Origin of the sequence: Burkholderia sp. AU31624, assembly GCF_020420065.1 — a bacterium.
Lineage (GTDB): Bacteria > Pseudomonadota > Gammaproteobacteria > Burkholderiales > Burkholderiaceae > Burkholderia.
The window spans coordinates 895084-950235 of sequence record NZ_JAIZRT010000003.1 but is presented as its reverse complement, the minus strand read 5'-3'; the positions used below and the strand labels follow the sequence as shown (position 1 = coordinate 950235).

Genomic DNA, 55152 nt, shown 5'->3' with positions numbered 1-55152 from the left:
AATAACCGTCGAGCACGACGAAGTCGTTGCCCGCGCCGTGCATCTTGGTGAACGAGAGTTTCACTGGGTCCGGATTTCCATGGCGAACAAGGCGGTCAGCGCGGCGCGCGTGACGCCGCGCCATGCCGGGCGGCCTCGTTCGTCGTGCTGATCTCAACCGCAAATGATACATGCAGCCGACAGGGGGCGTCCTGCGCGGGCGGAGGCGGGTGGGGGCGAAATGGGGTACATCTGCCGATCGGTCGACTGGTCGCGTGTGCGACAGGCGGGCAGATTGATGCGGTGTGACGGGCCTGTCGTGGTGCCAGCAGGGTTCGGCGAAAACACGGGATGGCGCGGACGCGTACTTTCGTACAGGTCAAATTGACAACGCAATCAAGCGATTCGTATAGTGTGGCTATACGCATGGGCCATGCTGTCGACATCGTGACTCGAATCTGGGAGATCCATGATCAAGTCGTGGCAGCACAAGGGGCTGGAAGCGTTTTTCACGAACGGGAACAAGGCGGGCATCCGGCCCGACCATGCGCCAAGGTTACGGCGCCAGCTTGCACGTCTCGACGTCGCGAGCCGGCCGCTCGACATGAACGTGCCGGGCTGGCGGTTTCACGGCCTTGCCCGTGGACTGGACGGCCATTTCGCGGTGAGCGCGAGCAGCAACTGGCGTCTGACGTTCAGCTTCGAGGGTGCCGACGCTGTTCTGGTCGATTACCAGGACTACCACTGAGGTGATTCAAGCGATGACTCGCATATTCAATCCGCCGCATCCAGGCGAATCGCTGCGCGACGACGTGTTGCCGGCATTCGGCCTGACCGTCACCGAGGCCGCGGCGCAACTCGGCGTCACGCGTGCGGCGTTGTCGCGCATTCTGCATGGTCATGCGGGGATCTCGCCGGAAATGGCGTTGCGCATCGAGGCGTGGCTTGGCGAGGAGAACGGCGGTCGCGCGGATCTGTGGCTCGCCCAGCAATCCGCTTACGACTTGTGGCAGGCGCGCGCGAAAGGCGTGCCCAAGGTGGCGAGAGCGCGGGCACGCACGTGACCGCGCTCTCATGAGCATGGCTCAGTACAGGCTCGGCTCGCCGTTCGGGCGCGTCTTGAAGCGCTTGTGGACCCAATAGTATTGCTCGGGCAGCAGCGGAATCTGTTCCTCGAGGAATGCGTTCATCCGCCGCGCGTCGAGATCGTCGTCGCCGGTCGGGTAGTGATCCCACGGCTTGAATACCTTCAGACGGTAGCCCTTGTAGTTCGGCAGCACCTCGCCGATGAACGGCACGACCTGCGCGCGGCCCGTCTTCGCGAGCCGGCCGACCGCCGTCAGCGTGCAGGCGGGCACGCCGAAGAACGGCACGAACGTCGAATTGCGCAGCCCGTAGTCCATGTCGGCGCCGAGCATCACCGGCTTGCGGTCGCGCAGCCAGCGCAGCACGACGCGCGCGCTGTCCGCGCGGCCGACCATCTCGGCGTCGAAACGCCCGCGCGCCTTCTTCGCCTCTGCCTCGAGCACCGCGTTCGAGAACGGCTGGTAGAGCGATCCGCAGCGGCGATGCAGCGAACGATTCAGCCAGATCGAGCCGGCCTCGATGCCGACGAAATGCAGGCCGAGGAACAGCGTCGGCGGCAGGTCCGGATCGTCGAGGTCGACCGCGCTGTCGACCTGGATCAGCTTCGCGAGCTTTTTCTCCGAGCCGAACCACTGCACGCTGCGTTCGACGTAGCTGCGGATCGCATGGCGGAAATGCTGCCCGGCAATTTCCTCGCGGCGTTCGTCGCTCCAGTCAGGGAAGCAGAGTTTCAGATTGGTGTGTACGATGCGCTTTCGCCGGCTGGGGATCTTGTAGAGCAGCCAGCCGAGACCATCGCCGAACCGTGCGGTCAGGCCGTACGGCAACAGGGCGAGCAGTTTCAGCAAGCCAATGGCGAGGTGCGTGGCTAGACGACCTAGCATGCGAAACCTCCGTGGGACCGGCTGGCCGGCGCTTTGCGAACAGGGTGGTGAGACAGCGGAAGATGCAGCACGGGCGGCGCTCTGTGACAATTCAGGAAAGCCGCTATAATACGGGCTTCGCCGAGTTAACTGACAACTTGCGGGGCGAAGCCGGTTGGCGTCACACACGCTGCCCGGTCCTGGTAATCCGCTAAAGCGTCGCCGCTTCAGGCCCAACGAAGCTGGCTACGTGAAACCAACCGTAACCACACAGGAGCCTGAAAAAGTGGCAAACGATTATTTCTTCACGTCCGAATCCGTCTCTGAAGGCCATCCGGACAAAGTCGCGGACCAGATCTCGGACGCGATCCTCGATGCCATCCTCGAGCAGGACAAATATTCCCGCGTCGCGGCGGAAACGCTGTGCAACACGGGTCTCGTCGTGCTGGCCGGTGAAATCACCACGACGGCCAACATCGACTACATCCAGATCGCGCGCGACACGATCAAGCGCATCGGCTACGACAACACCGACTACGGCATCGACTACAAGGGTTGCGCGGTGCTCGTCGCGTACGACAAGCAGTCGCCGGACATCGCCCAGGGCGTCGATCGTGCACACGACGACAACCTCGACCAGGGCGCGGGCGACCAGGGTCTGATGTTCGGTTACGCGTGCGATGAAACGCCGGAACTGATGCCGCTGCCGATCTACCTGTCGCACCGCCTCGTCGAGCGCCAGGCCAGCCTGCGCCGCGACGGCCGCCTGCAATGGCTGCGCCCGGACGCGAAGTCGCAGGTGACGGTCCGCTACGTCGACGGCAAGCCCGATTCGATCGACACCGTCGTGCTGTCGACGCAGCACGCACCGGACATCGAGCTGCCGGCGCTGCGCGAAGCCGTGATCGAGGAAATCATCAAGCCGACGCTGCCGGCCGACCTGATCAAGGGCGACATCAAGTTCCTGGTGAACCCGACCGGCCGGTTCGTGATCGGTGGCCCGCAGGGCGACTGCGGCCTGACCGGCCGCAAGATCATCGTCGACACCTACGGCGGTGCCGCACCGCACGGCGGCGGCGCGTTCTCGGGCAAGGATCCGTCGAAGGTCGACCGTTCGGCTGCATACGCAGGCCGCTACGTCGCGAAGAACATCGTCGCCGCCGGCCTCGCGTCGCGCGCGCTGATCCAGGTGTCGTACGCGATCGGCGTGGCCGAGCCGACCTCGGTGATGGTCAACACGTTCGGCACGGGCCGCGTGTCGGATGCGGTGATCACGAAGCTCGTGCGCGAGCATTTCGACCTGCGTCCGAAGGGCATCATCAAGATGCTCGACCTGCTGCGCCCGATCTACGAGAAGACCGCTGCTTACGGCCACTTCGGCCGTGAAGAGCCGGAGTTCTCGTGGGAAGCGACCGACAAGGCGCTCGCCCTGGCCGAAGCGGCCGGCGTCGAGCCGACGGCACGCGTCGCGTGAGCGTCGTTCGCCTCAAATGAAAAACCCCGGCTAGCCGGGGTTTTTTTATGCGTCCGATCGCCGCAGCGATCGGGTAACGGCGCGACGGCGATCGTCGCGCGGCGGTGCCCGCCGGCGTGCGCTCAGCGCGCGCCGAACCCGAACCAGCCGTTGCTGGCCGCGAGGCGGCGCGGGCGGTTGACGCGGCGCTGCGGGCCGAGCGTGCGGCGCAGCGCGAGCGCGCGCAGCGACGACGGCTTCTGCAGCAGCGAGCGCAGGCCGGCACGGCGCGAGAACGCCTGCGTGCTCATCATCGAGAAAAATGCGTGGAACCACGCACGGATACCGTCCAGCCGGCTATGTGCGGGCGTACGCTCGGCCAGCGCCTGCGTGCGTGCGCGGTGATGGCGCAGCGAGCGGGCAGGAGCGGGCGGCACGACGCGCTTCGCAGCGCGGCTGAGACGGGAAGTCAGACGGAATGGCATGTGAACGATGCTTCGCTTGTATGGATGGCGCCTTTGGGAGCGCACTGGTATGAACGGCCTCGGATTGCGCAACGGATCTTACCGAAACCCGTTGCGCGCCGCGCCCGCCAGAATTGACAGGCCGCGACAGGCTACAGGGGATTCATGACGGGCAAAAGTCGCGATAAACCCTTGTGCCATAACGCGTGTGCCGCATACCGCCTGTCGCTGAGGCCAGCGCCGCGCCGCACAGTTCCCTTGAGCCGGATCAAATTCGCGATTGGCATGCCCCTGCGCACGACAATGGTGCTGTTCGCGGCATCCGGCGCCGATTTACAATCGTCACATTCACACAATAAGCGTCTGGCATCCCATGTCGTCTCCATTGCAGTCGGAATCGATCCGCGCGCAAGTCGCGGAATTGCGCGAGCGCGGCTTCGTCGTCGCGCGTGGCCTCGTCAGCGACGAGCAGTGCGCGGCGCTCAGGCAGGTCGCGGAGCGCCAGTTGCGGGAGGCGGCCGAGCCGATCGAGTTCGAGGCGGACCTGCGCTATCCGGGCGCGCCCGAGTCCAAGCATGCGCCGGGCGGGCATACGGTGCGGCGGCTGCTCGACGCGTATTCGCGTGATCCGGCCTTCGCCGAGCGCGCGATCGCACCCGAAATCGGCGCGTGGATGCGCGAGTATTTCGGCGAAGAGCCGGTGCTGTCGCGCGCGCATCACAACTGCATGATGACCAAGCATCCCGCGTACGGCAGCCTGACCGGCTGGCATCGCGATTTCCGCTACTGGTCGTTCGAGCGTCCGGACATGGTGTCGGTGTGGCTCGCGCTCGGGCCGGAAACGAACGAGAACGGCGCACTGTGGCTCGTACCGGGGTCGCATACGGCCGAATTCGGGCCCGAAGCGTTCGACGATGCGAAGTTCTTCCGCAGCGACCTGCCGGAAAACCGGAAGATGATCGATGCGGCCACGTGCCCGTCGCTGCAGACCGGCGACGTCGTGTTCTTCCACAGCAACACGCTGCATTCGGCCGGGCAGAACCGTTCCGACCAGGTGAAGTTCTCGCTCGTGTACACGTATCACGGCGCGAGCAACCGGCCGGTGCCCGGCACGCGCTCGGCATCGAAATCGGAAGTGCCGTTCTAGGCGCGCAGCGGGCGGCCTTCAAGGCCGCGGCGATGACGCGATGCCGCGCATCGCGGGTGCATGGAACAACGGGCGGCCTGGCCGCCCGTTTCGTTTGGAGCGCGGCCCGAGCGCATGACGCGGGCCGTGCGTGCATCGCGCGGGGCGCTCAGCGCTTGCCGCCCGGCATCGCGAGGCCGATCAGGCCGATGAACGATGCGACGGCACCGCCCACGATCAGCAGGATCGTCTTCGTCGCGGGCGAACCGGTGAAGAAGCGCGACACGTTGTCGTTGATCGAATGGAACGACTGGCCGCCGAAATACAGCAGCACGACGCCGCCGACGAGCAGCGCAACCGAGATGACCCGGGACATACCAACCTCGCAGAAACGGTGATTCGAGACGCCGCAGTGTAGGCGACGGCCGCGGCCGCGTCCATCGTCGCGCCGTCGAGCGCGTTCCGGCCGCTTTCGCTACCATAGTCGTCGTATGACTCCTTCGCCGCCGCCGCGCCGCACGCGCGGCCGGCGCGCGTCCCTTCTCCCGATGTCCTGACGGAACCGACTCATGGCCTACGAAGCAGCTTCCGAACGTTATGCAGACATGCAATACCGCACCTGCGGCAAATCCGGGCTCAAACTGCCCGCGCTGTCGCTCGGCCTGTGGCACAACTTCGGCGACACGACGCCGATCTCGACGCAGCGCGACATTCTGCGCACCGCGTTCGACCTTGGCATCAACCACTTCGATCTCGCGAACAACTACGGGCCGCCGTACGGCAGCGCGGAGACCAACTTCGGTCGGCTGCTGAAGGAAGATTTCCGTCCGTATCGCGACGAGCTGCTGATCTCGACCAAGGCCGGCTGGGACATGTGGCCGGGGCCGTACGGCAGCGGCGGCGGGTCGCGCAAGTACGTGCTCGCGAGCCTCGACCAGAGCCTGCAGCGGATGGGGCTCGACTACGTCGACATCTTCTATTCGCACCGCTTCGACGCGCACACGCCGCTCGAGGAAACGGCGGGCGCGCTCGCATCCGCCGTGCAGCAGGGCAAGGCGCTCTACATCGGCATTTCGTCGTACTCGGCGGCGAAGACGCGCGAGATGGCCGAGCTGCTCGCGCAATACAAGGTGCCGCTGCTGATCCACCAGCCGTCGTACAACCTGCTGAATCGCTGGGTCGAAACCGAACTGCTCGGCACGCTTGACGAGATCGGCACGGGCAGCATTGCGTTCACGCCGCTCGCGCAGGGGCTGCTCACGTCGAAGTACCTGAACGGCGTGCCGGCCGACGCGCGCGTGAACAAGCCGGGCGGCGGCTCGCTGAAGCAGGATCACCTGAGCGCGGACAACCTCGACCATGTGCGCAAGCTCAACGCGATCGCCGAACGGCGCGGGCAGAGCCTCGCGCAGATGGCGCTCGCCTGGGTGTTGCGCAACGGCCGCGTGACGTCCGCGCTGATCGGCGCGAGCCGCGCGGAGCAGGTGCGTGAAAACGTCGGCGCATTGACGAACCTCGAATTCTCGGCGGAAGAGCTCGCGGAGATCGATCGTTACGCGACGGAAGGCGGCATCAATCTGTGGGAAAAGCCGTCCACCGATCAGGCGATCTGACCGGCAGTCGATACGGCATGCGAAACATCGCGTGCCGTATCAATGGCTTGCGCGCAACACGTCGCATCGCTGCAGTGCAGCGATGCACGTCACGCACGGGTGGTGCGCCACTAGATCAGCGCAGGCAGGCCTTCGACGAGCAATACCGCGACGCCGACGCCGAGGATGACGCCCAGCACGCGCAGCAGGTTGTGGCGGAATTCGGTCGCGCACGGCACCGCGCCGAGAAATAGCGCTCCGGCCAGCGCCATCGGAATCAACAGGATGAAGTCGCCGATCGTGAAGTAGGTTGTCATGCGTGTCTCCAAGGTCGACCGGAGCGGGCGCATGCGCGCTTGCTCCGGCCCCATGCCGGGTGTTTCTAGTCTTGGTCCGGCCCGATTGCGAGCGGGGCGGTCAATTCGAGTATAGGCAACCGACAGCGCTTTTCGCTATCCGAACCATTAAAAATCAGCGGAAAGCCCCGTGAATCGCGCACTTTTCCCGCAAGTTAGACGAACGCCTTGCGCGTATCTTTCTCGCGCCTTTCGATTTTTGCGGATTCGTCGTATGTGTCCGATGCGTGCCGCCGCCCCCGCGGGCGCGGCGGCACGCCCGCTCATGCGCGGTCGGGTTGCACGCGGGCGGCCGGCGCGCGGAACACGAGCGCGAGCCCCGCGATGATCGCGCCCATGCCGGCGAGCGCGAGCGGCTCGGGCCGGTTGCCGAGCCACGCGGCATCCATCAGCGTGGTGACGACGGGCACGAGATAGAACAGGCTCGTCACGTTGACGAGATCGCCGCGCTGCATCAACCGGTAGAACAGCAGTTGCGCGATCACCGAAATCACGATGCCGAGCCACAGCAGCGGGATCACGAAGGCCCAGCTCAGGTCGAACGACACCGGCCGGAACGGCACGATCGCCACGCACAGCGCGAGGCCGATCGCATTCTGCAGCGGCAGCACGTCGGCGGGCGCCGCACGGACGCGTTTTTGCAGCAGCGAGCCGGCAGTCAGCGCGACGAGCGCGGTGAGCGCGCACGCGATGCCCGCGAGTGACAGGCCGCCGTCTCCTGTGCCGCGGAACACGACGAGCGCGAGACCGGCCAGCGACAGCGCGAGCCCCGCGATGCGCACGGGTTGCCAGCGCCGCTCGACGATCGCGAGCGTGAGGATCGGCTGTACGCCGAGGATCGTCGCGAGCACGCCCGGCGCGATCCCGCGTTCGAGCGCGAGCAGGTAGAAGATCGAATAGCCGCCCATCATCAGCAGGCCGGTCAGCGCGGCCATGCGCCGTTCGCCGCGCGGCGGCAACCAGCGCTTGCGCAGGAACGCCAGCCCGAGCAGCACGAGCGATGCCAGCGCGAAACGTGCGGTGAGAAAGACGAACGCGGACGCGTGACGCAGCCCGAGTTCAGCGAAGATCGCGCCGCTGCTCCACAGCAGCACGAAGAGCGACGTCGCGCCATGCGCGGCGAGCGCGCGTTTGAACGAAACCATGTGAATCCACCTGTCGAACGGATCGGAATGTTCCATCCGCGCGCGCAGCAGCACGCCGTGCGTCACGACGCACGAATGCGAGCCTGCGGGCGAATGGAAGACGAAACGAAAAGCCGGCTGGTCAGCCGACGCGTGCCGCCGGAGGGGGCGGCGCGGCGCCGACGAGCGGCGGGGCGACAGGAGGAGGAAGGACCGACGGATGCGCGCACGCCTGCGGCCGCGAGTCGAACTGCGGCCGGGATTGTGCGAGGGCGGACGTGAGCGGATGCATCGTGTCGGAATGCGCTTGAACGCGAATGAGCATCAAAGGTACCGCAAGGCCTGCATCGGATGCAACACAAGTCGGTGGCGCATCGCACGGCGAAGGTCGGAGGGCGATGCGTGGGCAACCGTTGCTGTGCGGGCTGCGTTCGAGGCAGGGGGAAGGTGATGACGGCGTCGCGTGATTCGGCAATCGCAGTCGCGCGAAATTGCCTGGTGACCCGATACCGGATTCACGGTGCATGTGGGGCGTCCGTCACGTACGCGCCGCGGTGATGCCGGGGATTCGGCGGCCAGTCACATTCGACAGGGTATGATGGGGGTAACCGGGCGGGCAAGCGTCTACCCCGGCGCAGTGGTTGATTGGAGACATTCGACGAATTCGCGGCACTTCGCCTGCTTCTTCTTCTTTTCGTGCTTCGATAAACCGTGAACAATGGGATTACGCGCAACGCTCCGACGAGAGCGCGCGGATCGTGCATTTGCCGGCCCCCAGCGGGCCGGGTTTCAAGATTCAAGAGTGGGGAACCATCATGCATGTCGGGTCGATTGTCTGCACTACCCATATCGCGGTGCCGAAGGGCGCGCGCGGCATCGTCCAACGCGTCCTGGGCGACATGGCCATGGTGACCTGGTACGCGGGCGTACCGGGCGAGTCCAAGGAACTCAACACCGAGCCGTTCTTTCTCGAGGACCTGATCGACACCGGCGAATCGGTACTGCCGGCCGGCGCGGCACTTCACTAAGCGCCACCGTCGCACCGGGCGCTCGTCTTTCAGCCCGGCTGGCGGCACAATGCGGGGCATGAAAGACGTCACTTCCGCTCCCGCTTCTCCCGCCGGCCCGCCGTTTGCCGGACTCACGCCCGAGTGCGTGCTCGACGCGCTCGACAGCGTGCTGATACCGGCCGGCCTGCGCACCGACGGGCGCCTGCTCGCGCTCAACAGCTACGAAAACCGCGTCTATCAGGTGGGTATCGAAGACGGCCCGCCGGTCGTCGCGAAGTTCTACCGTCCGGCGCGCTGGTCGGACGAAGCGATCCTCGAAGAGCATGCGTTCGTCGCCGAACTCGCCGCGCGCGAGATTCCGGCGGTGCCCGCGCGCACCTTCGACGGCCGCACGCTGCACGCGTTCGACGGCTTCCGCTTCTCGATCTTCGAGCGGCGCGGCGGCCGCGCGCCCGATCTCGATCGCAGCGACACGCTCGAATGGCTCGGCCGCTTCATCGGCCGGATCCATGCGGTCGGCGCGACGCAGCCGTATGTCGCGCGCCCCGTGCTCGACATCACGACGTTCGGCTATGAGCCGCGCGACTACCTGCTCGCGCACGATTTCATTCCGGACGACGTGCGGCCCGCATACGAGACGGCCGTGAACCTCGCGCTCGAAGGCGTCGAGGCCGCGTTCGAGCGGGCGGGCGAGATCCGCCTGCTGCGCACGCACGGCGACTGTCATCCGAGCAACGTGCTGTGGACCGATGCCGGCCCGCACTTCGTCGACTTCGACGACAGCCGGATGGCGCCCGCGATCCAGGATCTATGGCTGCTGCTGCCGGGCGATCGCGAAGGCGCGTCGCGTGCGCTGGCGGACCTGCTGGCCGGCTATGAGGACTTCTGCGAATTCGAGCCGCGCGAGCTGCATCTCGTCGAAGCGCTGCGCACGCTGCGGCTGATCCACTACGCCGCATGGCTCGCGCGGCGCTGGGACGATCCCGCGTTTCCGGCCGCGTTTCCGTGGTTCAACACGCATCGTTACTGGGAAGCGCGCGTGCTCGAGTTGCGCGAGCAGATCGGCGCGATGCAGGAAGGGCCGCTCTGGCCCGTGTGACGGCGCGCGCGGCACCCTCGCCGCGCGGCATGCCTGCGCGGGCCGCGGCGCGCTGCGCGCGGCCCGTTTTCCGTTTCGCCTAGAACTTCAGCATCAGCTTGATCAGCGCGGCGAAGCGCTTGCCGTACGGCGGCGCGAGCAGGTTGCGCGCGTTCAGGCGCGCCTGCGTGAGCACCGGCTTCATCTTCGAGAACGTCACGAAGCCGTCGTAGCCGTGATAGGCGCCCATGCCGCTCGCCCCGACACCACCGAACGGCAAACTGCCGCACGCGATGTGCATCAGCGTTTCGTTGATCGACACGCCGCCCGAGATCGTTTCGCGCATCACGCGGTCGATCGTGCCGCCGTCCTCGTCGAACAGGTAGAGCGCGAGCGGACGCGGGCGTGCATTCACGTAGGCGATCGCTTCGTCGAGCCGTTCGTACGGCACGAGCGGCAGCAGCGGCCCGAAGATTTCCTCCTGCATCAGTTGCGACGCGGCCGGCACCTGCGTGACCGCGCACGGCACGAAGCGGCGCGAGGCGGGATCGGATTGCGCGTCGGACAGCGGATGCAGTTGCGCGCCCGCCGCCTGCGCGTCGCTCGCGAGCTGCTGCAGCCGCGCGTAGTGGCGCGGCGACACGATCGTCGTGTAGTCGCCGTTGGCCGACAGGTCGGGATACATCTTCGCGAACCGGGCGCGCGCGCGCTCGATGAACGCGGCTTCCATGCCGCGCGGCAGCAGCACGTAGTCGGGCGCGATGCAGGTCTGGCCCGCGTTCAGCGTCTTGCCCGCGACGATCGCGTCGACCGCTGCATCGAAGCGCGCGTTCGGGCCGACGATCGCCGGCGACTTGCCGCCGAGTTCGAGCGTGACGGGCGTGAGGTTGTCGGCGGCCGCGCGCATCACGTGGCGGCCGACGTGCGTCGAGCCGGTGAACAGCAGGTGATCGAACGGCAGCCCGCTGAACGCGGCGCCCACTTCCGCATCGCCGTTCACGACCGCGACGTGGTCGCGCGTGAAGGTCTTGGCAATGAGCTGCTCGAACAGCGCCGACGTGCGCGGCGTCAGTTCGGACATTTTGATGATCGCGCGGTTGCCGGCCGCGAGCGCGCAGATCAGCGGGCCGGCCGCGAGCAGCACCGGGTAGTTCCACGGCACGACGATGCCGACCACGCCGAGCGGCTGCGGAATCACCTTCGCGCGCGCCGGGCGCAGCCACTTGTTCATCGGCTTGCGGATCGGCTTCATCCAGCGCTTGCCGTGCTTGAGCGCGTCGTCGATCTCTTCCTTCGCCATCCAGATTTCCGACAGCAGCACTTCCTGTTTCGCGCGATGACCGAAATCGGCGCTGATCGCTTCGGCGAGGGCATCCGCATGGTCGATCAGCATCGTGCGCAGCGCGCGCAGGTGCTGCACGCGCGTTTCCCATGCCGGATACGGCGCGCGCAGGTAGGCTGCGCGCTGGTCGCGCAGCAGCGCCGTCAGCGCATCCACCGACGGCTGGGCTTGCGGGGCCAGTTCGGGCAGGTCGTTCTTCATGTCGTCTCCTCCAGTTGGGCCAGGCGGGTCGGCCGGCCGTCACGCCGCACGCGCACGCTCGGCGAGCGCGGCGACGCGGATCGGGGTGGTGCGGGTCGCGCGGCACGGGGCCGGATGCGACGTGTGCTCGAAAACCGGTTGAAGCGTGCAGCGGGCGTCGCATCCGCGCGACGGTGTGTGCATCCGGAAACCGTGTCGATGCGCATGTGCAGGTAGTGCGACGCGACTGTTGCCGGGCACGCGATGCTGAGGCGCGACTACCTGCCGGCGCACCGAAGCGGGGCAGCGCGACAGGTCCGTCAAATCATGCCGCGGCGCATCGTGCCGCTGCGGCCAGCACTCATCCAAACGGTCGGCGACGACACGTGCCGTTCGATTTCGATCGACCACGCGCATGACGTTAAGCATCCCCGCGCGGGCAGCCGTTTGAAATGAAATGCGGGCTGCGCGCATCGCATCCAGATCACCCGGTCGGCACGCGGCCTGCAGAACCTGGCGCTGCATCGTCGTCACTCCCGTTTCGCGACGGATCGGCTTCTCGTGGCCGGCGCGTCGCGCCAAGCGAATCGATACATCTTAAATTTAGTTCACGCGAGCGTTTAGAGGAATCGCTCTTGAATCGGCGCGCCGCGCGCGCGACGGCCATTCCTACAATGCCCGAACATTACAAGAGGGGACGCGGTCGCCTGGCGGCCTTCCATGACACGACGGAGACGTGACATGCAATACGACTACATCATCGTCGGCGGCGGTTCGGGCGGGTCGAGCCTGGCAGGCCGTCTCGCCGATGCCTGCCCCGATGCGACGATCGCGCTGATCGAGGCCGGCTCGCATACGGAGCGCAACCTGCTCGTCAACATGCCCGTCGGCATCGCGGCGCTGGTGCCGTTCAAGCTCGGCACGAACTACGGCTACGAGACGGTGCCGCAGCCGGGCCTCGGCGGGCGGCGCGGCTACCAGCCGCGCGGGCGCGGGATGGGCGGCTCGAGCGCGATCAACGCGATGATCTACACGCGCGGCCATCCGGGCGACTACGACGAATGGGCGCAGCTCGGCGCGACCGGCTGGGGCTGGCAGGACGTGCTGCCGTATTTCCGCCGCGCGGAAGGCAACGAACGCGGCGCCGATGCGTGGCACGGCGCGGACGGCCCGCTCACGGTGTCGGATCTGCGCTTTCGCAATCCGTTCTCCGAACGATTCATCCAGGCCGCGCATGCGGCCGGCTATCCGCTGAACGACGACTTCAACGGCGCGACGCAGGAAGGCGTCGGCTTCTACCAGGTCACGCACCGCGACGGCTCGCGCTGCAGCGTCGCCCGCGCGTATATCTACGGCCACGACCGGCCGAACCTGCATGTGATCACCGATGCGACGGTGCTGCGCGTCACGTTCGATGGCAAGCGCGCGGCCGGCGTCGCGGTCGCGCGCAACGGGCGCGTCGAGACGCTCGACGCGCGCGCGGAAGTGATCGTGTCGGCCGGTGCGTTCAATTCGCCGCAACTGCTGATGTGCTCGGGGATCGGCCCGGCGGAGCAGTTGCGCCGGCACGGGATCGCGGTCGTGCAGGATGCGCCGGACGTCGGCACGAACCTGATCGACCATATCGATTTCATCATCAATACGCGCGTGAATTCATCGGAGCTGGTCGGCGTGTGCCTGCGCGGGATCGCGAAGATGACGCCCGCGCTCGCGCGCTATTTCTCGAGCCGCACCGGGATGATGACGAGCAACGTCGCGGAGGCCGGCGGCTTCATCAAGAGCGATCCGTCGCTCGAGCGTCCCGACCTGCAGCTGCATTTCTGCACGGCGCTCGTGGATGACCACAACCGCAAGATGCACTGGGGCTTCGGCTATTCGCTGCACGTGTGCGCGCTGCGGCCGTTCAGCCGCGGCACGGTGGCGCTCGCGAGCGGCGATGCGCGCGACGCACCGCTGATCGATCCGCGCTTCTTCAGCGATTCGCGCGATCTCGACCTGCTCGTGCGCGGCACGCAGGCGATGCGCAAGATCCTGGCGCAGGCGCCGCTCGCGTCGCAGGGCGGGCGCGAGCTGTACACGCGGGCCGACCAGAGCGAAGCGGAACTGCGCAAGACGATCGTCGAGCATGCCGACACGATCTACCACCCGGTCGGCACCTGCCGGATGGGTTCGGACGCGCGTGCAGTCGTCGATCCGCAACTGCGAGTGCGCGGCGTCGAAGGGTTGCGTGTGGTGGATGCGTCGGTGATGCCGACGCTGGTCGGCGGGAATACGAATGCGCCGTCGGTGATGATCGGCGAACGCGCGGCGGATTTCATCGTCGCCACGCGCAAGGGCGCGGTGCCGCGCGGCGAGGCAGCCGCGGCGGTGCACGGCCGCTGAGCGGCGCGCGCACGGCGGCGGCCATGCTCAGGCAAACGTATCGACGAGGCCGGCGCGGCTCACGCTCGCGGCGGCCGGTGCGGATTGCGCAGCGCCGACCGGTGCATCGCCGGCTGACGATCCGCCGCTCCCGCGCCGCGACGACTGGCCGCCGGCGAAGGTCTGCTGCTGGTTTTGCTGCTGCGAGGCGAAGCCGCCGTCGCTGACGGTCGCGCTGCCGAGCCCGAGCCCGCCCGCTTCCATGGCCTCGCGCAGCTTCGGCAGCGCGGCTTCGACCGCTTCGCGCACCTGCGCGTGCTGCGACACGAACAGCGCGTGCGCGTTGTTGTCCGCGACGCGCAGCACGACCTGCAGCGGCCCGAGATCGGCCGGATTGAGCGTCAGTTCGGCGCTCTGCTGGTGTGCATTCGACAGGAACACGACCTTCTGGCTCAGCGCGTCCGTCCAGTCCGGCGTGCTGATGTGCGGCGCGAGCACGTGCGCGTTCGCGGCGGCGATCGCCCCCGCGGCCGGCGACAGCTGCAGGTTCGCCTGGGCCGCGGCCGCCGCGGTGGCGCCGGCCGCGAGTGTCGCGCTGGCGGCCGGGTCCGCCGCGTCGCTGGCTGCCGCGAGCGCGTGCTGCTCGCCCGACTGCGCGTTCGCGTTGGCCTGCAGCGCCTGCGCGGTGGCTTGCACCGGCGCTTGCTGGGTGGCGAGCGCGCCCTTCGCGTCGGCGAGCGTGCGGTCGAAGGTCGGCACCTTCGGTGTCAGCGGCGCGGCGGTGCCGGTCGATGCGGTCGCCGCGGTCGCGGCGGGTGCGGACGCCGTCGTACCGGCTGCGGGCATCGCGATCGCGCCCGCGCCGCCCGTCAGCTTGGCGAGGGCCTCCTGCAGCACGTCGCGGCTCGTCGCCGGTGCGGCCTGGGTGGCCGCGGTAACGTCCTTGGCCGCGTGATCCATCAGCGTGGCCGTGGCATCGGGTTGGCCGGACACGGCCGTCTTTTGCGCAGCGGCCGCGGCGGCAGCCGCGTCGGCCGGCATCGCGTTGTCCGTGCGCGCCTGCAGTTGCGCCTGCACGGCCGCAGCCGCCGCGAGCGCGGCGGCGTCGGGGTTCGTGGCGGCGTTCGTGGTCGTATCGTCGGTCGTGTCGTCGTCTTCGGCGGCGGACGGCTTCGTGCCGGCGGCCGGTTTCGACGAAGCCTGTTGCGTCGACGCGTCCGGCACGCCGGCATTCGACGCATCGCGACGCGTGGCGACGCTTTGCTTCAGCGTCTGCGCGAACGGCACGGCGGTCGTCGCGGTCGCGGCATCGGTGCCGGCGGCGCTGGACGCACCCGCGCCGCGGGCGGCCTTGAGTGCGGTGCCGGCGGTGTCGAGCAACGCGCCGAGCAGGGGCAGGGGAGGCATGTCGGTTCTCTCGTTCGAATGCGGTGGTCGGTTACGACGAACGGGCCGCGTCGGCCCGCATGCGCAGGATCTTCGCGGCGTGTTCGTCGGCGTCGCGCTGTTCGCGCCGGGCATCGCGCTTCGCTTCCTGCGCGACGCCGCGCGCCTGCAGGATTTCGAACGAGCCGACGGTGCGTTTCTTGTTTTGCCAGTTCGGGCGGGCTTCGTCGATACGGACGTCGGCCGCGGCCAGCACGCTGCGCTGCTGCGCGATCGCGGCGTCGAGCGTATCGATGAACGCCTGGAAATTGCGCCAGTTGCCGGCCGGCATCCCGTGCTGCGCGGATTGCGAGAAGCGCGCATGGTATTCGTCGCGGTAGCGCAGCAGCGCGTCGAGCTGCTCGGCGGCCGCGGTGCGGTCGCGCTGCGCGGTGCCGAGCTGCTTCGTCGCGGAGTCGAGATCTTCCTGCGCGCGGTCGAGCAGCAACTGAAGGGGAAAGCCGTGTGCCATCTGGATCAGCCTCCGTAAGCGTCGAACAGTGCATCGAGCCCGGCGAGGCTCGACGCGAACGGCGCGCATTCGCGAAAGCCCTGCTGCAGGAACGCCTCGATGCGCGGATAGAGCGCGATCGCGCGGTCGAGCTGCGCGTCGCGGCCGGGCGCGTACGCGCCGACGGCGATCAGGTCGCGATTGCGCTGGTAGCGCGACAGCATCTGCTTGAACTGCCGGACGTGGTCGAGGTGCGTTTCGTCGATCAGCGCGGTCATCGCGCGGCTGATCGACGCCTCGATGTCGATCGCCGGATAGTGGCCGGCCTCGGCGAGCGCGCGCGATAGCACGACGTGGCCGTCGAGGATCGCGCGCGCCGAATCGGCGATCGGGTCCTGCTGGTCGTCGCCTTCGGTCAGCACCGTGTAGAACGCGGTGATCGAGCCGCCGCCCTCCGGCCCGTTGCCGGTGCGCTCGACGAGCGCGGGCAGCTTCGCGAACACCGACGGCGGATAGCCCTTCGTTGCGGGCGGCTCGCCGATCGCCAGCGCGATCTCGCGCTGCGCCATCGCATAGCGCGTGAGCGAATCCATCAGCAGCAGCACGTGCTTGCCCTGGTCGCGGAAATACTCGGCGAGCGACGTCGCGTAGGCCGCGCCCTGCATCCGCAGCAGCGGCGACACGTCGGCCGGCGCCGCGACGACGACCGAGCGCGCGAGCCCGTCCTCGCCGAGGATCTGTTCGATGAATTCCTTCACTTCGCGGCCGCGTTCGCCGATCAGCCCGATCACGATCACTTCCGCGCTCGTGTAGCGCGCCATCGTGCCGAGCAGCACCGACTTGCCGACACCGGAGCCCGCGAACAGGCCCATCCGCTGCCCGCGGCCGACGGTGAGCAGCGCGTTGATCGCGCGCACGCCGACGTCGAGCACGTGGTGGATCGGTTCGCGCTCGAGCGGGTTGATCGACGGCGCCGACAGCGGCGCGTCGACCTTCGACGCGAGCGGGCCGAGGCCGTCGAGCGGGCGGCCCGACGCGTCGACGACGCGCCCGAGCATTTCCCAGCCGACCGGCAGCCGCTTCGCGCCCGCGAGCGGATCGGCGACGGGCGCGCTTTCGCGCGGCCACACGCGTGCGCCGGGCAGCACGCCCGCGACGTCGGTGGTCGGCATCAGGAACAGGCGATCGCCGGCGAAGCCGACGACTTCCGCTTCCGCGTGCGGCAGCGTGCTGCCGGGCGGCAGTTCGATCGTGCATTCGGCGCCGACCGACAGGCGCAGCCCGATCGCTTCCAGCACGAGGCCGGCCGCGCGCGTCAGGCGCCCGCAGGGCCGCAGCGGCAGCGCGCGCTGGCTGCGCGCGGCGAGCCCGTTCAAATGGGTGCGCCAGTGCGCGAGATGCGGGTTGTGCGGGGCGCGCGGCGTGGCGTCGGACGTATCGGCCGCTGCAGCGGCGGCGTGCGGGGTGGTGGGTGCGGTGTCCAGCGCGGCGTTGTGCGCGTCCGGGCCGAACGACGCGAGCGCGAGTTCGCGCTCCAGCGGCGTCATGCCGTCGTGCGCGAGCGCCTCGGGCGGCCGCGTCACCACGTGCTCACCTTGCCGATCGCGGCGGCGACGCGCTGCCAGCGCGTGGGCAGCGTCGCGTCGACCTCGCCGGTCGCGGCGTGCGCACGGCAGCCGCCGCGCTCGATCGACGCGTCGGTGCGCACGTTCCAGCCGAGCGCATCGAGATCGTCCTGCAGATAGGCTTCGACGACGGGCAGGTCGGCCGGATTCACCGCGAGATGCGGCGCGCCGGACAGCGCGGGTTCGGCCGCGAGCACGTCGCGCACGGCGGCCACCAGCGCGGCCGGATCGTGCTTCACGTGCTGGCGCACGACCTGCTGCGCGATGTCGAGCGCGAGCTGCGCGATGTCGGCGGCCAGATCGTGCTCGACGGTCGACACGGCCTCGCGGAACGACGCGGCGAGCGCCGCGAGCTGCGCGGCCTGTTCACGCGCGTCGGCCTGGCCGGCTTCGAAACCCTGTTCGCGGCCCTGCTCGAAACCGGCCTGGTAGCCGAGCGCCTGGCCTTCGACGTGGCCGGCCGCATGGCCTTCGGCGTGCGCGGCGTCGCGCACGCGCTGCAGTTCCTCGGCGAGCGCGGCGGCGGCCGCTGCCGCGTCGTCGGGCGGCGGCGGGGGCGGCGGCGGGTCGAACGACGCCATCTCCCACCGCTGGTAGGCGGTGAGGGTGCCCGCGCGATCGCTCGCCGAATCAGACATACGCGTCTTCCGCCTTGCCGCCGATCGCGATCGCGCCGCTCTCGGCCAGGTTGCGCACGATCTGCAGGATGCGGCGCTGCTGCGTTTCGACGTCGGACACGCGCACCGGGCCGCGCGCGTCGAGATCCTCGGCGAGCAGTTCGGCCGCGCGCTGCGACATGTTCGCGAGGAACTTCTGGCGCAATGCCGGCGGCGCGCCCTTCAGTGCGATGATCAGCGTTTCCGACTCGACTTCCTTGAGCACCATCTGGATCGCGCGATCCTCGAGGTCGAGCAGGTTCTCGAACACGAACATCTGGTCGATGATCTTCTGCGCGAGTTCGGCGTCGTACTGGCGCACGCTTTCGAGCACGCCTTCCTCATGCACGCTCGTCATGAAGTTCAGGATCTCGGCCGCGGTGCGGATGCCGCCCATCGGGCTGCGCTTCAGGTTGTCGCTGCCGGACAGCAGGCCCGTCAGCACGTCGTCGAGTTCGCGCAGCGCGGCCGGCTGGATGCCGTCGAGCGTCGCGATCCGCAGGATCACGTCGTTACGCAGCCGCTCGGTGAAGCACGACGCGATTTCCGACGCCTGGTCGCGGTCGAGGTGCACGAGGATCGTCGCGATGATCTGCGGATGCTCGTTCTTGATCAGTTCGGCCACCGCGGCCGAATCCATCCACTTCAGGCCCTCGATGCCGCTCGTGTCGCTGCCCTGCAGGATGCGGTCGATCAGCACGCCGGCCTTGTCCTCGCCGAGCGCCTTGGTCAGCACCGAGCGGATGTAGTCGCTCGAATCGAGCGACAGCGCGGTGTGCTGCTCCGCTTCCTTCGCGAATTCGTGCAGCACGTCCTCGACCTGCTCGCGCGTGACGTTCTTCAGCGCGGCCATCGCGGCGCCGATCTTCTGGACCTCGCGCGGCGCGAGGAACTTGAATACCTGCGCGGCCTCTTCCTCGCCGATCGACATCAGCAGGAGCGCGCTCTTGGTCAAGCCTTCAGCGTTCATCGGACACCCAGTTCTTCACGACGGTGGCGACGATCTTCGGATCCTGGCGGGCGATCGTGCGCGCGTAGTCGAGGTTGCGTTCGTAACGGTTCTTCTCGCTCTCGAACCCGAGCAGCAGCGAGTCGGGTTCCTCGGCCTTCTCCGGCGCCGGCAGGCCGTCGAGCGCGACCGGATCTTCCGGCGCGGCGAGCGCCGGCGCGGCCGGCTCGGGCGGCGGGAACGCGCGGCGCATCGCCGGGCGCACGAACATGAAGTAGAGCGCTGCAGCGGCCGCCGCGATGCCGAGCCACTTCGCCGCTTCCTTCGCCATCGCGATCATGTCCGGCTGGCGCCACCACGGCAGGTCGGCGTACGGGTCGCTCGCGGTCGAGAACGCGCTGTTCACGACGTTCACCGAGTCGCCGCGCTTCGCGTCGTAGCCCATCGCATCCTTCACGAGCTGTTCGACCTGCGCGAGCTTCGCGGGCGGCAGCGGCTGCATCGTCACGTGGCCCTTCGCATCGGCGACCGGCTGGTAGTTGACGACGACCGCGACCGACAGCCGCTTCACGCTGCCCATCGGCTGTTCGAGGTGGCGGATCGTCTTGTCGACTTCGTAGTTGGTCGTCTGGTCCTTGCGGTCGCTCACCGGCGTCGTCTGCGGCGCGTTCGCGCCGTTGCCGGCGACGATCGGCGCGGAAGCCGGCTGCGGCGGCGTGTTCGACAGCGCGCCCGGCACGCCCGACGCGCCGCCCTGCGCGAGTTCGGTCGAGCTGCTGGTCTGCTGGCTGCGGATCGCGGATTGCTGCGGATTGCCGTTCGGGCCGTAGCTTTCCGACGTCTGCTCGAGCTTCGAGAAATCGAGGTCCGCGCTGACCTGCGAGCGCGCGTTGCCCGCGCCGAAGATCGGCGCGAGGATCGCGTCGATGCGCTTCTGCGTGTTGTGCTCGACCTGCTGCACGTACTTGAGCTGGCTCGCGTCGAGGCCCGATGCCGAGGCGGTCTGGGTCAGCAGGTTGCCGTCCTGGTCGACGATCGTCACGTTCTTCGCGGGCATGTCGGGCACGCCGGACGACACCATCCGCGTGATCGCCTGGACCTGGCCCTCGTCGAGCACGCGGCCCGGGTAGAGGTCGATGAACACCGACGCGCTCGGCGCTTCCTTGTCGCGCACGAACACCGACGGCTTCGGGATCGCGAGATGGACGCGCGCGCCGCGCACCGCGTTGATCGATTCGATGGTGCGCTGCAGCTCGCCTTCGAGCGCGCGCTGGTAGTTGATCTGCTCGGCGAACTGGCTGATGCCGAATTTCTGGTTGTCCATCAGCTCGAAGCCGACCGAGCCGCCCTTCGGCAGCCCCATCGCGGCGAGCTTCAGGCGCGTTTCATGCACCTGGTTCGACGGCACGAGGATCGCGCCGCCGGCATCGGCGAACTTGTAGGGAACGTTTGCCTGCTGGAGCGCGGCAATGATCGCACCGCCGTCGCGATCCGACAGGTTGCTGTACAGCACGCGGTAGTCGGGCGCGCGGCTCCACAGCACGAGCGCGGTGATGACGGCGACCGCGAATGCGACGGCGATCAGGAACGGCAGCTTCGGGTTGCCCTTCATCCGCGAGATGCCGGGGATGCGTTCCGCGAAGCCGCCAAGCCCGAAGTCCGCGCCTGCGCCACCCACGCCTGGCAACGCGGCGGCCGCGGCGGCGCCGGGCGCCGGGCTGGCGAGGCCCGCGCGGGCGTCTGGGTTGATCAGCGAGTTGGCCTGCGAATCCATGCGTCGAGTTTCTCCGGAGCGGGACGACTGAGCTCGCTCGGACGAGCGGGCGGACAATGACACGATGCGATTATCGTGACCCGGGCCGCACTCCGATCGACCGAAAAGAGCGGGGTTTCCCCCGTACTTTCGCGGCTTTGACGCGCGGCGCGCTGCTATCCTTTTTCGGAATCCGGCATGGCGCGCGTGGTGCGGCGCCGGCGGATCTCCCGGTGCGTCCGGGTCTCTCTCAGTTTTGGGGACAGCATGACTGCGAACGTCAGCGGAATCGGTTCGGTGTTGCAACAGATGCAGTCGATGGCCGCGCAGGCGTCGGGCGGCGTCGCGAGCCCGACGGCGGCACTGGCCGGCTCGGGCGCGGCGACAGCCAGCACGTTCGCCAGCGCGATGAAGGCGTCGCTCGACAAGATCAGCGGCGACCAGCAGCACGCGCTCGGCGAGGCGCAGGCGTTCGAGGTCGGCGCGCCGAATGTGTCGCTGAACGACGTGATGGTCGACATGCAGAAAGCCAACATCGGCTTCCAGTTCGGGCTCCAGGTCCGCAACAAGCTGGTGAGCGCTTACAACGACATCATGCAGATGGCGGTTTGACACGGCGGCTATTCAGGGAAAGCGATCCGTGGACGGCCATCCGGCCTGAGCTGCGGGCCGGCCTTGCTGCGCCAGGCGGCACGCGCCGCTTGCCTAAAGCTTTCCAAATCCCTTCCGATAACTCCGGTGAAGGCCGCGTCGTGCGATGCACGGCGGCGGTTCCCGTATAGCCAAGGCACAACAAGGAGAAGCGCATGTTTTCCCCAGGACACGCTGGAGCCAGTGCATACGCGCGTGTCGGCGTCGAGACCGGGGTGATGGGCGCTTCCCCGCACCGGTTGATCGCGATGCTGTACCAGGGTGCGCGGCAGGCGGTTGCGCTGGCGCGCATGCATTTGCAGCAAGGCAATGTGTCCGCGCGCGGCGAAGCGATCGGCAAGGCGATCCGGATCGTCGACAGCGGGCTGAAGGCGTCGCTGAACCTCGATGCGGGCGGCGAGATCGCGGCGCGGCTGGACGCGCTGTATGCGTATATCACCCGGCGTCTGCTCGAAGCCAATGCGCAGGCGAGCGACACGATGCTGGTCGAAGTCGACGGGCTGCTCGCGACGCTCGAGGAAGCATGGACGGGGATCGCCCCGGAAGTCGCGCGGATGGCCGCACAACAGGCAGTGGAAGCATCACGATGAATCGCAAGGCCGAATACTTCGAACGTTACGAGGCGCTCGCCGCCGTGTCGGGCCGAATGCTGGGCGCTGCCCGCAGCGCCGACTGGAGCGCGTTGCCGGAGTTGCAGGCCGAATTCATGCAGCTGGTCGACGGATTGAAGGAGGCCGATCCGGGCGTCGTGCTCGACGAATCGGATCTCGGCCGCAAGCTCGACCTGATCCGCCGCATCCTGGCCGACGACGCCGCGATTCGCGATCTCGCGAGCCCGGACCTCGCGCGGCTGTCCGCGCTGTTCGAGGCGCGGCGCTCGACCAAGGTATTGACCGATCTCTACCGCGCGCGCGGGTAGGGCCCGTTTCCGGGGAAACGGGCGCGGGGCGCACGCGTCCGCTGGCGCACGCGCGCAGTTCCCGCGGACGGCACCGGCGTGCCGTTACCGGATTCGCAACGATGTGGCTGAGATAAGCAGGCTCCGATCATGACCGGTATCGACTCCGTTGCGGCGGCCCTGCTGGCGAGCCGCCTCGACAGCCTGCTGACCGGCACCGTGTCGGCACCCGCCAGCGGCGGCGCGACCTCGCAGGTCGGCACGCCGGGCAACGGCGCGTCGTCCACGCCTTCGGCCGGCAGTCCGCCTGCCGCGCCGCCGGCTTCCACCCAGACCGCCCTGTCCGATGTCGGGCGCGTGCTCGACGCGATCTCGCGCGCGGGCGGCGACGCGACCCCGGCCGTTGTCGGGCGCGCGCCGCTGCTGGCTGACCCCACCGTGCTGCTGACCGATACGGCTGCGCCGGCCCGCGCGCCAGCCGCCGCCGATCCGGCTGCGGCCTCCACGCCGGCTTCAGCCGCTGCGTCGTCGGCTGCGGCGGTGCGCGACGCGGCTGCGACGTTGCCGGTCGCGGCGCTGCGCGCGGCGCTCGCGCAGGCCGTGAGCGAAAGCGGCCTTTTCTACGAATCTCATCTCGCGCAGTGGCTGGCCGGCCAGCGTCCGCTCGCGGCGCTGATGCGCGAGCCGCAGGCGCGCCTCGCGGCCGCGCTCGCGCCGGCCGATCCGGATGCCGCCCAGCATGGCTCGACCGATCCGCTCGACGAGCTGCTCGCGCAGCGCCCGCCATTGCCTGCGTCCGCGCGCGCCGCCGCGCAGCCGGGCGCGCCGGCCCAGGGCGGTGCGCCGGCGCGGGATCCCGCACAGGCGTTGCCGGCAGGCGCGCGGCAAGGGGCGCCGCTGCCGCACGATACGGCCGATCTGCTCGGCGACCGGCCCGATGCGCGCTGGACGCCCGCGCGGGCCGAGCTGGCCACCGCGTCGTCCGATTCGCAGGCGCAGACGCTCGCGACCGTGCATCCGGCCGCCGTGCCGCTCGTCAGGCAGCAGCTCGACGCGCTCGCGACCGACCAGTTCCGCTGGGCGGGCGAGGCGTGGCCCGGCGCGCGGCTCGACTGGACGATCGAGCCCGACGATCCGGGCAACCGTGCGCCGCACGGCGACGGCGACACGGGAGACGGCATCGCGTGGCGCACGCGCCTCACGCTGACGTTGCCGTCGCTCGGCACGGTCGACGCGGAGCTGGTGCTGAACGGCACGCAGCTCGTCGCGCGGCTGCGGGCGAACCAGACGGGTGCCGACCGGCTCACGCGGCACGAGGCGGCGCTGCGGCAGCGGCTCGAAGTGTCGGGGCTCAAGGTGGGCGGGCTGTCGATCCGCGCGGTCGACGACGGCGCGGACGGCTTCGACCTGTTTGCGGCCCAGGCGGCGGCCGCCGCGTATGCACGCGGTTCGGCGTCGACGTCGATCCTGGCCAGCGGCCCGGCGACGCGTGCGCCGGATACCGACGACGAGGTGCTGTCATGAGCATGACGTCCCGCAAGCGCGCGGCCGCGCTCGTCTACGATCCGCAGGGCGGCGATGCCGCGCCGCGCGTGGTCGCAAAGGGCTACGGCGCGCTCGCCGAGATGATCGTTGCGCGCGCGCATGATGCCGGGCTATACGTGCATACGGCGCCGGAGATGGTGTCGCTGCTGATGCAGGTCGATCTCGACGACCGGATTCCGCCGCAGCTCTACCAGGCGGTCGCGGATCTGCTCGCGTGGCTGTACTCGCTCGACCGTACCGAACCCGCGCCGGACGCCGCCGCATCGCGCTTTCCGCTGCCGCCGTTGCGCTGAACGGCGCTGCGCCGCGCGATTTCTTACGAAATGCCGCCTTGACCTTGCAAGGTCATTCTGTCGGTATTTTTCGCCTATCGATCGGCATCGTGCTGCAACGCTCGCGCTTCGCCCGCATTTCCTCGCTCGACGAGCTTGCCGCTCCGTATCCGGGCGGATTGAGCATGCAATAGATTTGTGTAATGATATCCATTCTCATTTTCATACTGCCCGGGCGGCGCGCACGCTTTGCGCGCCGCCCGTTGTTTTGAACGAATGGAATCACTCGCGTGAACGCGCCCGAAACGATCAATCCGTCCAAGACGGGGACTTCCCGCGCCGGCGTCACCGTGCTGCACCCGGCGGCCCGCCCGCTGAGCGACGACGAACTGGCCGCGCGCCGCCAGCGTTCGCGCCGCGCGACCTTCATCAAGTGGTTGCGCAAGGTGCATGGCTGGGTCGGGCTGTGGGGCGCGGTGCTCGGGCTGCTGTTCGGCGTGACGGGCGTGCTGCTCAACCACCGCGCGCCGCCGCTGAAGATTTCGACCGGCGAGCCGCAGGTCGAGGAGATGCAGATCGCGCTGCCGGATCCGGCGCCGAAGACGCCCGCCGCGATGACGAAGTGGCTGCAGCACGAACTGCATTTCGACGGCAAGCCGGGCCGCATGCGCAAGGAGCCGGCGCAGCCCGTCGCGTGGGGCGACAAGCGCGTGATGCAGCCGGAGCACTGGCAGATGGGCCTGTTCGGCCCGCACCAGAACGTGCAGGCCGAATACTGGGTCGGCAACGGCTACGTCGCGGTGAAACGCACCGGCAACACGTTCCTGACGACGCTGAACAACCTGCATCGCGGCGTCGGGATGAATCTCGGCTGGGTGCTGCTGATGGACACGATCGCGGGCTCGCTGATCCTGCTGTCGCTGACCGGCGTGCTGCTGTGGACCGAGCTGAACAAGCGCCGCACGGTCGGCGTCGTGCTGGTGGTCGGTTCGGTCGCCGCGGCGCTGGCCGCCGGCCTGACCTGATCGGCGGCACGCGCCGGCCTGGCGCCGGCGCGTGCGCATTCGTCGATTTCGTTCGCTTCGTTCGCTTCGTCCGCTTCGCCCGCTTCGCCCGCTTCGCCCGTCGCGGACGCCTGCCCGGCGCGACCGCGCGCCGGCGTCGCCAGCGATCAGAGGCCGCAGGCCGCGCCGCTGTTCGCCGCGATCTCGCGCGCGGCCTTCGCGCCCTCGACCTGCAGGATCGTCGGCAGCGACACGTTGTTCTTCGCGGCGGTAATCTCGGCGAGGATCGAGATCGCGATTTCCGGCGGCGTCCGGCTGCCGATGTAGATGCCGGCCGGCCCGTGCAGCCGGGCCAGTTCCGCTTCGTTCAGGTCGAATTCGCGCAGCCGCTCGCGCCGTGCCGCATTGTTGCGCCGCGAGCCGAGCGCGCCCACGTAGAACGCGGGCGTCTTCAGCGCCTCCATCAGCGCGAGATCGTCGAGCTTCGGGTCGTGCGTGAGCGCGATCACCGCCGAACGCGCATCGAGGTTCATGTCGAGCACCGTATCGTCGGGCATCGTGTGCACGACGCGCGTACCCGGCACGTCCCACGCATCCGTGTATTCCTCGCGCGGATCGCACACCGTCACCTGGTAGTCGAGCCCGACCGCGATCTGGCACAGATAGCGCGACAACTGGCCGGCGCCGATCACGAGCATCCGGTAGCGCGGCCCGTGGATCGTCACGAGCCGCTCGCCGTCGAACGCGAGCCCGTCGGCTGCCTGCGCCGGCGACAGCGATGCGCGGCCGGTCGCGAGCGTCATCGTGCGCGTGACGAGGCGGCCGGCCTCGACTTCCGCGCACAGCGCGGCAATCCCGCTGTCGCGCGTGAGCGGCTCGAGCACGAGCTGGATCGTGCCGCCGCACGGCAGCCCGAAACGGTGCGCTTCCTCGGCCGTCACGCCGTACTTGAGCGCTTCCGGGCGCGCGTCGGCCGCGATCCCGCTTGCGTGCACCCGGGTGATCAGGTCGTCCTCGATACACCCGCCGGACACGGAGCCGACCACGAGCCCGTCCTCGCGCACCGCGAGCATCGCGCCTTCGGGGCGGGGCGACGAGCCCCACGTCTTCACGACCGTCACGAGCAGCACGCGGCGCCCTTCTTCGAGCCATCGCGCGCTGGATTTCAATACATCGAGATCGACGCTTTCCATCATCTTCTTCCTGTTGCCGGGCGACACCGCCGATGCGGGCCGCCGTTCGATGGCGCGATTATGAACCGCGCGGCGCGCACGTGCAGGCGGCGCGCTGGCTCGTGCGGGCAAATCCGGAGAATCGGGCAAGATATTGCGACGATCGGACAGCGGTCGATCGGGGGAGCGGCGCCGCGGCCGGTTCGGGAACGCGCGGGGCACCAGTGATGGGCCCGCGCGGTGTTCGTCGCGACGCGCGGCCTGCGCGCGCCGATACGTCGCTCAGTGCGCGTCGTGGCGACCGTGCGCGAGCTTCGAGTGGTGGCGCGAATACAGGAAGTAGATCACGAGGCCGATCACGAGCCAGATGCCGAACGCGGCCCACGTGACGGGCTGCAGGTTCAGCATCAGGAACAGGCACGACGCGACCGCGAGGATCGGCACCACCGGCACGCCGGGGCAGCGGAACGCACGCGGCAGGTCGGGGTGCGTGCGGCGCAGCACGAGCACGGCGATCGACACCATCGAGAACGCGGCGAGCGTGCCGATGTTGATCAGCTCGGCGAGCACGTTGAGCGGCACGAGCGCGGCGATCAGCCCGAAGAACAGGCCGACGAGCCAGGTCGTCAGGAACGGCGTCGCGTAGCGCGGGTGCACGCGCGACAGCGCTGCCGGCAGCAGCCCGTCGCGCGACATCGCGAAGATCACGCGTGTCTGGCCGTAGCTCATCACGAGGATCACGGTCAGCATGCCGAGCACGGCGCCGAGATCGATGAAGCCTGCCACCCACGTCTCGCCGGCCTTCTGCAGCGCGTACGAGATCGGGTGCGAGATGTTCGCGTACTGGGCCGACGGCACGATGCCGGTCGCGACCGCGGCGACCGTCACGTACAGCACCGCGCACACCGCGAGCGACGCGATGATGCCGATCGGCAGGTCACGTTTCGGGTTCTTCACTTCCTCGGCCGCCGACGACACCGCGTCGAAGCCGATGAACGCGAAGAACATCACGGCCGCCGCGCCGAACACGCCGTTCCAGCCGTGCGGCATGAACGGCTTCCAGTTCGCGGGCGTCACGTGGAACACGCCGACCGCGATCACGAGCAGCACGACCGACACCTTGATGAACACCATGATGTTGTTGATGCGGGTCGACTCGCGGATGCCGATCGACAGCAGCGTCGTGATCACGATCATCACGAGGAACGCGGGCAGGTTGAACCACGTGACGACGCCCGGCACCGCACCCGGCGCGGCCGTCAGCACGGTGGGCAGCGTGAGCCCGAAGCCCTGCAGCAGCGACTGCAGGTAGCCCGACCAGCCGACCGACACGGCCGACGACGCGAGGCCGTATTCGAGCATCAGGTCCCAGCCGATGATCCACGCGACGAGCTCGCCGAGCGTGGCGTACGAATACGTGTAGATCGAGCCGGCGACGGGAATGGTGGACGCGAATTCCGCGTACGACAGCGCGGCGAGGCCGCACGCGATCGCGGCGATCACGAACGACAGCATCAGGGCGGGGCCGGCCTGCACGGCGCCGGTACCGGTCAGCACGAAGATGCCGGTGCCGATGATCGCGCCGATGCCGAGGAAGGTGAGGTCGATCGCGCCGAGCGCTTTCTTGAGCCCGGCGGCATGCGCGCCGGCGATCATGCGATCGACGTTTTTCTTGCGGAAGAGAGACATTGCGGATGAATCGCCAGCGCGCGCGGGCGCGGTAGCGCTGACTGAGTGAAAACCCGTAATTTTAGCCGATTTGGCGCGCAAGACCCGCTGCAGCGCAGCGCTGTGTCACAAAATCGTCCGATAAAACAAGCGCTTGCGCTTCAGGCGGGCGACAGCGGGCGGCGACGCGGCAGGTGCCGCGTCGCTGGCCCGGACCAATCGGGTGAAACGTGGGGGAATCAGGCGCCGGCCGTGGGCGCCATGTCGACGAGCCGGTTGCTCATCACGTAGAACGTGAGCTCCGCGTTGTTCGACAGCCGCATCTTCTCGAGCAGCCGCGAGCGGTACACGCTCACCGTCTTCACGGACAGCGACAGCGTGTTCGCGATGTCGGTGAGCCGCTTGCCCGATGCGAGCATGCAGAGCGTCTGGTATTCGCGGTCGGACAGTTTCTCGTGCGGCAGCGGTTCGTTCTCGAACGACACGTATTCGGCGAGCGCCTCGGCCATCGCGGGGCTCACGTACTTGCGGCCGGCCGCGACCTGCTGGATCGCGCCGATCATCTGCGCGGCGTTGACCGTCTTCGACAGGTAGCCGGCCGCGCCGGCCTTCAGCGCGCGCACCGCGTACTGATCCTCGCGATACATCGAGAACATCAGCACCGGCGTGCGCGACAGCTTGCGCTTGAGGCGCTTGAGCACCTCGATGCCGTTCGTGTCCGGCAGCGAGATGTCGAGCAGGATCACGTCGAATTCCTGTTTGTCGACGGCGGCCATCGCGTCGCCGCCGGTTTCGGCCTCGGTGACGTCGCGCGCGACGCCACGGTCGATCAGCAACTGGCGGATCCCTTGCCGGACGATCGCGTGATCGTCCACGAGCAGGATGTTCAGGCTCATGGCTACCTCACGAAAGCGACGCGCGGCGGGCCGCGACAGGCACCGCGAGCAGCGAATCCCAAGCGAAGCGCGCGGTGACGCGCGTGCCGTGGCCGGTGGCCGGCGTGGCCGTCTCGAAGCTGCCGCCGAACGCCTCGCAGCGGGCGCGCATGCCGGCCAGGCCGTAGCCGGTGCGGCGGCTACGCGAGAAACCGGTCCCATCGTCGGAGACAATCAGTGACAGGTGCGTGCCGTCGGTGGCGATGCGCACGTCGACCGACGTCGCGCGTGCGTGCTTCGCGACGTTCGACAACGCTTCCTGCGCGACGCGGAACACCGCGAGCGCGCCGGCGCCGGCGAGCTGCGTCAGGCGCGCGTCGGCCGCACAGACGAAGCTGGTGCGCAGGCCCGTGCGGGCCGCATGAGTGTCGGCCCACGACGACAGCGCGCCGACCAGGCCAGCGTCGAGCGCCGGCGTGCCGCGCTCGTCGATCAGCCGGCGATTCGCGTCGGTCGCGGCGTCGAGCGCCTGCTGCGCCAGCGCCAGCGCGCGCAGGCAACCCTCCGGCGCATCGGCCGGCAGCCACGTTTGAACGTTTGCGAGCGCGAAACGCGCAGCGGTGAGTTCGGCACCGAGCCCGTCGTGCAGCTCGCCGGCCAGATGGCGGCGGGCCGCTTCGTCGGCGGCGAGCAACTGGGCAGACAGCGCTGCGATCCGCGCGGCGGAGGCGCCACGTTTCGGCGCGGCGTCGGCAATGGGCGGAGTCGCGACGCAGCCCGGCACGCGCTGTTGCGACGGGAACGGGGCGTGGGCGCCCAAAGGCGCGTTAAGCGACGTATCCATGACTCTCCCTGCTGTCAGAAAGCGGTTCAGACACCGGCTGGCTGCGTGGATCGGCTGCCGTTTCGATGACGGTCGCCGCCAGAGAATCGCCCCCTGCCGAGGTAACAAAAGTTACGTCTTGTAACACTTGCATCCGACCCTTCCACTCTCATCCGAACGGCAACCACGCGCGGCGAATAATATCTCAAAATTTCTGAAAAGGTCATGTCAGGCGGACATTTAAGGGTAAATGTGAATAATCGGAATGAAGGTGTTGTAGGAAAAACACTGACACCCGAGCACCGGACGATGACGTATCCAAATGTAACTATTTGAGATGAGATGATCCCAATTTGTTACGAATTCGCCAAGTGGGGACGAAAAAAAACCGGAGCTTTTGCTCCGGTTTTTGATGATGCGCAAATTTGGGGATCGATCAGTCGACGAACGCGCGCTCGATCACGTAGTGGCCCGGTGCGCTGTTCTTGCCTTCGACGAGGCCGGCCTGCTTCAGCAGCTCGGTCGTGTCCTTCAGCATCGCGGTGCTGCCGCACAGCATCACGCGGTCGTTTTCCGGCGAGAACGGCGGGACGTCGAGATCCGTGAACAGCTTGCCCGTCGCGATCAGGTCGGTGATCCGGCCTTCGTTGTCGAACGCTTCGCGCGTGACCGTCGGGTAGTAGACGAGCTTTTCCTTGATGATGTCGCCCAGGTACTCGTGGCCCGGCAGGTCGTGCTTGATGTAGTCCATGTACGCGAGCTCGCCCTTCAGGCGGCACGTGTGCGTCAGGATCACCTTGTCGAAGCGGTCGTAGATGTCCGGATCGCGGATGATCGACATGAACGGCGCGAGGCCCGTGCCCGTCGACAGCATCCACAGCGTCTTGCCCGGCAGCAGGTTGTCGGCGACCAGCGTGCCCGTCGGCTTCTTGCCGATCAGCACCGTGTCGCCCACCTTCAGGTGCTGCAGGCGCGACGTCAGCGGGCCGTTCTGCACCTTGATGCTGAAGAATTCGAGATGCTCTTCGTAGTTCGGGCTGACGATCGAGTAGGCGCGCGCGAGGGGCTTGCCGTCGACCTCGAGGCCGACCATCGTGAATTCGCCGTTGTTGAAGCGCAGGCTCGCCTCACGGGTGCAGGTGAAGCTGAACAGCGTGTCGGTCCAGTGATGGACGGATTGGACGGTGGCGGTGTCGTATTTGCTCATGGCTTTGAAAACGGACGCGCGTAGCGAACGCGAGTAACGGGCCCAAAAACGGGCAAAAAAACCGAGTGCGACGGCCCGATCACGGATCGGCCGGCCGGCGCGTCGGACACGCGCCTTCTCGATGACAGACGATTGAGGAACTCGTTATTTTACCCTGTTGACGCGGATCGCGGGCTTGACCCCCGTGGCCGCGCGGATTTGGCGCAACGAATTATTTCAATCGCCTTTCAGTTTTTCAGCCTTGAGCGGGCCGAGGTCGGAGCGCTATTGCGGATCGAGGCGCAGGCGCGCGATGTACGGCAGGTGGTCCGACAGCCACGCGGCTTCGCCGGACGGCGCGCGCCATTCGAGCGGCGTCAGCCCGCGCACGAACATCTTGTCGAGCGCGAGCGCCGGCGAGAACGCGGGGAACGTGCGGCCCGATTCGCCGAGCAGCGTCGCGACCTCGGACAACCCGATCTCGCCGAACAGCGCGACCGAATCGTTGCGCCAGTCGTTGAAGTCGCCGGCGAGCATCAGCGGGCCGTCGCCTGCGTTGCGCACGATCCAGTGCGCGATCCAGTGCATCTGGCGCAACCGTGCCGCGCGCGTGAGCGCGAGGTGCGCGCACAGCAGCGTGACCGGCCGGGCGCCCGCGAGCGTCGCGCGCGCGACCAGCAACCCGCGCCGCTCGAAGCGGTGCGCGGAGATGTCCCAGCGGCCGCCGAGGTCGAGCGGATGCGGTGACAGGATGGCGTTGCCGTGCCGCCACGACGGCTTGAACACGTTCGGCCCGAGCGCGATCTGCCAGTCGAGCGCATGTGCGATCTCGGTGGCCTGGCAGTGCCAGATGTCGTCGACCGAGTCGTCCATCGGTGCGCCGAAGCCGGGCGCGAGCACGGGGCGCGGCATGCGGCGCGCCATCGCTTCCTGCAGGAAATACACGTCGGCGTGCGTCGACTGCATCCAGTTGCGCATCGCGTTCCACGCGGTAAAGCCGAGCGGCGAGCGGCCCTTGTGCAGGTTCCAGCTCACCGCGGTGATTTCGTCGGGTGCGGCGTGCGGTTCGGCGAACGGCAGGGACAGGGCGTCGGCGGACATGACGCTCAATCCTTCGCGACGTGCGCACGCACTCGGTACACGAGGTGCGGATGTTGCTCGACGAGCGTCCAGTCGGTCCACGCATCGGCGCCGACTGTCAGGCCGGGGTGACTCGCGACGATTTGCCGCGGCGACGCGGGCACGCACGGATCGGCCGGCTTCGCGCCTTCGTTGTCGATCGTTTCCTGCACGTCGAGCGCGAGCGACACCGTGTTCGCGCCGGCATCGACGGTGAGCGGCGCGACCGTCACCGTGCGCGAACGCTCGGTCGGCACGACGCGCGCGGCATTGCCGCAGCCGACCGGCACGGCGGACGGATAGCGATGGGTATCGGTACGGGTCTGACCCACGGTGGTGCGCTGCTGGAACGTGTCGATGGTCTGACCGTCGCGTACCACCTGGATCTCCCATGCGACGGAGGCCGGTGCGGGGCTCTGCGCATGGGCGGCGAGCGCGACGCTCGCGAGCAGGACGGCCAGGCCGTGTTTCAGCATGAAACGTCTCCGGAAACGCGGAATAGCGGGGAACGGACGCACATCTTACGCCCGATCGATTTCGGTCGCGATGTGACGGGACGCGTCGCCGCAGGTTCGCCGCACGATGCGTTCCTGTTCGAAAGGTAAGGCCGCGTCATGCGTTTTCAAGCGAAAAAGCGCGTGAACTCGGCAACGGGCGCGCGCTCGGTGACGAGGCGGTTCTCGATCGCGTCGGGATCCGCATGGCCGAGCGACATCCCGCACACCAGCTGTTCGTTGGCGGGAATGCCGAGGTGTTCGGTAATGATCCGGTGAAACGGCACGAACGCGGCCTGCGGGCAGGTATCGAGCCCGCGTGCGCGCGCGGCCGTCATCACGCCCTGCAGGAACATCCCGCAGTCGAGCCAGGCACCGTAGGTCATCACGCGGTCAAGCGTGAAGAACAGCGCGACCGGCGCATCGAAGAAGCGGAAGTTGCGGGCGTGCTGCGCATGCATGCGCGCCTTCTCGTCGCGGCCGATGTTCAACAGCCCGTACAGGTCCCAGCCGACCTTGCGGCGCCGGTCGATATACGGCGACACCCACTCGCGCGGGTAGTAGTCGTACTCGGCGACGTACTTCTCGTCGCGCGCGGGATCGTCGTGGGCCGCGGTGAGCGCGGCGGCGAGCGCATCGCGCGTGGCGCCCGTCGCGACGTACACGCGCCACGGCTGGATGTTGGTGCCCGACGGCGCGCGGCTCGCGGCTTCGAGGATCGCCTCGAGCGTGTCGCGCGGCACCGGCGTCGGCAGGAACGCGCGGACCGCACGGCGCGACGTGAGCGCCGCGTCGACGGCGTCGATCGCATCGGCATCGACGCGCGGGACAGCAGTGGGGACGGACATCGGCATACCTTCGGGACGGAGTCCGACGCGCCGTGCGGGCGCGGTCGGCCAGGCCGGTGCGGCGGGTGGGTGAACCGACGATCATACGCCGCGGCGCGCCGGCGTGCAGTGCGCGCGGGTGTTAGCAGCAGACTCGCGCGGCTGCTTGCTTGCGCGGGGATGCGGGATCGCTACACTGAAATCGTAAGGGTCTGATGGTCATGTGACGGCACGCGGCAGCGAGGTTGGTATGACGACGGCGATGGTGAAACAGGAACTGGCGGTGGCATCCTTCAGCACGGTGTACGACCTCGAGCAGGTCGAGACGGCGCTGAGCGACCTGAACGAGAGCGCGAGCGACGCACTGCGCGCCACCTACGAGAGGATGCTCAAGACGGGCAATCTGCGCTTCTGCGTGAAGCCGAACCGGATGCCGTCGTTCGACGCGCTCGGCGAGGCATTGCCCAATTTCGCCGAGCCGCTCGAAGACGTGCGCAAGCAGGTCGCGCTGTGCCTCGAAACGGAGGACCGGCTCGAACTGATGCCGATCCTGCTGCTCGGGCCCCCGGGCATCGGCAAGACGCACTTCGCGAAGGCGCTCGCGCAACTCCTCGGCACCGCGTACCACTACGTGCCGATGAGTTCGCTGACGGCCGGCTGGATCCTGTCGGGTGCGTCGTCGCAATGGAAGAACGCGAAGCCCGGCAAGGTGTTCGATGCACTGGTGAACGGCAGCTACGCGAACCCGGTGATCGCGGTCGACGAGATCGACAAGGCCGGCAGCGATGCGCAATACGATCCGCTCGGCGCGCTGTATGCGTTGCTCGAGCACGACACCGCGCGCGCATTCATCGACGAATTCGCGGAAGTGCCGATCGATGCGGGCAACGTGATCTGGATCGCGACCGCGAACGAGGCGCACGCGATTCCGGAGCCGCTGCTCAACCGGATGAACGTGTACGAGATCGAGCCGCCCGATGCGGCCGGCGCGCGCCGGATCGCGCAGACGATCTACGACGAGATCCGCACGTCGCACGCGTGGGGGCGGCGCTTCCCGGACACCCTCGGCGACGACGCGCTCGACGTGCTGGCCGCGACCCCGCCGCGCACGATGCGCCGCGCGCTGCTGCACGCGTTCGGCGCCGCACGGCTCGACGGGCGCGACGCGATCGGGCCGCGCGACATCCGGGCCGACGAAGGCGCGGCGAAGCGCCGGCCGATCGGCTTCTGAACGCGCGGCGCGCGCACGGCCCCGGCCCTGGCGGCGTGCGCGCCGCGTAGTGCCGCGCGTCGCGCCGTGCGCGGCGCGTCATGCACGGCGCGTCATGCACGGCGGCGTCGCGAGACGCTGCACGACCTTCGGCAAGCGGATGAACCGGGACGTACAATTCCCTTCTCTCCCCTCGACGCGCTAGCGGCGCGAAACGTCATGGAGCAGATGGATTGTGTCGTGATCGGCGCGGGCGTCGTCGGTCTGGCGATTGCGCGTGAACTGGCCGCGCGCGGGCGTGAAACGCTCGTGCTCGAGGGCGCCGATGCGATCGGCACCGGTACGAGTTCGCGCAACAGCGAAGTGATCCACGCGGGGCTCTACTATCCGCGCGGGTCGCTGAAGGCGACGTCGTGCGTGCACGGGCGCGACCTGCTGTACGAATTCTGCGAGACCCATCATGTGCCGCACCGGCGCGCCGGCAAGCTGCTCGTCGCCACGAGCGCCGCGCAGGTGAAGCAGTTGAGGGCGATCGCCGCACGCGCGACCGAAAACGGCGTGCTCGACCTGATGCCGCTCACGCGCGCCGAGGCGCAGACGCTCGAGCCCGCGCTCGAATGCGTCGAGGCGCTGTTCTCGCCGTCCACCGGCATCGTCGACAGCCACCAGCTGATGCTCGCGTTGCTCGGCGACGCGGAGCGCGGAGGCGCCGTGTGCGCGCTGAAATCCCCGGTCGAATCGATCGACGTGCTGCGCGGCGGGCGCTTCGTCGTGCGCACGGGCGGCGACGCGCCGACCGAGATCGAGGCCGCCTGCGTGATCAACAGCGCGGGCCTCGGCGCGCAGGCGCTGGCGCGCCGCACGCGCGGCCTCGACCCGCGCTGGGTGCCGCCGCTCTATCTCGCGCGCGGCAACTACTTCAGCCTGTCGGGGCGCGCACCGTTTTCCCACCTGATCTACCCGATGCCCGACCGCGCGGGGCTCGGCGTGCACCTGACGCTCGACCTCGGCGGGCAGGCGCGCTTCGGCCCCGACGTCGAATGGATCGATGCGCTGCGCTATGAAGTCGATCCGGCGCGCGCGACCGCGTTCTACGCGTCGATCCGCGCGTTCTGGCCGGGCCTGCCGGATGGCGCGCTGCAGCCGGCGTATGCGGGCATCCGGCCCAAGCTCGCGGGCCCCGGCGAGCCGCCGGCCGATTTCATCGTGCAGGGCGCCGCGCAACATGGCGTGCGCGGGCTCGTGAACCTGTTCGGCATCGAGTCGCCGGGGCTCACCGCGTCGCTCGCGCTCGCGCAGCGGGTGGGCGACATGACGGCTTACCGCTGACGCGGCGCGTGTGTGACGGTGTGACGGGTGGGTGGCGGGTGCGTATCGGCGTGTGTGGCGCCTGTGTGAAATCCCTTATCTCTGGAATTTCGGCGCGCACATTTATTCGCATGAGCGTTATTCTGTCGAACGGCTGTCGCCAGAACAGCTTTCAAACCGATAACGTTGGAGCGAGTCCCCCATGAAAACATCCCGTCGGAGTTTCCTGATTACGAGCATTGGTGCCGTGTCCGCGCTGGCGCTGTCGCGTGAAGCGCTGGCCGATGCGCCGATGCTCGCGGAAAGCGACCCGACCGCGACGGCACTCGGCTACAAGGCCGATGCGACGAAGGTCGACAAGACGAAGTACCCGAAATACGCGGCAGGCCAGGATTGCGCGGCCTGTATGCTGTACCAGGGCAAGAAGGGCTCGGCCTCGGGCCCGTGCGGCGCCTTCCCCGGCAAGCAGGTGTCGGCGAAGGGCTGGTGCAGCGCCTTCTCGAAGATGGGTTGAGGCCCGTGCGGCATCGTGCGATGCCGCATTGTGGCGAAAACCGCACAACGCCCGCCGTCGAAAGATGGCGGGCGTTTTTTATTGCTTGAAAACGGTTCCGTCGCTTTCTACACTCGCTGCACACCGGCGCGCCGCGGGCACTCCACGCGCCGCGCAGCCCGACACGGCGAACCGACGAGGACGAGGCACGCATGGCGACGATTGCGAATTCAACGAAAACGAGCCGGCCCGAGCGTGCACTGAACCGGCGTGCGGTCGCGGCCGCCGTGATCGGCAATGCGCTCGAGTGGTATGACTTCACGGTGTTCGGCTTCATGACGGTCGTGATCGCCGAGCTGTTCTTCCCGACCTCCAGCGAATACTCGTCGCTGCTGCTGACCACCGCGACGTTCGGCGTCGCGTTCTTCATGCGTCCGATCGGCGGCATCGTGTTCGGGCTGTACGCGGATCGCGCGGACCGCAAGGCCGCGCTGTCGCTCGTGATCCTCCTGATGACGGCCGGCATCTTCCTGCTCGCGGTCGCGCCGCCGTATGCGGCGATCGGCATCGGGGGCCCGCTCCTGATCGTGCTCGGCCGTCTGCTGCAGGGCTTCTCCGCGGGCGGCGAATTCGGCAGCGCGACGGCGCTGCTGATCGAGGCCGCGCCGTTCTCGAAACGCGGCTTCTACGGCAGCTGGCAGATGGCGAGCCAGGCGGCCGCGCTGCTGATCGGCGCGCTCGTCGGCGCGGCCGTCACGCGCGGCCTGTCGCACGAGGCGCTGCGCAGCTGGGGCTGGCGCGTGCCGTTCATCCTCGGGCTCGTGATCGGCCCGATCGGTTTCTACATCCGCCGCCATCTCGCCGATTCCGAGGCGTTCCTGCATGCGCAGCAAAGCGCGCGCCGCGTGACGCTCGGCGAAGTGTTCACGCGCTACCCGCGCGAGGTGCTGTGCGGGCTCGGCTCGGTGATCGCGCTGACGGTGACGATCTACGTGCTGATCAGCTATCTGCCGACCTTCGCGGTGAAGCAGCTGAAGCTGCCGTACGCGGAATCGTTCTACGCGGTGATCGTCGGCAACCTGCTGCTGATGGTGCTGTCGCCGATCGCCGGTGCATGGTCGGACCGCATCGGCCGCAAGGGGCTGTCGCTGTGGTCGCTCGTGCTGACGCTCGCGCTGATGTATCCGCTGTTCGCGTGGCTCGACGCGGCGCCGAGCATCGCGCGGCTGATCGCGGTGCAGGCCGTGCTGTCGGTCACGCTCGCGGGCTACTACGGGCCGTTCGGCGCGATGATCGCCGAGCTGTTCCCGGCCAACGTGCGCTCGACCGGGCTGTCGATCGCGTACAACGTCGCGGTGATGCTGTTCGGCGGCTTCGGGCAGTTCATCGTCACGTGGCTGATCAAGGTCACGGGTACGCCGCTCGCGCCGACCTTCTACGTGATGGCCGGGATCGCGCTGTCGATCGTCGCGGTCGCGTTCGTGCCCGCGCGCAGCGCCGACCTCGACGCGCCGGCGTGACGACATGACGATTTGACGACGATCACCGGATCGTTTCGCAAAACGCAATGATGTGCTGCAGAACACGGGAAAGCGGTGGGTCGATCCTTCGTGTTCGCGCCCGAATTGTTTAGTCGTCGAACGAAACTTGCGCGAAATGAACGAAATGGGCGCTCGCGCGCGTTGTCGCATTTTTTACTCCCACTAAACATCGGCAAAAACCCGGCGGGACATCTAGAAGAGTTTTTTCTCCAGCTTGTTGCCACATCGTTAGCTCAAGTAATATCCGCGTACGCCGGCCCCTGGCGGGCCGGTTCCGATCTGGAGACCTGGAGGAAACATGGAATACAACCGTCTGTTGCACACCCTGCGTGTTACCGCCATTGCAGGCGTGGCAGCGGCATCGCTCGGCGTCGCGGGCTCTGCATTCGCACAGATCCCGAACAAGACGCTCGTCTACTGCTCAGAAGGCAGCCCGGCGGGTTTCGATTCCGCGCAATTTACGACCGGCGTCGATTTCACCGCCGCCACGTTCACCGTCTACAACCGCCTCGTCGAATTCGAGCGCGGCGGCACGAAGGTCGAGCCGGGCCTCGCCGAGAAGTGGGACGTGTCGCCGGACGGCAAGGTGTACACGTTCCATCTGCGCCACGGCGTGAAGTTCCACACGACCGACTTCTTCAAGCCGACGCGTGAATTCAACGCGGACGACGTGCTGTTCTCGTTCCAGCGCATGCTCGACCCGAACCAGGCGTTCCGCAAGGCGTACCCGGTGTCGTTCCCGTACTTCACCGACATGGGCCTCGACAAGCTGATCACGAAGGTCGAGAAGGTCGATCCGTACACCGTGAAGTTCACGCTCGCCGAACCGAATGCGCCGTTCATCCAGAACATGGCGATGGAATTCGCGTCGATCCTATCGGCCGAATACGGCGACCAGCTGATGAAGGCAGGCAAGGCCGCCGACATCAACCAGAAGCCGGTCGGTACGGGCCCGTTCATCTTCCGCAGCTACACGAAGGACGCGACGATCCGATTCGACGGCAATCCTGATTACTGGAAGAAGGGCGAAGTGAAGATCTCGAAGCTGATCTTCTCGATCACGCCGGATCCGGGCGTGCGCGTGCAGAAGATCAAGCGCAACGAATGCCAGGTGATGAGCTATCCGCGTCCGGCCGACATCGCGACGCTGAAGGCCGATTCGAACGTCGACATGCCGTCGCAGGCAGGCTTCAACCTCGGCTATCTCGCGTACAACGTCGAGCACAAGCCGGTCGACAAGCTCGAGGTGCGTCAGGCGCTCGACATGGCGATCAACAAGAAGGCGATCCTCGAGTCCGTCTATCAGGGCGCAGGCCAGGCCGCCAACGCGCCGATGCCGCCGACCCAATGGTCGTACGACAAGAACCTGAAGATGGCGCCGAACGACACCGCGAAGGCGAAGGCGCTGCTCGCGAAGGCCGGCTTCCCCAACGGTTTCGAGATCACGCTGTGGGCGATGCCGGTGCAGCGCGCGTACAACCCGAACGCCCGTCTGATGGCCGAGATGATCCAGGCCGACTGGGCGAAGATCGGCGTGAAGGCGAAGATCGTCACGTACGAGTGGGGCGAGTACATCAAGCGCGCGCACTCGGGTGAGCAGGACACGATGCTGATCGGCTGGACGGGCGACAACGGCGATCCGGACAACTGGCTCGGCACGCTGCTCGGCTGCGAAGCGATCAAGGGCAACAACTTCTCGCACTGGTGCTACAAGCCGTTCGACGAGCTGGTCCAGAAGGGCCGCACGACGACGGGCCAGGACGCGCGGACCAAGCTCTACATGCAGGCTCAGCAGATCTTCGCGCAACAGCTGCCGTTCTCGCCGATCGCGAACTCGACGGTCTACCAGCCGGTGCGCAAGACCGTGGTCGACATGCGTATCGAGCCGCTCGGCTATGCCCGCTTCGACGGTGTGAGCGTGAAGTAACGCGCCCGGCGTAAGCTGTCTACGAAGACCGAGACCGGCTAATTCATCCGGCGGCGGGAGGCCAAAAGCTTCCCGTCGCCGGTCGCACATTTCCCACAAGAAAATACGAGACGCATCATGTTCACATTCGTGTTGCGCCGCGTGGGGATGGTGATCCCGACTTTCATCGGCATCACCATCCTGGCGTTTGCGCTGATTCACCTGATACCGGGCGACCCCATCGAAGTGATGATGGGCGAGCGCGGCGTCGATCCCGCGATGCATGCGGAGGCGATGAAACGCCTCGGGCTCGACCAGCCGCTGCCCATGCAGTACATCCACTACATCGGCCGGGCGCTGCATGGCGACCTCGGCACGTCGATCATCACCAACACGAGCGTCGCGGGTGAGTTCTTCGCGCGCTTCCCGGCGACCGTCGAGCTGTCGCTGTGCGCGCTCGTGTTCGCGCTCGCGGTCGGGCTGCCGGCCGGCGTGATCGCCGCATTGCGGCGCGGCTCGGTCGTCGACCATGGCGTGATGGGCACCGCGCTCACCGGCTATTCGATGCCGATCTTCTGGTGGGGGCTGATCCTCATCATGGTGTTTTCGTCATATCTCGGCTGGACGCCCGTGTCGGGGCGCATCGCCGTCGAATACGATTTCCCGCACCCGACGGGCTTCATGCTGATCGACGCGCTGCTCGCGCCGGATGAAGGCGCGTTCAAGTCGGCGGTCAGCCACCTGATCCTGCCCGCGATCGTGCTCGGCACGATCCCGCTCGCGGTGATCGCGCGGATGACGCGCTCGTCGATGCTCGAAGTGCTGCGCGAGGATTACATCCGCACCGCCCGCGCGAAGGGGCTGTCGCCCGCGCGCGTGGTCGTCGTGCATGCGCTGCGCAATGCGCTGATCCCGGTCGTCACCGTGATCGGCCTGCAGATCGGCACGCTGCTTGCGGGCGCCGTGCTGACCGAGACGCTCTTTTCGTGGCCCGGTGTCGGCAAGTGGCTGATCGATGCGATCGGCCGCCGCGACTATCCGGTCGTCCAGGGCGGCATCCTGCTGATCGCGACGCTCGTGATCGTCGTGAACCTGGTCGTCGACCTGCTGTACGGCGTGCTGAATCCGCGCATCCGCCACACGAGGTAATCCCATGAGCAATCTGCAAAACACCCTGCCGACCGAATCCGCGCCGGCCGGCGGCCGTGCGCTCGCGCTGCGCGAGTTCTGGGCCAACTTCTCGCGCAACCGGGGCGCCGTCGGCGCCGGCATCGTCGTGATCGTGCTGATCCTGGTCGCGCTGCTCGCGCCGCTGCTCGCGCCGCACAGCCCGGTCGAGCAATACCGCGACTTCGTGAAGATCCCGCCCGCATGGCTTGAAGGCGGCAACTGGAAATTCATCCTCGGCACCGACGAAGCGGGCCGCGACATTCTTTCGCGCCTGATGTACGGCGCGCGGATGTCGTTCTGGATCGGCTTCGTGTCGGTCGTGCTCGCGCTGATCCCCGGCATCGTGCTCGGGCTCGTCGCCGCGTTCTTCCAGAAGTGGGCCGACACGCCCGTGATGCGCATCATGGACGTGCTGCTCGCGCTGCCGTCGCTGCTGCTCGCGGTCGCGGTCGTCGCGATCATCGGCCCGGGCCTCACCAACACGATGTTCGCGATCGCGATCGTCGCGCTGCCGGCCTACGTGCGCCTCACGCGCGCATCGGCGCTCGGCGAGCTGCAGAAGGAGTACGTGACGGCGTCGCGCGTGGCCGGTGCCGGCACGCTGCGCCTGATGTTCTCGCAGGTGCTGCCGAACTGCACGGCGCCGCTGATCGTCCAGGCGACGCTCGGCTTCTCGTCGGCGATCCTCGACGCGGCCGCGCTCGGCTTCCTCGGCCTCGGCGTGCAACCGCCGACCGCCGAATGGGGCGCGATGCTGGCCTCCGCGCGCGACTACATCGACAATGCGTGGTGGATCGTGACGATGCCGGGCCTGTCGATCCTGATTTCGGTGCTCGCGATCAACCTGCTCGGTGACGGGCTGCGCGACGCGCTCGATCCCAAACTGAAACGGATGGCCTGAGATGAAACAACCCCCACACTCTCTTCGTTCGCTGCCCCCCGAGGGGGCGGTCATCCTCCTTGGGGCGGCCCGGCGGAGGACGACATGACCCAGAATCTCCTGACCATCCGCAATCTCGCGGTGAATTTCAACGGCCTGCCCGCGGTCGACCGGATCAACCTGTCGATCGCGCCGGGCGAGGTGGTGGGCGTCGTCGGCGAATCGGGCTCGGGCAAGAGCGTGACGATGATGGCGCTGATGGGCCTGATCGACGCGCCGGGCAAGGTGACGGCGGACGAAGTCACGTTCAACGGCGTCGACCTGCTGAAGGCGTCGCCGAAGGCGCGCCGCAAGATCGTCGGCAAGGACATCGCGATGGTGTTCCAGGACGCGCTGACGAGCCTGAACCCGAGCTATACGGTCGGCTACCAGATCAAGGAAGTGCTGAAGCTGCACGAGGGCTTGCGCGGCGACGCGCTGCACCGGCGCGCGCTCGAGCTGCTCGACCAGGTCGGCATTCCCGATGCGAAGAACCGCATCGCGTCGTTCCCGCACCAGATGTCGGGCGGGATGAACCAGCGCGTGATGATCGCGATGGCGGTGGCGTGCAACCCGAAGCTGCTGATCGCCGACGAGCCGACCACCGCGCTCGACGTGACGATCCAGGCGCAGATCATGGACCTGCTCGTGAAGCTGCAGAAGGAGCGCGGGATGGCGCTCGTGCTGATCTCGCACGACCTGGCCGTGGTGTCGGAAGTCGCGCAGCGCGTGGCGGTGATGTACGCGGGCGAGGTGATCGAGACCAACCGCGTGCCCGACATCTTCCGCGCGCCGCATCATCCGTACACCGAAGCGCTGCTCGCGGCGATTCCCGAGCACAATCAGGGGGCGCGTCGCCTTGCCGCATTGCCCGGCATGGTGCCGGGCCGCGATGATCGCCCGTCCGGGTGCCTGTTCGCGCCGCGCTGCAAGTACGTCGTCGACGATTGCCGCAAGGCGCGGCCGGCGCTCGACACGCTGGTGCCGGCCAACGATGCGATGCGCGCACGCTGCATCAAGCCGCTCAACGTTTCCAACCTCGACCTGACGGGAGGTGCACGATGAATGCAGTCAATCAAACGCCTCGCGTGTCGCACGACGAGGAAGCCGTGCTGGTGGCCGACGGCCTCGCGAAACACTATTCGGTGAAGCGCGGGATGTTCGGGCAGGGCACGGTGAAGGCACTGAACGGCGTGTCGTTCTCGCTGAAGCGCGGCAAGACGCTCGCCGTTGTCGGCGAATCGGGCTGCGGGAAGTCGACGCTCGCCCGCCAGCTGACGATGATCGAGACGCCCACCTCGGGCAGCCTGACGATCGACGGCAAGAACGTGGCCGGCGCCAGCCGCGAGACGGTTGCCGACCTGCGCCGCCGCGTGCAGATGGTGTTCCAGAACCCGTTCGCGTCGCTGAATCCGCGCAAGACCGTCGAGCAGACGCTTTCCGAGCCGCTCGAGATCAACGCGAACCTGACCGCCGCCGAACGCGCGCAGCGCATCGCGCAGATCATGCGCACGGTCGGCTTGCGGCCCGAGCACGCGAAGCGTTATCCGCACATGTTCTCGGGCGGCCAGCGCCAGCGGGTCGCGATCGCGCGCGCGATGATCCTCGATCCGCGCATCGTCGTGGCCGACGAGCCGGTGTCCGCGCTCGACGTGTCGATCCAGGCGCAGATCCTGAACCTGTTCATGGATCTGCAGGAGCAGTTCAAGACGAGCTACGTGTTCATCTCGCACAACCTGTCGGTGGTCGAGCACGTCGCGGACGACGTGATGGTGATGTACTTCGGCAGCGTCGCGGAGCTGGGCGACAAGGCGACGATCTACGCACGGCCGCGCCATCCGTACACGCGCGCGCTGATGTCGGCGACGCCGGCGATCTTCGAGGAAGACCGCCGCGTGCAGATCAAGCTGCAGGGCGAACTGCCGTCGCCGCTCAATCCGCCGTCGGGCTGCGCGTTCCATCAGCGCTGCCCGTATGCGGTCGAGCGCTGCCGGGTGGAGGAGCCGCAGCTGCGCGAGGTCGACGGCCGGCGCGTGGCCTGCCATCGGGCCGAGGAAGTCGGGGAGGAGAATGCCTGAGGTGTTGGCGGCGCGCGCGTCCGGCGTGCGCCGTGCGGGGGCAAGCAGCGCGCGCGTGATGCGCGCGTACCGCTACGCGCGGCGCTGGAGCGTGCGTACCGTCACGGGCGCGGCGCTGGCCGGCGCGTGCGTGGCGGCCAGCCTCGTGGTTCCCGTCGAATCCGCGCGCGCCGAAGGGCGCGCGCCGGCCACTTCACCGATCCATCCGTCGCAAGTCCCGCCGCCCGGCATGAGCCTGCCGGGCTTCCACGCGCCTGCCGTGTCGAACGGCACGGTTTCAAGCGGCTCCGTGCGCGTGCAGCCCGCCCGCATGCCGTTCTACGTCGCAACCAAGGGCAAGGTCACGCTCTACGTGCTCGGCACGCTGCACACCGGCGACCCGTCCGACTACCCGAGCGCGCAGCCGTTCCGGCCGCGCATCCTCGCGGCGCTCGCCGCGTCGCCCACCCTGGCGCTCGAACTGTCGCCCGACGATCTGCTCGAATCGCAGGACGACGTGTCGAAGTACGGCGTCTGCCGCTACCCGTGCCTGCAGCGCCTGCTGCCCGAGCCGCTGTGGCAGCGGCTCGCGGCGCGCCTGCGCGGCAACCCGGCGGCGCTCGTCGAGATCCGCAAGATGCGGCCGTGGCTCGCGGCGCTCGTCGTCGAGACCTACGATTCGCTGTCGGCCGGCCTGCAGACGGAATACGGCACCGAGGCGCAGCTGCAGAACGTGTTCCTGAAGAAGAAGGGCGGCCGCGTGATCGGGCTCGAGACGCTCGCCGAACAGATGCGCGCGTTCACCGGGCTGACGCTCGCCGAGCAGCGCGAGATGCTCGCGCAGGACATGGTGCAGACGCCCGCGCAGAACGCCGACGACATCAAGGCGCTGCACCGACTGTGGCGAATTGGCGACGCCGACGCGATCTCGGCATGGGCGGTTGCGAAGAGCGAACGGCTCGCGCGTTCGAAGGCGTTGTCGGACGCGATCGACAACAAGATCGTGTACGAGCGCAACCGGCGCTTCGTTGCACGGATGACGGCAATCGCCGCCCCGAACCGGCCGCTGTTCGTCGCAATCGGCGCGCTGCACTTGGGCGGCCCACGCGGCGTACTCGAATTGTTGCGTCAACAAGGTTACAGCGTCGACGCGAACTGATCGCCGTCACCGCGCCCGAACCGATCCTCCCCTGTTTGATCGACGCCGCGCGAGCGGCTCAAACGCCTGGTTGGGCACGCGATTCGATAAGGAAAACCCTCGAATCATCAGAAAATAGCGTTTCAAACGATTGACATCCCGATCTGCCAATATCTATTCTTCGATCCACAAGTTGAAAAAATGAAAAGAATAGAAAAAGTTCTACGGGGTAGCAGAAAATAAAGCGCGGGGTTAGCGCGTTGCCGGCACGTGGTGCACGTGCCGGCCGCGGAAGTGTCTGCATGTACGGCGGGGCCAATCATCGTCGGACAACAACCAGGCATGCAGGCCGACTTGCGGGATAAGCGACGTTCCGTCGTCCCACCGGGGAAAGGCAGTAATCGGGCGGCGGCGGACGTTTTTTAATCCGGAATAGTTTTCCGGTCACCGTCGCAAGACGGTTTCGGGGGGCGAATCGACAGACGGCGAAGCCGCAGCGATTGTGCCAACGGAAAAGCGCCACGAGGGCGCTTTTTTCTTTGGTGCGACGGATCGTGCGTCCGCCGGCGCGATCGGCCGGATCAGGCGCGTTCGTCGGCCTGCAGCATGCCGGGCGCGACCACGTCGACACCCACCGCCTCGAGCGCGGCGCGAATCCGTTTCGCGAAGACCAGCGCGTGCGGCCCGTCGCCGTGCAGGCAGACGGTCTGCGCATTGAGCATCACCCATTCGCCGCCGATCGCCCGCACCTGCCGGCTGCGCACCATGTCCAGCGTGCGCGCGATCATCGTGTCCTCGTCGTCGATCAGCGCGCCGGGCTGGTTGCGCGGCACGAGCGAGCCATCGGCGCGATAGCCCCGATCGGCGAACACTTCCTCCACCGCAGCGAGCCCCGCGTGCCGCGCGGCCGCGACGAACACGCTGTTCGCGAGCCCGAACACCGCGAGCGACGGGTCGAAATCGCGGATCGCGGACACCACCGCATCGGCGATCAGCGGGTCGCGCGCGGCCTGGTTGTACAGCGCGCCGTGCGGTTTCACGTGCGCGATGCGCCCGCCCTCGGCCTGCGCGATCGCCGACAGCGCGCCGAGCTGGTACAGCACGCCCGCGTAGATGTCGCTGGCCGGCAGCTGCATTTCCTTGCGGCCGAAATTCTCCGGATCGTGAAAGCTCGGGTGCGCGCCGATCGCCACGCCTTTCTGCACGGCCCAGCGTACGCAGTCGCGCATCGCGTTCGCACCGCCCGCATGCCACCCGCATGCGATGTTCGCGGACGTCACGAGGTCGAGCAGCGCCTCGTCCGAACCGCATCCTTCGCCGAGATCGGCATTCAGATCGATTTGCATGATGTTCCTCGTCCACTGATTGCGTGGCCCGTTTTCTCTACGACGACTGCCTTCGGTACCGCTACCGCCATTGTCACGCCGCACGCGACTCGGCGCGGCGGCGCGCTTCCTCGCGCAGGTCGATCGCCACGTCGATCTGCCGCAGATACGCACGTTCCGCGGCCAGCGCGGCGCGCGCGGCGTCGGGTGTCGTGCGCACGAAGCGGATCGGCAGGTTGAGCCGCGCCTGCGCGAGTTTCCACAGGTCCGCACGGATCACCGTGCCGATCTTCGGGTAGCCGCCGGTGGTCTGCGCGTCGTGCATCAGCACGATCGGCTGGCCGTTCGGCGGCACCTGGATCGTGCCGGGCAGCACCGCGTGCGACAGCAGCTCGGCCGGCCGCTCGCGCACGAGTTCGACACCGGCCAGCCGGTAGCCCATGCGGTTGCTGTTCGCCGTGACCAGCCATTCCTCATCCCAGAACGCCTGCTGCGAATCGGCGGCGAACGACGCGTAGTCGGGGCCCGGCAGCACGCGCACCGGCATCGCCCACGGCGCATGCGCGGGGCGGTGACGGCGCGGCGGCTCGTCGACGCGCACGAACGCGCACCACGCCGGCGCCTTGACGCCGAATTCGGGCGCGTCGGCCGCGAGGCAACCCATCCCGGCCGGAAGCACGCCGACCGGAAGGCGATCGCCGTCGCGCAGCGCGCGGCCGCCGAGGCCGCCGAAGCGCGACGCGAGATCGGTGCTGCGCGAGCCGAGCATCGGCAGCACGTCGATGCCGCCGGCGATGCACAGGTAGCCGCGCATCCCGCGTTTCGCGGCGGGCAGCACGAGCGTCTGCCCGGCCTCGACCGGCAGGCTCCACCATGAATATACGCGCTGGCCGTCGAGCGTCGCACCGAACTCGGTGCCGGTGATCGCGATGCGGGTCGCGCGCGTGAAGCGGAAAGCGGCCGGGCCGATCGTGATCTCGACGGCCGCCGCATCGGGGCGGTTGCCGACCAGCCGGTTGCCGACTTCGAGCGCGAGGCCGTCGAGCGCGCCGCCCTGCGCGACGCCGAGATGGCGCGCGCCGCGGCGCCCGAGATCCTGCACGGTGGACAGCGGGCCGGCCCGCACCACTTCGATGGTGCCCGGTACGGTGCTCTGGGTCATCGTGCGTCGACTCCGGCAATGGTGAAGCGCACGCGGTCGCCGGGCAGCAGCAGCGTCGGCTGCGGCCGCGCCGGGTCGAACAGCACGTGCGACGTACGGCCGATCAGTTGCCAGCCGCCGGGCGACGTGGCCGGGTAGATGCCCGTCTGCGCGCCGCCGATGCCGACCGAGCCGGCCGGCACCTCGAGGCGCGGCGCCGCGCGGCGCGGCATGTGCAGCGCGGCGTCGAGCCCGCCGAGATACGCGAAGCCCGGCTGGAAGCCGACGAAGAACACGACGTAGGCGCCGGCCGCGTGGCGCGCGACGACTTCGTCGGCCGACAGGCCGGTATGCGCGGCGACGGCCGGCAGATCGGGGCCGGCGGCGCCGCCGTATTCGACCGGGATCTCGACCTCGCGGCCGTCCGCGTGCTCGACGTCGGCCGTCTCCCACGCGTCGCGCAGCGCGGGCGTGAGCGACTCGGCCGTCGTGGCGAGCGCGTCGAATACGATCGTCAGGTTGTTCATGCCGGGCACGACGTCGATCACGTCGGGCCACGCGCGCACGGCCTCGGCAACGGCCCAGACGCGGCGCTGGCAATCGAGCGTGGCGGGCGGCGGCACCTCGCAGACGAGGGCGGCATCGCCGAGCGGATAAAAGCGGGGTTGCGTCATCGGACTGGCACGGTTCGGACGGCAATGTTAGCGCACATTGTCAATAAAATATCGACAACTTCCCAATAAGCGTTTTCGCCTAGCCCGTATGTCGGGGCTTCTGGCGTACACTCGGCACACCCTGTCATCCGGCTTGCTCCGCCTTTCCATGAAGCGTCCTGCGACCAAGATCGTGTCATCCGAACACCTCGTTTCCGATTCGAGCGCGGAGCTGTCGGAGCTCGAATACGGCCTCATCATGGCAGGCAATGCTTTCAATCGGTGGATGGTGCGCTGCATGTCGGCGGCCGGCGCGAAGGACATGACGGCGGTCGAGGTGTCGCTGCTGCATCACGTCAGCCATCGCGAACGCAAGAAGAAGCTCGCCGACATCTGCTTCGTGCTCAATATCGAGGATACGCACGTCGCGACCTATGCGCTGAAAAAACTGATCGCCCGCGGCTATGTGAAGAGCGAGAAGAACGGCAAGGAAGTGTTCTTCTTCGCGACCGACGCGGGCCGCGACCTGTGCCTGAAGTACCGCGAGGTGCGCGAGCACTGCCTGATCGAGACGCTGAAGGACAGCGGGCTCACCAACGAGCAGATCGGCGACGCGGCGCAGTTGCTGCGCAACGCATCGGGCCTGTACGACACGGCCGCGCGCGCGGCGGCGTCGCTGTAAACGGTTGCGCCGCGGCTGGCGCGCGGCGGTGCGCTGACGGGCGTGCGACGCCGGATGCGGCACCGCCCGCCGCCTCATCAGGCGGCCGGGTACAGCGCGCCGTCGGTCACGATCCAGTGCAGCGCGAGATCGTGCGCTTCGGCCGGCAGCGCATCGACGCGGCACGCTTCGTATGCGATGCCGACCGTCACGGGCAGCGCGCTGCCCGGCCACGCGGCGAGCGTGCGGTCGTAGTAGCCGCCGCCGTAGCCGAGCCGGTAGCGCTGCAGATCGAATCCCACACAGGGAATCAGCAACAGGTCGGGCACGACGACGATTCCCGACGCCGGTTCCGGAATCCGGTGATGACCTTCGCGCATCGGCGTGTGCGCGTCCCACGCATGGAACTCGAGCGGCGTGTGCCGTTCGTCGATCACGGGCAGTGCAGCCCGCCTGCCGGCGCCGGCCGCGCACCACGCGAGCACGGCCTCGCGCGCATCGAACTCACCCGGCAGCGGCCAGTAGAACCCGACCGTGCGCGGCGCGAGCCGGTCGAGCAGCGTGCGCAGCCGCGCGTCGAGCGCGGCGTTCGCGGCGGGTTGCGACGCGGCGTCGCGACGCGCGCCGGACAGCGTTTTGCGTAGCGCAACCTTCGGGTTCGGCACAGGGTTGCGTGCTATGCTTTCGCTCACTTCGTGCTCCATTCAAAACGATGTCGAACAGCCTTTTCCGAGTATATCGCGCGGTCGCGCTCACACTTTCGGCCGCCGCGCTCGTCGCCGGTACGGCTGCGTGCGCCGCACCGAACGACGATACGGTCGCCGGGGACGACCAGACCTTCGTGCAGCTTCGTGAAGCCGCGCGTCGCAACGACGCCGCGAAAGCCGCGCAGCTCGCGTCGATGATCCCGAACTATCCGGTGCCGTCCTACGTCGAGTATTTCCAGATCAAGCCGCAGCTGTTCGATTCGACGGGCCGCGCGCGCGTGGACGCGCCGGACGCGCCCGTGCAGTCGTTCCTGCAGCGCTACGACGGCCAGGCGATCGCCGACCGCCTGCGCAACGACTACCTGCTCGTGCTCGGCGCGCGCCACGACTGGCGCAACTTCGACGAGCAATACAAGCGCTTCGTGCTCGACGACGACACGCAGGTCAAGTGCTATGCGCTCGAATCGCGCGCGGCGCGCGGCGAGAACGTCGCCGAAGCGGCGCGTGCGCTGCTCGTCGAGCCGAAGAACTACGGCGACGCGTGCGTCGACCTGATCACCGCGCTCACGGTCAACCAGCAGTTCACGAGCGACGACGTGTGGCAGCAGGCGCGCCTCGCGTACGAGCAGAATTACACGACGCTCGGCGGCAAGATCGTCGATGCGCTCGGCCCGCGCCCGGTCGGCTTCGACCAGGCGACGAGCGCGCCGCCGCTGTACCTCGCGCGCGGCGTCGGCCCCGATGCAACCTCGCACCAGCTCGCACTGATCGCGCTCAGCCGCATGGCGCGCAACGATCCGGACGCGGCAGCCGGGATGCTGACCACGGTCGCGCCGTCGCTGACCAAGCAGGAGCAGGCGATCGCGTGGGGCGCGATCGGCTACCAGGGCGCGATCAAGCGCTCGCCGCTCGCGTCGGTCTGGTACGCGAAATCGACGAATGCGCCGCTGTCGAACCCGGGCTACGAATGGCGCACGCGCGCCGCGCTGCTCGCCGGCAACTGGCCGATGGTGCGCTGGTCGATCGAGCAGATGCCGCCGTCGCTGCGCAACGATCCGGCCTGGATCTACTGGCATGCGCGCGCGCTCAAGCAAAGCGGCGACACGCTGCAGGCGAACCAGGAATTCGAGCAGGTCGCGGGCCAGTTCAACTTCTACGGGCAGCTCGCCGGCGAAGAGCTCGGCCAGCGCACGACGATCCCGCCGCGCACGAAGGTGAGCGACGCCGAGATCGACGCGATGAGCAAGATTCCGGGCTTCGCGCTTGCCCAGCGTTTCTACGCGCTGAACCTGCGCCTCGAAGGCAACCGCGAATGGAACTGGCCGCTGCGCGGGATGACCGATCGCCAGCTGCTGGCCGCGGCCGAATACGGCAAGCGCGTCGAGCTGCTCGACCGCACGGTCAACACGGCCGACCGCACGAAGGCCGAGCACGACTTCACGCTGCGCTACCCGTCGCCGTACCGCAACATCGTCGAGCGCTATGCGCAATCGACGGGCCTCGACATCGAATGGGCGTACGGGCTGATCCGCCAGGAATCGCGCTTCATCATCAGCGCACGTTCGTCGGTGGGCGCGGGCGGTCTGATGCAGCTGATGCCGGCCACCGCGCAGATGGTCGCGAAGAAGCTCGGCATGGGCACGATCTCGCGCGCACAGATGCACGACATCGATACCAACATCCAGCTCGGCACCTGGTATCTGGCGGACATCTACAACAACTTCGACAGCTCGCCGGTGCTCGCCACGGCCGGCTACAACGCGGGCCCGGGCCGGCCGCGCCAGTGGCGCCAGGTGTTGACGCAGCCGATCGAAGGCGCGATCTTCGCAGAAACGATTCCGTTCAACGAGACGCGCGACTACGTGAAGAACGTGCTGTCGAACACCGTCTATTACGCGGCGCTCTTCGAGGGCAAACCGCAGTCGTTGAAGAAACGTCTAGGCATGATCTCGCCCTGATACGCAATCTTCACACTGCCGCGCGAGACGCGGCAGTGTTCTTTTGAGGCTCACGACATGGATCGCCAGACCGTTGCGCTGCTGGGCGGCACCGGCTTCATCGGCAGCCGGCTCGTCAATGCGCTGATCGAATCCGGCAAGCAGGTAAGGATCGGCACGCGCCGGCGCGACCACGCGCGCCACCTGCAGATGCTGCCGGTCGAAATCGTCGAATTCGACGCGCTCGACACGCGCACGCTCGCGCGCTTCGTCGCCGGTGCGCACGCGGCGATCAACCTGGTCGGCGTGCTGCACGGCGGCCGCGGCACGCCGTACGGGCCCGGCTTCGAGCGCGCGCACGTCGCGCTGCCGGCCGCGCTCGCGACCGCCTGCACCGAGGTGGGCGTGCAGCGCGTGCTGCACATGAGCGCGCTCGGCGCCGATTCGCACGGCCCGAGCATGTACCAGCGCTCGAAGGGCGATGGCGAGGCCGCGCTGCATGCGATCGCGGCGACCGATTCGCTCGCGCTGACGATCTTCCGCCCGTCGGTCGTGTTCGGCCCCGGCGATGCGTTCCTCAACACCTTCGCGAACCTGCAGCGCTCGGTGCCCGTGCTGCCGCTCGCGATGCCCGACGCGCGCTTCCAGCCGGTGTTCGTCGGCGATGTCGTGCGCGCGTTCGTCAACACGCTCGATCTCGCGGCCGCACACGGCAAGACCTACGAACTCGGCGGCCCGACCGTCTATACGCTCGAGCAGCTGGTGCGCTATTGCGGCACGCTGGTCGGCCGCCAGGCACGCATCGTGCGGCTGCCCGACGCGCTCGCGCGGCTGCAGGCGAGCGTGTTCGAATGCCTGCCCGGCGAGCCGGTGCTCACGCGCGACAATCTCGCGACGATGTCGGTGCCGAACGTGCTGTCGGGGCCGCTCGCGCCGGAGCTCGGGATCTCGCCCGCGAGTCTCGAAAGCATCGCGCCCGCGTATCTCGGCCAGGCCGCGCAGCGCTCCCGGTTCGACTGGTTCCGCTCGCGCCGCTAGGCCGGCAGCGTCCTCCTTTTCCCCTTCTCGTTTTCCGGAACACCGTCATGAAACTCGTCATTGGAGACAAGAACTACTCGTCGTGGTCGATGCGCCCGTGGCTGCTGCTCGCGCATTTCGGCATCCCGTTCGACGAGATCGCGATCGAGCTGCGCCACGATGACACGGCCGCGCGCATCCGCGAGTATTCGCCGTCCGGCAAGGTGCCGTGCCTGATCGACGACCACGGCGTCGCGATCTGGGATTCGCTCGCGATCGCCGAGACGCTCGCCGAACGCTATCCGCAGTTTCCGATGTGGCCGGCCGATCCGCTCGAGCGCGCGCATGCGCGCTGCGTCGCGGCCGAGATGCATTCGGGCTTCGCGGCGTTGCGCACGCAGATGGGCATGAACGTGCGCGCGTCGATGCCGGGGCGCGGCGCGACGCCCGACGCGCTCGCCGATGTCGCGCGCATCGATGCGCTGTGGAGCGCGTGTCTCGAGGCGTCGGGCGGCCCGTTCCTGTTCGGCGAATTCGGCATTGCCGATGCGATGTACGCGCCCGTCGTGATGCGCTTCAACACGTACGCGCCGGGCCTGTCGCCGGAAGCGGCCGGCTATGCGGCGCGCGTGACGGCGCTGCCGGCCGTGCAGCGCTGGATCGATGCCGCGCGCCGCGAAACGAACGTGATCGCCGAATACGAGCCGCAGCCATGAACATCTACGCAGTAGGCGGCGCCATCCGCGACGAACTGCTCGGCGTGCCCGTGCAGGACCGCGACTACGTGGTGGTGGGCGCGACCCCCGAGCAGATGGCCGCGCAGGGGTTCCGGCCGGTCGGCAAGGATTTCCCGGTATTCCTGCATCCGCGCACGCAGGAGGAGTACGCGCTCGCGCGCACCGAGCGCAAGACGGCGGCCGGCTATCACGGCTTCCAGTTCCATTACGCGCCGGACGTGACGCTCGACGAGGATCTCGCGCGGCGCGACCTGACGATCAACGCGATGGCGCGCGAGGTGAGCCCGGAGGGCGACCTGGTCGGGCCGGTGATCGATCCGTTCGACGGGCAGGCCGACCTGCGCGCGCGCGTGTTCCGGCACGTGAGCGACGCGTTCGTCGAGGATCCGGTGCGGATCCTGCGCATCGCGCGCTTCGCCGCGCGGTTCGCGGATTTCACGGTCGCGGACGAAACGCTCGCGCTGATGCGACGGATGGTCGACGCGGGCGAGGTCGACGCGCTCGTGCCCGAACGCGTGTGGCAGGAAATCGCGCGCGGGCTGATGGAGGCGAAGCCGTCGCGGATGTTCGCGGTGCTGCGCGAGTGCGGCGCGCTCGCGCGCATCCTGCCCGAGGTCGATGCGTTGTGGGGCGTGCCGCAGCGCGCCGACTACCACCCGGAAGTCGACACGGGTGTGCACGTGATGATGGTCGTCGACTATGCGGCGAAGCAGGGTTATTCGCTGCCGGTGCGCTTCGCGGCGCTCACGCATGATCTCGGCAAGGCGACGACGCCCGCCGACGTGCTGCCGCGCCACGTCGGCCACGAGGGGCGCAGCGTCGACCTGCTCAAGCCGTTGTGCGAGCGGCTGCGCGTGCCGAACGAATGCCGCGATCTCGCGCTGGTCGTCGCGCGCGAGCACGGCAACCTGCATCGCGTGATGGAGATGGGCGCGGCCGCGCTGGTGCGGCTGTTCGAGCGCAGCGACGCGCTGCGCAAGCCGGCGCGTTTCGCCGAGATGCTGCAGGCGTGCGAATCGGATGCGCGCGGGCGGCTCGGGCTCGACGCGCAGCCGTATCCGCAGGCCGAGCGGCTGCGCGTTGCGCTCGCGGCCGCGCGCAGCGTCGATGCCGGCGCAATCGCGCGCGGCATCGGCAACGATACGGAGAAGATCAAGGACGCCGTGCATCGCGCACGGATCGAGGCCGTCGCGCAGGCGCTCGAGATCGGCGAATAGGCCCGGCGAATAGGGCCGGCGGGAAGGGCGCGCGCCTTGCGTCTGCTTCCCGGCAACCGTTACGACTTCTTCTTGCGCGCCGGCTTCGCGGCCGCCGGGCGTTTGCCGGCCGATGCGCGCGGCTTGGCCGCGGTCTTCTTGTCCTTTCCCGCCGCGCCGGCGTCGCGCTCGCGCTCCGCCCGCTTGGGCGCCGGCCCGCGGCGGCTCCCGCGCGGCTCGCCCGGCGTCGCGCGTGCGGCGGGCGCCGCTTTCCCGACGTCCATCGTCGCCGACACGAACCCGGCGCCACGGTCGTCGAACAGCGGCAGCGTGCCGACCGCGATCACCTCGGCCGGCCCGTCGCCCACGTTGGCGACCCGATGCCGCTTGCGCGCGTCGAAGTGCAGCGAGTCGCCGGGCGACAGCGGGTAATCCTTCTTGCCGACCGTGTAGCAGATCCGGCCGGCCAGCACGTACACGAATTCGTCGCCGCCGTGCGCGACCCATTCCGAGCGGTAGCCTTCCATCATCTGCACCTTGAGCGCATTGATCTGGCTGCCGTCGAACGTGGTGGAGAGGCGTTCGTACCACTGCGACCTGGCGTCGAGCGCGTACGGCTTGCGGCGGCC

57 protein-coding genes (2 of these 57 cut by a window edge) are annotated in these 55152 nt (G+C 68.2%); 30 read left to right on the top strand and 27 right to left on the bottom strand.

Going from position 1 to position 55152, the window contains the following annotated elements:
* A protein-coding gene (dapF, locus tag LGM89_RS14705) for a diaminopimelate epimerase (RefSeq protein WP_089441252.1) crosses the window boundary here: on the bottom strand, positions 1-64 show its beginning. Its footprint begins 806 nt before the window's first position; 64 of the gene's 870 nt are visible here — the first part of the coding sequence; it begins with the start codon at positions 62-64; its stop codon lies off the left edge, out of view.
* Between the two features lie 384 nt (positions 65-448).
* On the opposite strand from dapF, the gene LGM89_RS14700 reads away from it, so the two are divergent.
* Together LGM89_RS14700 and LGM89_RS14695 are read left to right on the top strand one after the other, a co-directional pair.
* Complete coding sequence (locus LGM89_RS14700; protein WP_226273295.1) at positions 449-727, top strand: type II toxin-antitoxin system RelE/ParE family toxin; 279 nt, start codon at positions 449-451, stop codon at positions 725-727.
* A gap of 13 nt (positions 728-740) precedes the next feature.
* On the top strand, positions 741-1043 hold the full coding sequence (locus LGM89_RS14695) for a HigA family addiction module antitoxin (protein WP_089457101.1): 303 nt from the start codon (positions 741-743) through the stop codon (positions 1041-1043).
* A 21-nt stretch (positions 1044-1064) separates the two neighbouring features.
* On the opposite strand, the gene lpxL is transcribed toward LGM89_RS14695, so the two are convergent.
* Positions 1065-1949, bottom strand: coding sequence for a lauroyl acyltransferase LpxL (gene lpxL / locus LGM89_RS14690; protein WP_089495827.1), 885 nt, complete (start codon positions 1947-1949; stop codon positions 1065-1067).
* Positions 1950-2214: 265 nt separating this feature from the next.
* Between lpxL and metK the strand changes: the two genes are divergently transcribed.
* A complete protein-coding gene (gene metK, locus LGM89_RS14685; RefSeq protein ID WP_039353866.1) occupies positions 2215-3402 on the top strand; it encodes a methionine adenosyltransferase in 1188 nt (395 codons plus the stop codon).
* A gap of 122 nt (positions 3403-3524) precedes the next feature.
* On the opposite strand, the gene LGM89_RS14680 is transcribed toward metK, so the two are convergent.
* The gene (locus LGM89_RS14680) at positions 3525-3866 is read right to left on the bottom strand and encodes a hypothetical protein (RefSeq protein ID WP_089426563.1); all 342 of its coding nucleotides are present in this window, start codon (positions 3864-3866) and stop codon (positions 3525-3527) included.
* Between the two features lie 352 nt (positions 3867-4218).
* On the opposite strand from LGM89_RS14680, the gene LGM89_RS14675 reads away from it, so the two are divergent.
* The gene (locus LGM89_RS14675; protein ID WP_226273294.1) at positions 4219-4992 is read left to right on the top strand and encodes a phytanoyl-CoA dioxygenase family protein; all 774 of its coding nucleotides are present in this window, start codon (positions 4219-4221) and stop codon (positions 4990-4992) included.
* A gap of 148 nt (positions 4993-5140) precedes the next feature.
* On the opposite strand, the gene LGM89_RS14670 is transcribed toward LGM89_RS14675, so the two are convergent.
* Entirely contained in the window at positions 5141-5347 is a 207-nt protein-coding gene (locus LGM89_RS14670) for a DUF3185 family protein (RefSeq protein ID WP_011353528.1), read from the bottom strand.
* Between the two features lie 193 nt (positions 5348-5540).
* Here LGM89_RS14670 and mgrA point away from each other — a divergent pair, with 193 nt between their 5' ends.
* On the top strand, positions 5541-6584 hold the full coding sequence (gene mgrA / locus LGM89_RS14665; RefSeq protein ID WP_226273293.1) for an L-glyceraldehyde 3-phosphate reductase: 1044 nt from the start codon (positions 5541-5543) through the stop codon (positions 6582-6584).
* Positions 6585-6694: 110 nt separating this feature from the next.
* On the opposite strand, the gene LGM89_RS14660 is transcribed toward mgrA, so the two are convergent.
* Entirely contained in the window at positions 6695-6880 is a 186-nt protein-coding gene (locus LGM89_RS14660) for a hypothetical protein (protein ID WP_011353526.1), read from the bottom strand.
* A 302-nt stretch (positions 6881-7182) separates the two neighbouring features.
* A complete protein-coding gene (locus LGM89_RS14655) occupies positions 7183-8064 on the bottom strand; it encodes a DMT family transporter (protein WP_226273292.1) in 882 nt (293 codons plus the stop codon).
* A gap of 794 nt (positions 8065-8858) precedes the next feature.
* Here LGM89_RS14655 and LGM89_RS14650 point away from each other — a divergent pair.
* Positions 8859-9071 (top strand): hypothetical protein, encoded by a 213-nt coding sequence (locus LGM89_RS14650; RefSeq protein WP_011353523.1) that lies wholly within the window; start codon positions 8859-8861, stop codon positions 9069-9071.
* Positions 9072-9129: 58 nt separating this feature from the next.
* A complete protein-coding gene (locus LGM89_RS14645; RefSeq protein WP_373453143.1) occupies positions 9130-10152 on the top strand; it encodes a serine/threonine protein kinase in 1023 nt (340 codons plus the stop codon).
* Between the two features lie 79 nt (positions 10153-10231).
* On the opposite strand, the gene LGM89_RS14640 is transcribed toward LGM89_RS14645, so the two are convergent.
* A complete protein-coding gene (locus tag LGM89_RS14640) occupies positions 10232-11674 on the bottom strand; it encodes a coniferyl aldehyde dehydrogenase (RefSeq protein WP_226273291.1) in 1443 nt (480 codons plus the stop codon).
* 39 nt (positions 11675-11713) lie between these two features.
* Positions 11714-12187 carry a hypothetical protein gene (locus LGM89_RS14635; protein ID WP_413227466.1) on the bottom strand — a complete coding sequence of 158 codons (474 nt, stop codon included), beginning with the start codon at positions 12185-12187 and terminating at the stop codon, positions 11714-11716.
* A 207-nt stretch (positions 12188-12394) separates the two neighbouring features.
* Here LGM89_RS14635 and LGM89_RS14630 point away from each other — a divergent pair, with 207 nt between their 5' ends.
* Complete coding sequence (locus tag LGM89_RS14630; RefSeq protein ID WP_226273290.1) at positions 12395-14035, top strand: GMC family oxidoreductase; 1641 nt, start codon at positions 12395-12397, stop codon at positions 14033-14035.
* 27 nt (positions 14036-14062) lie between these two features.
* Here LGM89_RS14630 and LGM89_RS14625 read toward each other — a convergent pair whose 3' ends face one another.
* Genes LGM89_RS14625 through fliF form a run of 6 tightly spaced genes read right to left on the bottom strand, consistent with a single transcriptional unit; the run spans position 14063 to position 20894 of the window.
* Positions 14063-15421, bottom strand: coding sequence for a flagellar hook-length control protein FliK (locus LGM89_RS14625; RefSeq protein ID WP_226273289.1), 1359 nt, complete (start codon positions 15419-15421; stop codon positions 14063-14065).
* A 31-nt stretch (positions 15422-15452) separates the two neighbouring features.
* Positions 15453-15911 carry a flagellar export protein FliJ gene (gene fliJ, locus LGM89_RS14620; protein WP_206140469.1) on the bottom strand — a complete coding sequence of 153 codons (459 nt, stop codon included), beginning with the start codon at positions 15909-15911 and terminating at the stop codon, positions 15453-15455.
* A gap of 5 nt (positions 15912-15916) precedes the next feature.
* A complete protein-coding gene (gene fliI, locus LGM89_RS14615) occupies positions 15917-17437 on the bottom strand; it encodes a flagellar protein export ATPase FliI (RefSeq protein ID WP_264172531.1) in 1521 nt (506 codons plus the stop codon).
* Between the two features lie 32 nt (positions 17438-17469).
* Positions 17470-18153 (bottom strand): flagellar assembly protein FliH, encoded by a 684-nt coding sequence (gene fliH / locus LGM89_RS14610; RefSeq protein ID WP_089441241.1) that lies wholly within the window; start codon positions 18151-18153, stop codon positions 17470-17472.
* A complete protein-coding gene (gene fliG / locus LGM89_RS14605; RefSeq protein ID WP_069249110.1) occupies positions 18146-19141 on the bottom strand; it encodes a flagellar motor switch protein FliG in 996 nt (331 codons plus the stop codon). Before fliG ends, fliH begins: the two co-directional genes overlap by 8 nt.
* Positions 19131-20894: a flagellar basal-body MS-ring/collar protein FliF gene (gene fliF, locus LGM89_RS14600; protein ID WP_089426552.1), complete on the bottom strand. Its 1764-nt coding sequence runs from the start codon at positions 20892-20894 to the stop codon at positions 19131-19133. Before fliF ends, fliG begins: the two co-directional genes overlap by 11 nt.
* A gap of 246 nt (positions 20895-21140) precedes the next feature.
* Here fliF and fliE point away from each other — a divergent pair, with 246 nt between their 5' ends.
* The 7 genes from fliE to LGM89_RS14570 all read left to right on the top strand — a co-directional run bounded on the left by fliE (position 21141) and on the right by LGM89_RS14570 (position 25264).
* Positions 21141-21485: a flagellar hook-basal body complex protein FliE gene (fliE, locus tag LGM89_RS14595; RefSeq protein WP_046544213.1), complete on the top strand. Its 345-nt coding sequence runs from the start codon at positions 21141-21143 to the stop codon at positions 21483-21485.
* A gap of 194 nt (positions 21486-21679) precedes the next feature.
* Positions 21680-22114 carry a flagellar export chaperone FliS gene (gene fliS / locus LGM89_RS14590; RefSeq protein ID WP_089495819.1) on the top strand — a complete coding sequence of 145 codons (435 nt, stop codon included), beginning with the start codon at positions 21680-21682 and terminating at the stop codon, positions 22112-22114.
* Positions 22111-22443 (top strand): flagellar protein FliT, encoded by a 333-nt coding sequence (locus tag LGM89_RS14585; protein ID WP_089426550.1) that lies wholly within the window; start codon positions 22111-22113, stop codon positions 22441-22443. The genes fliS and LGM89_RS14585 overlap by 4 nt, the downstream gene beginning before the upstream one ends.
* A 129-nt stretch (positions 22444-22572) precedes the next feature.
* A complete protein-coding gene (locus tag LGM89_RS14580) occupies positions 22573-23946 on the top strand; it encodes a flagellar hook-length control protein FliK (protein WP_226273287.1) in 1374 nt (457 codons plus the stop codon).
* A complete protein-coding gene (locus tag LGM89_RS14575) occupies positions 23943-24260 on the top strand; it encodes an EscU/YscU/HrcU family type III secretion system export apparatus switch protein (protein WP_089495817.1) in 318 nt (105 codons plus the stop codon). Before LGM89_RS14580 ends, LGM89_RS14575 begins: the two co-directional genes overlap by 4 nt.
* A 38-nt stretch (positions 24261-24298) precedes the next feature.
* The gene (locus tag LGM89_RS37175) at positions 24299-24433 is read left to right on the top strand and encodes a hypothetical protein (protein WP_256990017.1); all 135 of its coding nucleotides are present in this window, start codon (positions 24299-24301) and stop codon (positions 24431-24433) included.
* A 96-nt stretch (positions 24434-24529) separates the two neighbouring features.
* The gene (locus tag LGM89_RS14570) at positions 24530-25264 is read left to right on the top strand and encodes a PepSY-associated TM helix domain-containing protein (protein WP_089495816.1); all 735 of its coding nucleotides are present in this window, start codon (positions 24530-24532) and stop codon (positions 25262-25264) included.
* A 146-nt stretch (positions 25265-25410) separates the two neighbouring features.
* On the opposite strand, the gene LGM89_RS14565 is transcribed toward LGM89_RS14570, so the two are convergent.
* From LGM89_RS14565 to LGM89_RS14530, 8 genes are all read right to left on the bottom strand, one after another.
* Positions 25411-26436 carry an XdhC family protein gene (locus LGM89_RS14565; RefSeq protein WP_089495815.1) on the bottom strand — a complete coding sequence of 342 codons (1026 nt, stop codon included), beginning with the start codon at positions 26434-26436 and terminating at the stop codon, positions 25411-25413.
* A 261-nt stretch (positions 26437-26697) separates the two neighbouring features.
* Positions 26698-28104, bottom strand: coding sequence for an amino acid permease (locus LGM89_RS14560; protein WP_226208027.1), 1407 nt, complete (start codon positions 28102-28104; stop codon positions 26698-26700).
* Positions 28105-28322: 218 nt separating this feature from the next.
* Positions 28323-28979 carry a response regulator transcription factor RqpR gene (gene rqpR, locus LGM89_RS14555; protein ID WP_059232953.1) on the bottom strand — a complete coding sequence of 219 codons (657 nt, stop codon included), beginning with the start codon at positions 28977-28979 and terminating at the stop codon, positions 28323-28325.
* 7 nt (positions 28980-28986) lie between these two features.
* Positions 28987-29802: a quorum system sensor histidine kinase RqpS gene (gene rqpS, locus LGM89_RS14550; protein ID WP_226208026.1), complete on the bottom strand. Its 816-nt coding sequence runs from the start codon at positions 29800-29802 to the stop codon at positions 28987-28989.
* 415 nt (positions 29803-30217) lie between these two features.
* Positions 30218-30988: a ferredoxin--NADP reductase gene (locus tag LGM89_RS14545; protein WP_089426542.1), complete on the bottom strand. Its 771-nt coding sequence runs from the start codon at positions 30986-30988 to the stop codon at positions 30218-30220.
* 264 nt (positions 30989-31252) lie between these two features.
* Positions 31253-32068 carry an endonuclease/exonuclease/phosphatase family protein gene (locus LGM89_RS14540; RefSeq protein ID WP_089495811.1) on the bottom strand — a complete coding sequence of 272 codons (816 nt, stop codon included), beginning with the start codon at positions 32066-32068 and terminating at the stop codon, positions 31253-31255.
* A gap of 5 nt (positions 32069-32073) precedes the next feature.
* The gene (locus LGM89_RS14535) at positions 32074-32562 is read right to left on the bottom strand and encodes a hypothetical protein (RefSeq protein ID WP_226273286.1); all 489 of its coding nucleotides are present in this window, start codon (positions 32560-32562) and stop codon (positions 32074-32076) included.
* A 146-nt stretch (positions 32563-32708) separates the two neighbouring features.
* Positions 32709-33428, bottom strand: coding sequence for a nitroreductase (locus tag LGM89_RS14530; RefSeq protein ID WP_124582052.1), 720 nt, complete (start codon positions 33426-33428; stop codon positions 32709-32711).
* Between the two features lie 229 nt (positions 33429-33657).
* Here LGM89_RS14530 and LGM89_RS14525 point away from each other — a divergent pair, with 229 nt between their 5' ends.
* From LGM89_RS14525 to LGM89_RS14480, 10 genes are all read left to right on the top strand, one after another.
* The gene (locus tag LGM89_RS14525; protein ID WP_089426539.1) at positions 33658-34638 is read left to right on the top strand and encodes an AAA family ATPase; all 981 of its coding nucleotides are present in this window, start codon (positions 33658-33660) and stop codon (positions 34636-34638) included.
* Between the two features lie 198 nt (positions 34639-34836).
* Positions 34837-35946: an NAD(P)/FAD-dependent oxidoreductase gene (locus LGM89_RS14520; RefSeq protein ID WP_226208023.1), complete on the top strand. Its 1110-nt coding sequence runs from the start codon at positions 34837-34839 to the stop codon at positions 35944-35946.
* A gap of 181 nt (positions 35947-36127) precedes the next feature.
* Complete coding sequence (locus tag LGM89_RS14515) at positions 36128-36439, top strand: high-potential iron-sulfur protein (RefSeq protein ID WP_039354792.1); 312 nt, start codon at positions 36128-36130, stop codon at positions 36437-36439.
* Positions 36440-36630: 191 nt separating this feature from the next.
* Positions 36631-37938: an MFS transporter gene (locus LGM89_RS14510; RefSeq protein ID WP_226273285.1), complete on the top strand. Its 1308-nt coding sequence runs from the start codon at positions 36631-36633 to the stop codon at positions 37936-37938.
* 319 nt (positions 37939-38257) lie between these two features.
* Positions 38258-39886, top strand: a complete 1629-nt coding sequence (locus tag LGM89_RS14505; RefSeq protein WP_089495808.1) for an ABC transporter substrate-binding protein — start codon at positions 38258-38260, stop codon at positions 39884-39886.
* A 117-nt stretch (positions 39887-40003) separates the two neighbouring features.
* Positions 40004-41014, top strand: coding sequence for an ABC transporter permease subunit (locus tag LGM89_RS14500; RefSeq protein ID WP_089461761.1), 1011 nt, complete (start codon positions 40004-40006; stop codon positions 41012-41014).
* A gap of 4 nt (positions 41015-41018) precedes the next feature.
* The gene (locus LGM89_RS14495) at positions 41019-41936 is read left to right on the top strand and encodes an ABC transporter permease subunit (RefSeq protein ID WP_089441227.1); all 918 of its coding nucleotides are present in this window, start codon (positions 41019-41021) and stop codon (positions 41934-41936) included.
* 84 nt (positions 41937-42020) lie between these two features.
* Positions 42021-43019, top strand: a complete 999-nt coding sequence (locus tag LGM89_RS14490) for an ABC transporter ATP-binding protein (RefSeq protein ID WP_124582063.1) — start codon at positions 42021-42023, stop codon at positions 43017-43019.
* Positions 43016-44032 carry a peptide ABC transporter ATP-binding protein gene (locus LGM89_RS14485; protein WP_039354810.1) on the top strand — a complete coding sequence of 339 codons (1017 nt, stop codon included), beginning with the start codon at positions 43016-43018 and terminating at the stop codon, positions 44030-44032. Before LGM89_RS14490 ends, LGM89_RS14485 begins: the two co-directional genes overlap by 4 nt.
* Positions 44025-45170, top strand: a complete 1146-nt coding sequence (locus LGM89_RS14480) for a TraB/GumN family protein (RefSeq protein WP_089495807.1) — start codon at positions 44025-44027, stop codon at positions 45168-45170. The genes LGM89_RS14485 and LGM89_RS14480 overlap by 8 nt, the downstream gene beginning before the upstream one ends.
* A 560-nt stretch (positions 45171-45730) precedes the next feature.
* Here LGM89_RS14480 and pxpA read toward each other — a convergent pair.
* The 3 genes from pxpA to pxpB all read right to left on the bottom strand — a co-directional run bounded on the left by pxpA (position 45731) and on the right by pxpB (position 48289).
* Positions 45731-46495: a 5-oxoprolinase subunit PxpA gene (gene pxpA / locus LGM89_RS14475; RefSeq protein ID WP_089495806.1), complete on the bottom strand. Its 765-nt coding sequence runs from the start codon at positions 46493-46495 to the stop codon at positions 45731-45733.
* 73 nt (positions 46496-46568) lie between these two features.
* Positions 46569-47636: a biotin-dependent carboxyltransferase family protein gene (locus tag LGM89_RS14470; protein ID WP_089495805.1), complete on the bottom strand. Its 1068-nt coding sequence runs from the start codon at positions 47634-47636 to the stop codon at positions 46569-46571.
* Positions 47633-48289: a 5-oxoprolinase subunit PxpB gene (gene pxpB / locus LGM89_RS14465; RefSeq protein ID WP_089495804.1), complete on the bottom strand. Its 657-nt coding sequence runs from the start codon at positions 48287-48289 to the stop codon at positions 47633-47635. Before pxpB ends, LGM89_RS14470 begins: the two co-directional genes overlap by 4 nt.
* Before the next feature lie 148 nt (positions 48290-48437).
* Between pxpB and LGM89_RS14460 the strand changes: the two genes are divergently transcribed.
* Positions 48438-48950: a winged helix DNA-binding protein gene (locus tag LGM89_RS14460; protein WP_027788908.1), complete on the top strand. Its 513-nt coding sequence runs from the start codon at positions 48438-48440 to the stop codon at positions 48948-48950.
* Between the two features lie 77 nt (positions 48951-49027).
* Here LGM89_RS14460 and LGM89_RS14455 read toward each other — a convergent pair whose 3' ends face one another.
* Positions 49028-49633 (bottom strand): 5-formyltetrahydrofolate cyclo-ligase, encoded by a 606-nt coding sequence (locus LGM89_RS14455; protein ID WP_089495803.1) that lies wholly within the window; start codon positions 49631-49633, stop codon positions 49028-49030.
* A gap of 8 nt (positions 49634-49641) precedes the next feature.
* Here LGM89_RS14455 and LGM89_RS14450 point away from each other — a divergent pair, with 8 nt between their 5' ends.
* Genes LGM89_RS14450 through LGM89_RS14435 form a run of 4 tightly spaced genes read left to right on the top strand, consistent with a single transcriptional unit; the run spans position 49642 to position 54544 of the window.
* Entirely contained in the window at positions 49642-51594 is a 1953-nt protein-coding gene (locus tag LGM89_RS14450) for a lytic transglycosylase domain-containing protein (protein ID WP_089495802.1), read from the top strand.
* A gap of 57 nt (positions 51595-51651) precedes the next feature.
* Positions 51652-52611, top strand: a complete 960-nt coding sequence (locus LGM89_RS14445) for a complex I NDUFA9 subunit family protein (protein ID WP_226273284.1) — start codon at positions 51652-51654, stop codon at positions 52609-52611.
* A 47-nt stretch (positions 52612-52658) separates the two neighbouring features.
* Positions 52659-53306 (top strand): glutathione S-transferase family protein, encoded by a 648-nt coding sequence (locus LGM89_RS14440; protein ID WP_089441217.1) that lies wholly within the window; start codon positions 52659-52661, stop codon positions 53304-53306.
* Positions 53303-54544: a multifunctional CCA addition/repair protein gene (locus LGM89_RS14435; RefSeq protein WP_089495800.1), complete on the top strand. Its 1242-nt coding sequence runs from the start codon at positions 53303-53305 to the stop codon at positions 54542-54544. Before LGM89_RS14440 ends, LGM89_RS14435 begins: the two co-directional genes overlap by 4 nt.
* 59 nt (positions 54545-54603) lie before the next feature.
* Here LGM89_RS14435 and LGM89_RS14430 read toward each other — a convergent pair whose 3' ends face one another.
* On the bottom strand, positions 54604-55152 hold the 3' portion of the coding sequence (locus LGM89_RS14430) for a helix-turn-helix domain-containing protein (RefSeq protein WP_089495799.1). Its footprint extends 237 nt past the window's final position; the window shows 549 of its 786 coding nt (coding positions 238-786); its start codon lies off the right edge, out of view; its stop codon occupies positions 54604-54606.

Excerpts from the sequence above, each read along its gene's own strand:
- LGM89_RS14580 (WP_226273287.1), top strand. The coding sequence starts at position 22,573 with ATGACCGGTATCGACTCCGTTGCGGCGGCCCTGCTGGCGAGCCGCCTC.
- LGM89_RS14500 (WP_089461761.1), top strand. The coding sequence starts at position 40,004 with ATGTTCACATTCGTGTTGCGCCGCGTGGGGATGGTGATCCCGACTTTC.
- LGM89_RS14510 (WP_226273285.1), top strand. The coding sequence starts at position 36,631 with ATGGCGACGATTGCGAATTCAACGAAAACGAGCCGGCCCGAGCGTGCA.
- LGM89_RS14660 (WP_011353526.1), bottom strand. The coding sequence starts at position 6,880 with ATGACAACCTACTTCACGATCGGCGACTTCATCCTGTTGATTCCGATG.
- LGM89_RS14645 (WP_373453143.1), top strand. The coding sequence starts at position 9,130 with ATGAAAGACGTCACTTCCGCTCCCGCTTCTCCCGCCGGCCCGCCGTTT.
- LGM89_RS14695 (WP_089457101.1), top strand. The coding sequence starts at position 741 with ATGACTCGCATATTCAATCCGCCGCATCCAGGCGAATCGCTGCGCGAC.
- LGM89_RS14515 (WP_039354792.1), top strand. The coding sequence starts at position 36,128 with ATGAAAACATCCCGTCGGAGTTTCCTGATTACGAGCATTGGTGCCGTG.
- LGM89_RS14630 (WP_226273290.1), top strand. The coding sequence starts at position 12,395 with ATGCAATACGACTACATCATCGTCGGCGGCGGTTCGGGCGGGTCGAGC.
- LGM89_RS14625 (WP_226273289.1), bottom strand. The coding sequence starts at position 15,421 with ATGCCTCCCCTGCCCCTGCTCGGCGCGTTGCTCGACACCGCCGGCACC.
- LGM89_RS14440 (WP_089441217.1), top strand. The coding sequence starts at position 52,659 with ATGAAACTCGTCATTGGAGACAAGAACTACTCGTCGTGGTCGATGCGC.
- fliG (WP_069249110.1), bottom strand. The coding sequence starts at position 19,141 with ATGAACGCTGAAGGCTTGACCAAGAGCGCGCTCCTGCTGATGTCGATC.
- fliJ (WP_206140469.1), bottom strand. The coding sequence starts at position 15,911 with ATGGCACACGGCTTTCCCCTTCAGTTGCTGCTCGACCGCGCGCAGGAA.
- pxpA (WP_089495806.1), bottom strand. The coding sequence starts at position 46,495 with ATGCAAATCGATCTGAATGCCGATCTCGGCGAAGGATGCGGTTCGGAC.
- LGM89_RS14575 (WP_089495817.1), top strand. The coding sequence starts at position 23,943 with ATGAGCATGACGTCCCGCAAGCGCGCGGCCGCGCTCGTCTACGATCCG.
- rqpR (WP_059232953.1), bottom strand. The coding sequence starts at position 28,979 with ATGAGCCTGAACATCCTGCTCGTGGACGATCACGCGATCGTCCGGCAA.
- LGM89_RS14655 (WP_226273292.1), bottom strand. The coding sequence starts at position 8,064 with ATGGTTTCGTTCAAACGCGCGCTCGCCGCGCATGGCGCGACGTCGCTC.
- fliH (WP_089441241.1), bottom strand. The coding sequence starts at position 18,153 with ATGTCTGATTCGGCGAGCGATCGCGCGGGCACCCTCACCGCCTACCAG.
- LGM89_RS14445 (WP_226273284.1), top strand. The coding sequence starts at position 51,652 with ATGGATCGCCAGACCGTTGCGCTGCTGGGCGGCACCGGCTTCATCGGC.
- LGM89_RS14460 (WP_027788908.1), top strand. The coding sequence starts at position 48,438 with ATGAAGCGTCCTGCGACCAAGATCGTGTCATCCGAACACCTCGTTTCC.
- fliF (WP_089426552.1), bottom strand. The coding sequence starts at position 20,894 with ATGGATTCGCAGGCCAACTCGCTGATCAACCCAGACGCCCGCGCGGGC.
- fliE (WP_046544213.1), top strand. The coding sequence starts at position 21,141 with ATGACTGCGAACGTCAGCGGAATCGGTTCGGTGTTGCAACAGATGCAG.
- LGM89_RS14545 (WP_089426542.1), bottom strand. The coding sequence starts at position 30,988 with ATGAGCAAATACGACACCGCCACCGTCCAATCCGTCCATCACTGGACC.
- LGM89_RS14560 (WP_226208027.1), bottom strand. The coding sequence starts at position 28,104 with ATGTCTCTCTTCCGCAAGAAAAACGTCGATCGCATGATCGCCGGCGCG.
- LGM89_RS14435 (WP_089495800.1), top strand. The coding sequence starts at position 53,303 with ATGAACATCTACGCAGTAGGCGGCGCCATCCGCGACGAACTGCTCGGC.
- fliI (WP_264172531.1), bottom strand. The coding sequence starts at position 17,437 with ATGACGCCGCTGGAGCGCGAACTCGCGCTCGCGTCGTTCGGCCCGGAC.
- mgrA (WP_226273293.1), top strand. The coding sequence starts at position 5,541 with ATGGCCTACGAAGCAGCTTCCGAACGTTATGCAGACATGCAATACCGC.
- LGM89_RS14565 (WP_089495815.1), bottom strand. The coding sequence starts at position 26,436 with ATGGAAAGCGTCGATCTCGATGTATTGAAATCCAGCGCGCGATGGCTC.
- LGM89_RS14700 (WP_226273295.1), top strand. The coding sequence starts at position 449 with ATGATCAAGTCGTGGCAGCACAAGGGGCTGGAAGCGTTTTTCACGAAC.
- LGM89_RS14525 (WP_089426539.1), top strand. The coding sequence starts at position 33,658 with ATGACGACGGCGATGGTGAAACAGGAACTGGCGGTGGCATCCTTCAGC.
- LGM89_RS14450 (WP_089495802.1), top strand. The coding sequence starts at position 49,642 with ATGTCGAACAGCCTTTTCCGAGTATATCGCGCGGTCGCGCTCACACTT.
- LGM89_RS14535 (WP_226273286.1), bottom strand. The coding sequence starts at position 32,562 with ATGCTGAAACACGGCCTGGCCGTCCTGCTCGCGAGCGTCGCGCTCGCC.
- LGM89_RS14670 (WP_011353528.1), bottom strand. The coding sequence starts at position 5,347 with ATGTCCCGGGTCATCTCGGTTGCGCTGCTCGTCGGCGGCGTCGTGCTG.
- LGM89_RS14490 (WP_124582063.1), top strand. The coding sequence starts at position 42,021 with ATGACCCAGAATCTCCTGACCATCCGCAATCTCGCGGTGAATTTCAAC.
- LGM89_RS14650 (WP_011353523.1), top strand. The coding sequence starts at position 8,859 with ATGCATGTCGGGTCGATTGTCTGCACTACCCATATCGCGGTGCCGAAG.
- LGM89_RS14455 (WP_089495803.1), bottom strand. The coding sequence starts at position 49,633 with ATGGAGCACGAAGTGAGCGAAAGCATAGCACGCAACCCTGTGCCGAAC.
- rqpS (WP_226208026.1), bottom strand. The coding sequence starts at position 29,802 with ATGGATACGTCGCTTAACGCGCCTTTGGGCGCCCACGCCCCGTTCCCG.
- lpxL (WP_089495827.1), bottom strand. The coding sequence starts at position 1,949 with ATGCTAGGTCGTCTAGCCACGCACCTCGCCATTGGCTTGCTGAAACTG.
- LGM89_RS14505 (WP_089495808.1), top strand. The coding sequence starts at position 38,258 with ATGGAATACAACCGTCTGTTGCACACCCTGCGTGTTACCGCCATTGCA.
- LGM89_RS14520 (WP_226208023.1), top strand. The coding sequence starts at position 34,837 with ATGGAGCAGATGGATTGTGTCGTGATCGGCGCGGGCGTCGTCGGTCTG.
- LGM89_RS14495 (WP_089441227.1), top strand. The coding sequence starts at position 41,019 with ATGAGCAATCTGCAAAACACCCTGCCGACCGAATCCGCGCCGGCCGGC.
- pxpB (WP_089495804.1), bottom strand. The coding sequence starts at position 48,289 with ATGACGCAACCCCGCTTTTATCCGCTCGGCGATGCCGCCCTCGTCTGC.
- LGM89_RS14470 (WP_089495805.1), bottom strand. The coding sequence starts at position 47,636 with ATGACCCAGAGCACCGTACCGGGCACCATCGAAGTGGTGCGGGCCGGC.
- LGM89_RS14640 (WP_226273291.1), bottom strand. The coding sequence starts at position 11,674 with ATGAAGAACGACCTGCCCGAACTGGCCCCGCAAGCCCAGCCGTCGGTG.
- LGM89_RS14485 (WP_039354810.1), top strand. The coding sequence starts at position 43,016 with ATGAATGCAGTCAATCAAACGCCTCGCGTGTCGCACGACGAGGAAGCC.
- LGM89_RS14675 (WP_226273294.1), top strand. The coding sequence starts at position 4,219 with ATGTCGTCTCCATTGCAGTCGGAATCGATCCGCGCGCAAGTCGCGGAA.
- LGM89_RS14540 (WP_089495811.1), bottom strand. The coding sequence starts at position 32,068 with ATGTCCGCCGACGCCCTGTCCCTGCCGTTCGCCGAACCGCACGCCGCA.
- LGM89_RS14585 (WP_089426550.1), top strand. The coding sequence starts at position 22,111 with ATGAATCGCAAGGCCGAATACTTCGAACGTTACGAGGCGCTCGCCGCC.
- LGM89_RS14530 (WP_124582052.1), bottom strand. The coding sequence starts at position 33,428 with ATGTCCGTCCCCACTGCTGTCCCGCGCGTCGATGCCGATGCGATCGAC.
- LGM89_RS14480 (WP_089495807.1), top strand. The coding sequence starts at position 44,025 with ATGCCTGAGGTGTTGGCGGCGCGCGCGTCCGGCGTGCGCCGTGCGGGG.
- fliS (WP_089495819.1), top strand. The coding sequence starts at position 21,680 with ATGTTTTCCCCAGGACACGCTGGAGCCAGTGCATACGCGCGTGTCGGC.
- LGM89_RS14680 (WP_089426563.1), bottom strand. The coding sequence starts at position 3,866 with ATGCCATTCCGTCTGACTTCCCGTCTCAGCCGCGCTGCGAAGCGCGTC.